The following is a 41,690-nucleotide window of genomic DNA, read 5'->3' as shown; positions in this document are numbered from 1 at the left end:
TCTTATGGGTGTTCATCCGGTTTGGAAATCTTGGTTGACGGGGGGTTTGGCGATTCCCAGTCTCTCAAAACCTCTCCGGGTGAACACCCGCAATAACCTATTGAACCTTCACACCTAGCGCGCCCGTCCCGCGCAGTCGGGCGCCCGGAGCTTTCGAGAAAGCGGCGGTCCGCCGCGCAATCCATGAGGAGAGAGGGGTTCACATGAGCAAGGCCTTGCGCCTGTCCGAAAAATGGTTCCGCCGCGGCCTGTGGCTGGTGGCGGTGGTGTTCGCGGGTTTCCTGATCGGGCTCGGCGGCACCATCGTGGGCGACCTGCCCAAGGTGGAACAGCCGCTGCAGGTGGAGAACTTCCTGGACCGCCCCGCGGCCGAGCGCCTGAAGGCGGGCATCCAGCAGGCCGAGCGCACGGCGCGCGATGCACGCGACGCGCTCGACCAGGCGCGGCTGAAGCGGCGCGTGGCGGAGGCCGACACGCAGACCGGCCGGGAGAGTTTCCAGAACTGGATCGCGACGCGGCGCGCGACGCAGCTGTCGGAGCAGGATCCGGAGGTGATCGCCCGCACCCAGGCGCTCGATCGGCTGAAGCAGGCGGAGCGTGCCGCGCAGGCGGCCGAACAGCGGCAGGACCAGGTTCTGCTGGATGCGCGCCAGTCCGAATCGCGCGCCCGCCTGCAGCTGCAGGAGATGGAGCAGGAGGCGTACAGGAAGATGAACGTGGAGGCGCGCCGGGTGGAGCTGCGCGTGTTCCTGTACCGCCTCGCATTGACGCTGCCGCTGCTGGTCGTCGCGGGCTGGCTCCTGCGCACCAAGCGCCACAGCACCTGGTGGCCCTTCGTGTCGGGCTTCGTCTTCTTCGCCCTGTTCGCCTTCTTCGTCGAGCTGGTGCCTTACCTTCCGAGCTACGGCGGCTACGTGCGCTACATCGTCGGCATCGTGGTGACGGTGCTGGTGGGACGGCAGGCGATCGTCGCCCTGAACCGCTACCTCGAGCGGCAGAGGGCCGCCGAGCAATTGCCCGACGCGCAGCGGCGCGATGACCTGAGCTACGAAGAGGGGCTGGTGCGCCTGGGCAAGGGGGTGTGCCCCGGCTGCGAGCGGCCGGTGGACCTGAAGAACGAGAAGATCGACTTCTGCCCGCACTGCGGCATCGGGCTGTTCGCGCGCTGCCCGCAGTGCGCGACGCGCAAGAGCGCGTTCACCAAGTTCTGCCACTCGTGCGGGACGGGCGCAGGGGCGGGCGCGGGCAAGGGCGTGTTCACGCGGCTGGTGCCGGGGGCGGGTTGAGGCGCCGGCGAACCCCGCCGATGCGCCTCAAACCCCCCGCCGCCGGTCCTGCCTGAACGCCTGCGCAAACTCCGCGAACCGCCCCGCATCCAGCGCCTCCCGGATCTCCCGCATCACGTTCAGGTAGAAATGCAGGTTGTGGATGGTGGCCAGCATCGGGCCCAGCATCTCGCCGCAGCGGTCCAGGTGGTGCAGGTAGGCGCGCGAGAAGCCGCCCGTGACGCTGCCGTCCGGGTTGGTCGTGCCCCTGCAGGTGTAGCAGCTGCAGGTCTCGTCCAGCGGGCGCTCGTCGCTGCGGTGCCTGGCGTTGCGGATCTTCAGGTCGCCGAAGCGCGTGAACAGGTGGCCGTTGCGCGCATTGCGCGTCGGCATCACGCAGTCGAACATGTCCACGCCCTGCGCCACGCCTTCGACCAGGTCCTCCGGCGTGCCGACGCCCATCAGGTAGCGGGGCTTGTGCGCGGGCAGGCGGTGCGGCGTGTGCGCCATGATGCGCAGCATGTCCTCCTTGGGCTCGCCCACGCTGACGCCGCCGACGGCGTAGCCGGGGAAGTCCATCTCGACCAGCGCCTGCAGCGACTCCTCGCGCAGGTGTTCGAACATGCCGCCCTGCACGATGCCGAACAGGGCATTGCGGTTCTCCAGCCGCGCGAACTCCGCCTGGCAGCGCACCGCCCAGCGGCGCGAGAGCTCCATCGACAAGCGCGCCTGCGCCTCGGTCGTGAGCTGGCCCTTGGTCTCGTAGGGCGTGCACTCGTCGAACTGCATGACGATGTCGGAGTCCAGCGTGGTCTGGATCTGCATCGAGACCTCGGGCGTGAGGAAGAGGCGGTCGCCGTTGACGGGTGACGCGAACTTCACGCCCTCCTCGGCGATCTTGCGCATCTCGCCCAGGCTCCAGACCTGGAAGCCGCCCGAGTCCGTCAGGATCGGCTTGTTCCACTGCTCGAAGCGGTGCAGGCCGCCGAACTGCTGCAGCACGTCCAGGCCGGGCCGCATCCACAGGTGGAAGGTGTTGCCCAGGATGATCTGCGCGCCCATCTCCTCCAGCGAGCGCGGCATCACGCCCTTGACCGTGCCGTAGGTGCCCACGGGCATGAAGATGGGCGTCTGCACGACGCCATGGTTGAGGGTCAGGCGGCCGCGGCGGGCCAGGCCTTCGGTCTTCAGGAGTTCGAAGTTCAGCATTCGTGGGTGCGGGAGAGCAGCATCGCGTCGCCGTAGCTGAAGAAGCGGTAGCGCGCCTCGATCGCGTGGCGGTACAAGGCCATGACGTGCTCGTAGCCGGCGAAGGCGCTGACCAGCATCATGAGCGTGGACTTGGGGAGGTGGAAGTTGGTGAGCAGCACGTCCACCTCGCGGAAGCGGAAGCCGGGCGTGATGAAGATGTCGGTGTCGCCGCTGGCCTGGCCGCCGCGCGCCCAGGATTCCAGCGTGCGCACGGTGGTCGTGCCCACCGCGACGAGGCGGCCGCCGCGAGCGCGCAGCCGGGCGATCGCGTCCTGCGTCGCCTGCGGCACCTGGTACCACTCGCTGTGCATGCGGTGCCGCGCGATGTCCTCGGTCTTCACCGGCTGGAAAGTGCCCGCGCCCACGTGCAGGGTGACGCTGGCGCGCTCGACGCCGCGCGCTTCGAGCGCGGCGAGCACCCCTTCGTCGAAGTGCAGGGCCGCCGTCGGTGCCGCGACCGCGCCCGGGTTCTTGGCGAACACGGTCTGGTAACGCTGCGCGTCCTCCGCGCTGTCGGCGTGCGTGATGTAGGGCGGCAGCGGCACGTGGCCGTGGCGCTCCATCAGCGCGTAGGGGTCCGCGCTGAAAGCGAAACGAAACAGCGGCCCGTCCTCGTCGGGATAGCGACCGAGCAGGGTGGCGGTGAAGCCGCCGTCCATGCGCAGCGAGGTGCCCACGTGCGGCTTCTTGCTCACCTTCATGTGGGCGACGACCTCGGTGCCGGCGAGCACGCGCTCCACCAGCAGTTCCAGCTTGCCGCCGGTGGGCTTCTCGCCGAACAGGCGCGCCTTGACCACCTGCGTGTCGTTGAAGACCAGCAGGTCGCCGGGAGCGAGCAGCTCCGGCAGTTCGCGGAACACGCGGTCGACCGGCGCGGGCCCGCAGCCATCCAGCAGCCGCGAGCCGCTGCGTTGCGCGGCGGGGTGCTGGGCGATCAGGTCGGGGGGGAGGGCGAAGTCGAAATCGCCCAGGGTGAAGTGGCGCATGCGCTTGAGGGCCGGACGGACCCGTTCCAAGGAGAAGGCAGAATTGTCCCATGGCCGAGACCCAGGCGTTGACGGAACCGCAGAAAGCCCTCGTGAAGATGGGCCTCGCGCGCGACATCGACCTGGCCTTGCACATCCCCCTGCGCTACGAGGACGAGACACGCATCGTGCAGCTGCGCGGCGCGCGCGAAGGCGACACCGTGCAGATCGAGGCCACGGTCACGGACAGCCAGGTGCAGTACCGGCCGCGGCGCCAGCTGGTGGTGACCGTGGACGACGGCAGCGACACCTGCGTGCTGCGCTTCTTCAGCTTCTATCCTTCGCAGCAGAAGGCGCTGGCGCCCGGTGCGCGGCTGCGCATCCGCGGGGAGCTCAAGGGCGGCTTCCTCGGCTGGCAGATGGTGCATCCCACCTACAAGGTGGCCGGCGGCGCGTTGCCCGCGGCGCTCACGCCGGTGTACTCCACCGTCGCCGGACTGCCGCAGCCTTATTTGCGCAAGGCGGTGGCGAGCGGCCTCGCGCGGGCCGACCTCGCCGAAAGCATCCCGCCCGACGCCCCGCCCGTGCCCGGCAACGCGACGCGCTGGAGCCTGCGCGAGGCCTTGCAGTTCCTGCACCACCCGACACCGGAGGTGGCGCTGGCGGCGCTGGAGGACCGCACGCATCCGGCCTGGCTGCGCCTGAAGGCGGAGGAACTGCTCGCGCAGCAACTCTCGCAGGTGCGCAGCCGCCGCGCGCACGACGCCTTGCGGGCACCGGCGCTGCAGCCGCGGCCGGGCGGCCTGCACGAGCAGCTGCTGGCCGCCCTGCCCTTCCAGCTCACGGGCGCGCAGCGCCGCGTGAGCGAAGAGATCGCGCGCAACATGGCGCAAGGCCGGCCCATGCACCGGCTGCTGCAAGGCGACGTGGGTTCCGGCAAGACCATCGTGGCGGCCCTCGCGGCCGCCATCGCGATCGATGCCGGCTGGCAGTGCGCGCTGATGGCGCCGACCGAGATCCTCGCGGAGCAGCACTTCCGCAAGTTGATCGGCTGGCTCGAGCCGCTGCTGGCGCCGCGCGGCCTGCGGGTCGCATGGCTCACGGGCAGCCAGCGCAAGAAGGAGCGCGGCGAGATGCTGGAGCTGGTGGGCAGCGGCGAGGCGGCGCTGGTGGTCGGCACCCACGCGGTGATCCAGGACCAGGTGCGGTTCAAGGCGCTGGCGCTGGCGATCATCGACGAACAGCACCGCTTCGGCGTGGAGCAGCGGCTGGCCCTGCGCGGGAAAATGAGGGAGGGTGGCGGGGAGCCGCACCTGCTGATGATGTCCGCCACCCCCATCCCGCGCACGCTGGCGATGAGCTACTACGCGGACCTGGACGTCTCCACCATCGACGAACTGCCGCCGGGGCGAACGCCCGTGGTCACCAAGCTGGTTTCCGACAGCCGCCGCGACGAGGTGATCGAACGCATCCGCGGCCAGCTCGCCGAGGGCCGGCAGGTGTACTGGGTCTGCCCGCTGATCGAGGAAAGCGAGACGCTGGACCTGACCAACGCGACGGCCACGCATGCGCAACTGAGCGAGGCGCTGCCCGGCGTGATGGTGGGGCTGCTGCACTCGCGCATGCCGGCACCGGAAAAGAAGGCGGTCATGGCCTTGTTCACCGGCGGCCAGATGGGGGTGCTGGTGTCCACCACCGTCATCGAAGTCGGCGTGGACGTGCCCAACGCCTCGCTGATGGTGATCGAGCATGCGGAGCGCTTCGGGCTGTCGCAACTGCACCAGTTGCGCGGGCGGGTCGGCCGCGGCGCGGCGGCGTCGGCCTGCGTGCTGCTCTATTCCGCCGGCGACAGCGGCCGCGTCGGCGAGACCGCCAAGGCGCGCCTGAAGGCGATGGCGGAAACCAGCGACGGCTTCGAGATCGCCCGGCGCGACCTGGAGATCCGCGGGCCCGGGGAGTTCCTGGGCGCGCGCCAGTCGGGGGCGCCGCTGCTGCGTTTCGCCGACCTCACGACCGATGCCGCCTTGCTGGAATGGGCCCGCGAACTCGCTCCCGCGATGCTGGACCGGCATCCGGAGCTCGCCGCCCAACACGTGACGCGCTGGTTGGGTGGAAAATCCGACTACCTGAAGGCGTGAGCGGACGAGGACGGACCTCCAGCACTGTCTCCCCAAAGCAAGAAAAATGACGCTGACCGAACTCAAGTACATCGTCGCCGTGGCGCGGGAAAAGCACTTCGGTCGCGCCGCCGAAGCCTGCTTCGTTTCGCAGCCGACGCTGTCCGTGGCCATCAAGAAGCTCGAGGATGAGCTGGAACTCAAGCTGTTCGAGCGCAGCGCCAACGAGGTGTCCGTCACTCCCCTGGGCGAGGAGATCGTGCGCCAGGCGCAGAGCGTGCTGGAACAGGCCGCCGCGATCAAGGAGATCGCCAAGCGTGGCAAGGATCCCCTGGCCGGCCCCTTGCGCCTGGGCGTGATCTACACCATCGGCCCTTACCTGCTGCCGGACCTGGTGCGGCAGGCCATCGCCCGCACGCCGCAGATGCCGCTGATGCTGCAGGAGAACTTCACCGCGCGCCTGCTGGAGATGCTGCGCACCGGCGAGATCGATTGCGCGATCATGGCCGAGCCCTTCCCGGACACCGGCCTGGCGATCGCCCCGCTGTACGACGAACCCTTCCTGGCCGCCGTGCCGAGCAACCACGCGTTTGCCGAACGCAAGACCATCACCGCCGAAGAGCTCAAGCAGGAAACCATGCTGCTGCTCGGCACCGGGCACTGCTTTCGCGACCACGTGCTGGAGGTGTGCCCCGAGTTCGCGCGCTTCTCCAGCGACGCCGAAGGCATCCGCAAGAGCTTCGAAGGCTCCTCGCTGGAGACGATCAAGCACATGGTCGCCGCCGGCATGGGCGTGACGCTGGTGCCGCGCCTTTCGGTGCCCAGGGAAGCGTTCTCCACCAAGCCCAAGCGGCGCAGCGACGACCAGGCCTTCGTGCGCTACATCCCGTTCGATGGCGACCCGCCCAGCCGGCGCGTGGTGCTGGCCTGGCGGCGCAGCTTCACCCGCTACGAGGCGATCGCCGCCTTGCGCAATTCCATCTACGCCTGCGAACTGCCGGGCGTCAAGAGACTGTCATGAGAGAAGAAAGCACCACCCCGATCGAAAAACCGTACCAGCCCGGGATCTTCGAAGGGATCCCGGCGGTGGGCCGCTATGTCCTGTTCCACCTGGCCGATGCCTCGGTCGATGCGGCCGCGATCAAGGAAGCGCTGACGCGCGTGACCCCGCTCGTCAACGGCAGCGACGTGGTGATCGGCATCGGCCCGTCGCTGGTCAAGGCGCTGGGCGCGGACATCCCGGACCTGCACGAGTATCCGGACTTCTCCCGCGGCGAACTCAAGGTGCCGGTCACGCCCGGCACGCTGTGGTGCTGGCTGCGCGGCTCCGACCTGGGCGACCTGCTGCACGTCACGCGCAAGGTGCAGAAGGCGCTCGCCCCGGCGTTCACGGTGCGGCAGGTGGTCGATGCGTTCCGGCATTCCTGGAAGGAGGGCGGCCACGGCCACGACCTCACGGGCTTCGAGGACGGCACCGAGAACCCGGAAGGCGAGGAGGCCGAGCGGGCCGCCTTCGCGCACGGCGTCGGCGAGGGCATCGACGGCTCGAGCTACGTCGCCGTGCAGCAGTGGGTGCACGACCTCGACGCCTTCGAGGCGCTGGAGGACGAGGCGCGCGACCGGCACATCGGCCGGCGCCTGACCGACAACGAGGAACTCGAAGACGCGCCGGACGAAGCGCACGTGAAGCGCACGGCGCAGGAAAGCTTCGACCCGGAGGCCTTCCTGCTGCGCCGTTCCATGCCCTGGATGATGAGCATGCAGGCGGGCCTGATGTTCGTCGCCTTCGGCCGCTCGCACCAGGCCTTCGAGCAGCAGATGCGCCGCATGGCGGGCCACGACGACGGCATCGTCGACGCCATGTTCAGGATCTCCAGGCCCGTGAACGGCGCCTACTTCTGGTGCCCGCCGATGCGCCAGGGCAGGCTCGACCTGCGCCGGCTCGGCCTCGGGGTTTCATGAGCGGCGCGGCCTTGGGGGTGGTTCCCGTGCACCGGAAGATCGGCCTGTACCTCGACCTGATCCGCTGGAACCGGCCGGCGGGCTGGCTGCTGCTGCTGTGGCCCTCGCTGGCCGCGCTGTGGATCGCGGCGGGCGGCTTTCCCGGCTGGCACCTGCTCGTGGTGTTCACGCTGGGCACGATCCTCATGCGCAGCGCGGGCTGCTGCGTCAACGACGTGGCCGATCGCGAGTTCGACAAGCACGTCAAGCGCACGGCGCAGCGGCCGGTGACCACCGGCGCCGTGTCGGTGCGGGAGGCGCTGGTGCTCGGCGCGGTGCTGGCGCTGCTCGCCTTCGCGCTGGTGCTCACCACGAATGCGGCGGCCATCGCCTGGTCCTTCGCCGCGCTGGCCATCGCCATCGCCTACCCTTATGCCAAGCGCTTCGTCTCCATGCCGCAGGCGGTGCTGGGGGTCGCGTTCAGCTTCGGGATTCCCATGGCGTTCGCCGCGGTGCGCGGCGAAGTGCCGCTGCTGGCCTGGGTGCTGCTGCTCGGCAACCTGTTCTGGGTGCTCGCCTACGACACGGAGTACGCGATGGTCGACCGCGACGACGACCTGCGCATCGGCATCAAGACCTCGGCGATCACGCTGGGGCGCGCCGACGTGGCGGTGGTGATGGCCTGCTACGCGGCGACGCTCGTGGTCTGGGCCGTGGTGATGCAGGGACGCATCCCGGGCGCCGTCATCGCCCTCACCGTGGCCGCGGCCGGCGCGCAGGCCGCCTGGCACTACACCTTGATCCGTGGCCGCAGCCGCGACGGCTGCTTCAAGGCCTTCCGCCTCAACCACTGGTTCGGGTTCGCGGTGTTCGTCGGGACGGTGCTGGGCTACGCGCTGGCCTGAGCGGGCGGGTCGCCCGGCAGGACGAAGCCGTCGCGCGTCGGGTCCTTGGCGTGGAAGGCCAGGAGGTTCCCGCCGGCGCGGGCGATCGTCGCGTAGCCGAGCTCGCCGAGGAAGCCGCGCAGCTGCTGCTCGTCGGACTTGATCACCTCGACGAGGACGGCGGGCTTGCAGCGCTCCAGGGTGGCGCGGGCGCCGCGCAGCACCTCGATCTCCATGCCCTCTACGTCGATCTTCAGGAAATCCAGCCGCTCCAGCGCCAGCGCGTCGACGGTCGTCATCGGGGTGCGGATGCAGTCGTCCGCATCGTAGGACACGGCCTGGCCGATGAACTCGGTGTCCTTGCGCTGGCGCAGCTCCAGGCTGCCGAAGCTTCCGGGCCGCATGTAGTCCGGCTCGGGAACGTCGATGAAGCCTTCGCGTTCGCCCAGGGCCGACCAGCGTGCCGATGCGTTCCAGCAGTTGTTCAGGGCGATGTTGCCCGCCAGCGCATAGAAGACGTATTCCTGCGCCTCGAAGGCGATCACGCGGCCCCAGCCATGCATGTTGCGCGCCCACTCCACCGTGTGCACGCCGACGTTGGCGCCGGCGTCCAGCGCCACGACCCCGGGGCCGAAGTGATGGTGCCGCAGGCCCAGGAGGTGCACGGCCATCCCGACCTCTTCGGGATCGAAGGAGCTGCGCGAGAGCAGCTGGAACCCGACGCCGATCGCCCGGTCGGGTCCGACCTCGGCCTGGTCGTGGCGGTTGACGATCATGCTGCCGTGGTTGGTGGCGGCCAGCACGTAGGCGATGGGGCGACGGGGGAGGGCCATGGTTTCTTCAGTTCCCGAATTCCCGGCCCAGTTCGTCGGCGCGCCGGCATGCCGCGTGCAGCGCACGCATGAAGGCGTCCTTCACCTTGTCGGCTTCCATCGACTGGATGGCGGCGTAGGTCGTGCCGCCCTTGGACGTCACGCGCTCGCGCAGCAGGGGCAGGGGATCCGCCGAGGCGCGCGCGAGCTCGGAAGCCCCGCCGAAGGTGCCGACCGCCAGGCGCCGTGCCTGCTCCGGAGGCAGGCCCATCTCGGCGCCCGCCTGCGTCATCGCCTCCAGGAAATAGAAGACGTAGGCCGGGCCGGAACCCGACAAGGCCGTCACCGCATCGAGGTCCTTCTCCTGGCCGACCCACAGCGACTCGCCCGTGGTGGCCACGACCTGCTCGACCCGCGTCCTGTCGGCGGCGCTCACCCCGGCGCGCGCATACAGGCCGGTCATGCCCTTGCCGACCAGGGCCGGCGTGTTGGGCATGGCGCGCACGATGCGTTCGGTGCCCAGCCACTGGGCGATGCTGTCCGAGCGGATGCCGGCCGCCACGCTCAGGTGCAGCGCCTGCTGCACGTGCGCACGCACCGGCGCCGCCGCTTCCTTGAAGGTCTGCGGCTTCACCGCCCAGACGACCAGCCCCGCCCCGGCGAGCTCGCCGCCGGCCTGTGCCTGGGCGGCGACGCCGAACTGCTGCTGCAGGCGCGCCCGCGCGTCCGCGAAGGGTTCCACCACCGCGACCTGTGCCGCGGGCAGTCCTTGCTTGAGGAGGCCGCCGATGATGGCGCTGGCCATGTTGCCGCCGCCGATGAAGGCAATGCGCGCGTTCGTGTCGTTCATGTCGGCTCCACGTAGTCGAAGGCGGCGAATTGCGTGACCTGCCGCGAACTGAAATTGTCGTCGCTCACGACGACGAGGCTGCGGTGGCCGTTGGGCAGGCGCGGTCCCCAGCACATGCCTTCGGTGTTGTCCAGGCGCGAGAGGCCCAGCGTGGCGAAGTCCGCGACCAGGCGCTTGGCGGCGGGCCGGTACTCGCCTTCCCGCAGCCGGTCCTGCGCCAGGGTGTCGCTCGCGGCGGCCGTGTCGATCTCGTAGAGGCGCAGCGAGGTGCCGAAGCCGAAGATGAAAGCGCGCTCGAGCACCAGCATGCGCTGCGCGTCCGCCATCAGGATCTCGCTCACGCCGTTGTCCGTCGGGGCTCCGGGGATGGTGGGTGCGCGCGGCACGGCGTCGGGCAGGTACGCGACCTGGCGCACGGCGCGCCCGCTCGCCACGTCGTAGGCGGTGAAGCGGCAGGGCCCGCCGGGCCGTCCCACGCCGGGTTCAGGGCCGTCCTGCTGCAGCGCGTTCTCCATCGCGACCCAGGCGGTCCGCGCGTCGGGCGTGATCGCCAGGCCTTCGAAGGTGAGGTTGTTGCGCGGACCGGTGCCGGGACGCTGCGCGAAGCGGAACATCGCCGGCACCTGGAAGTCGCGCACGTAGCTGCCGTCCAGGCGCGACTCGCGCAGCGTCGGCGGCTGGTCCGCCTGCGCGTCGCCCTCGCTGGTCCACAGCACGCCCCGCCCGCCGGGCAGCAGCCGCATGCCTTCCGGGTCCACCACCTCGCCGCGCGAGTTGCGCGGCGGGAAGGGCTTGCCGTCGGCCTGGCGCAGCGTGACGACGTCCAGGAGCTCCACCGCCAGGGCGGCCTCGCGCACGTCCACGCGCAGCGTATAGAAGCGCGAGGGCTGCAACTCCGAGCGGTCGTCGCTGAGCGCGACCCACAGCCCGGTGGCCGGATCGTGGTCGATGGCGGACAGGCCGCCGACGGTGGTGTCCTTGAAGCGCAGGTGGTGCGGCAGCACGGTCTCGCCGACGAGGCGCAGGCTGGAAGGCCCTGCGGCCGGCGGCGGCGGCACCAGCCGCGGCGCGGCGCAGCCGGCGAGTGCCAGGGCGCAGGCCGAGGCGGTGCCGCGCAGGAAGTCGCGGCGGGAAACTGGGGACGACATGGGCGCGGAGTCTAGCGGGCCGTGCCGTGTGGGAGTACGCGGGGCGCCGCGGCCTGGACGGCGCCCGCCATCCCTGGGGCGACGAAGTGGAACGCGCGGGCGTGCGCCGGGGACGCTGCCGGCCCGGTCTACGCCGCGAGACCCAGCAACATCGGCTTGCGCGTGGCCGCCCCTGCGGCCGCTGCTGCACTACAGTAGCGCCCCATGAAATACATCCTGGCCCTCGATCAGGGGACGACCAGCTCGCGCGCCATCGCCTTCGACGAGAGCGGCGCGGTGGCGGCCCTGGCCCAGCGCGAGTTCCAGCAGGTCTTCCCGCAGCCCGGCTGGGTGGAGCACGACGCGCGCGAGATCTGGGCCACCCAGCATGCCGTGGCGCTGGAGGCGATGGAACGCAGCGGCGGCCGCCCCGAGGATTTCGTGGGCCTGGGCATCACCAACCAGCGCGAGACCACCGTGCTGTGGGACCGGGCCACCGGCGAGCCGGTCGCCAATGCGATCGTCTGGCAGGACCGCCGCACGGCCGGCCGCTGCGACGAACTGCGCGCCCGCGGACACGCGGCACGCGTGCAGCAGAAGACCGGGCTGCTGATCGACGCCTACTTCTCGGGCACCAAGCTGGAATGGCTCCTGGACAACGTGCCGGGCGCGCGCGAACGCGCGGAGGCGGGGGAGCTCGCCTTCGGCACCATCGACAGCTGGCTCGTGTGGCAGCTCACCGGCGGCCGGGTGCACGCCACGGACGCGAGCAACGCCTCCCGCACCATGCTGTTCAACCTGCGCACCGGCGACTGGGACGACGCCCTGCTGGCGCTGCTGCGGATCCCGCGGGCGGTGCTGCCGCGGGTCGTGGCCTCCAGCGGCGTGCTGGCCGAGAGCGAGCCGACGCTGCTGGGCGTGCCCCTGCCGATCGCCGGGATCGCCGGCGACCAGCAGGCAGCGACCTTCGGCCAGGCCTGCTTCGCGCCTGGCATGGCCAAGAACACCTACGGCACCGGCTGCTTCATGCTGATGAACACCGGCGGCCAGCGCGTGACCAGCCGCAACCGCCTGCTGACCACCGTGGGCTGGCGCGGCCCGGCAGGTCCGACGAACCTGGCCTACTGCCTGGAAGGCAGCGTCTTCAACGCGGGCGCCACCGTGCAGTGGCTGCGTGACGGGATGGGCCTCATCCAGTCCGCCCCCGAGGTCGAATCGCTGGCAGCGCAGGTGGAAGACACCGAGGACGTGTACCTGGTCCCGGCCTTCACGGGCCTGGGCACGCCCGACTGGGATGCGCGCGCGCGCGCCATCCTCTTGGGCATGACCCGCGGCACCACGCGCGCCCATGTCGCCCGGGCCGCACTGGAGGCGATCGCGCTGCAAAGCGCCGACGTGTTCGCCGCCATGGGCCGCGATTCGCGCATCGCCCTCACCGAGCTGCGCGTGGACGGCGGCGCTTCGCGCAACAATCTGCTGATGCAGATGCAGGCGGATTTCCTGGGCGCGCCGGTGGTGCGGCCGCAGGTGACCGAGACGACGGCGCTGGGTGCGGCCTACCTGGCGGGGCTGGCGACCGGCTTCTGGAGCATCGACCAGATCGCAGCCCAGTGGCGGGCGCAACGCCGCTTCGAGCCGCGCCTGGCGGAGCCGCAGCGGCAGGCGAAGCTGGCGCGCTGGCGCGAAGCGGTCGAGCGCGCCAAGGGCTGGGCCAGGTCTTGAGCACGGCGGAATCGCAGGGCGCCGCCCCGACGCGGCGCGAAGAGCTGTTGGCGCGCCTGGCGCAAGGCGGCACCTGGGACCTCGCGGTGGTCGGCGGCGGCGCGACCGGCCTCGGCGTCGCGCTGGATGCCGCCGCCCGCGGCCTGCGGGTCGTGCTGCTGGAGTCGCACGACTTCGCCAAGGGCACCTCCTCGCGGGCGACCAAGCTGGTGCACGGCGGCGTGCGTTACCTCGCGCAGGGCAACATCGGCCTGGTCCGCGAGGCCCTGCACGAGCGCACGACGCTGCTGCATAACGCGCCGCACCTGGCGCAGCCGCTGGCCTTCGTCGTGCCCTCGTACCGCTTGTGGGAGACGCCGTTCTACGGCCTGGGCCTGAAGGCGTACGACGCGCTCGCGGGCAAGGCGGGCCTGGGCGCCACCGAACTCCTGAGCCGGCGCGAGACCCTGGCGTGCCTGCCGACGGTGCGCCCGGACGGACTCAAGGGCGGCGTGAAGTACTGGGACGGGCAGTTCGACGACGCCCGCCTGGCCGTGATCCTGGCCCGGACCGCCGCCGCGCGCGGGGCGCTGGTGATCAATTACTGCCCCGTCACGCGCCTGGTGCACGCCGGCGGCAAGCTCACCGGGCTGGTCTGCCGGGACGCCGAAAGCGGCCGGGAATTCCCCGTCCGCGCGAACTGCATCGTGAATGCCACGGGCGTCTGGGTGGACGAACTGCGGCGCCAGGACGCCGAGGCGACCGGCCGCAGCGTGCAACCCATGGTGGCGCCGAGCCAGGGCGTCCACGCCGTCGTCGATCGCGACTTCCTGCCGGGCCAGCACGCGCTGATGGTGCCCAAGACCGCCGACGGCCGCGTCCTGTTCGGCGTTCCCTGGATGGGCAAGCTCATCCTGGGCACCACCGATACACCGCGCGGCGACCTGGCGCGCGAACCGCGGCCCTTCCGCGAGGAACTGGCGTTCATCCTGGCCGAGGCGGGCCGCTACCTCGTGCGGGCGCCCCGGCCGGAGGACATCCGCAGCCTGTGGGTCGGCTTGCGGCCCCTGGTCAAACCCGTCGGCGACAACGGGGAGCGCACCAAGGCGCTCAGCCGCGAGCACACGGTGCTGGCCAGCCGCAGCGGCCTGGTCACCGTCACCGGCGGCAAATGGACGACCTACCGTGCGATGGCAGAGGACGTGCTGGAGCAATGCTTCCAGAACCGGCTGCTGCCGCGGCGGCCGGCCGGCGTGACCAACGACCTGCCCCTGGTCGGTGCGCCCCGACCCGGAACCCGCACGACCTCGATCGCCGCCGACCCGGGCCTGCACCTGTATGGGACCGAAGCGGCCCAGGTCGCCGCCCTCCCGGGCAGCGAGCGCCACCTGGGCGCCGGCCTGACGGTGGCCATGGTGCGCTTCGCCGCCCGCCACGAATATGCGCGGACCGTGGAGGACGTGCTGGCGCGCCGCCACCGGCTGCTGTTCACGGACGCGGCCCTGGCCGCGTCGCTGGCGGCCGAAGTGGGGGAGCTGCTGCGCGCGGAAACGGGCGTCGACCCGCAGGCTGCCGCCTTCCGCGAGCTGGCGGCCAGCTACCTGCGCCTGCCGGTCTGACGGGCCTGCCGCGGCACCCGTTTGACAAGCGGCAACGATCTGCCATAATCGCGGGCTCGCCTTTTTTGGGCGAGCTTCTGCCCAAACGGAACTGCCGGCGTGTGTCGGTGGTGACGGCGGGCCCAAGACTGCCCCGATGTCCTGCCGGATCGTCCTGCAGGGTGCATTCGGGACAAGTTGGGAATAAACGAAATGATCCAGACTGAATCCCGGCTCGAAGTCGCCGACAACACCGGCGCGAAGTCCGTTCTTTGCATCAAGGTGCTGGGCGGCTCCAAGCGTCGCTACGCGAGCGTGGGCGACATCATCAAGGTGAGCATCAAGGAAGCCGCTCCGCGGGGTCGCGTCAAGAAGGGCGAGATCTACAGCGCGGTGGTGGTCCGCACCGCCAAGGGCATCCGCCGCGGCGACGGCTCCCTCATCAAGTTCGACGGCAACGCCGCCGTTTTGCTCAACAACAAGCTGGAGCCCATCGGCACCCGCATCTTCGGCCCGGTCACGCGCGAGCTGCGCACCGAGAAGTTCATGAAGATCGTGTCCCTGGCTCCCGAAGTCCTCTAAGGAAGCGCCATGAACAAGATCCGCAAGGGTGACGAAGTCATCGTCCTGGCTGGCAAGGACAAGGGCAAGCGCGGCAAGGTGTCGCTGCGCAAGGACGACGAGTACCTCGTCATCGAGGGCATCAACCTCGTGAAGAAGCACACCAAGCCCAACCCGATGAAGGGCACCACCGGGGGCATCGTGGAAAAGGCCATGCCGATCCACCAGTCCAACGTGGCGATCTACAACTCCGCGACGGGCAAGGCTGACCGCGTGGGCATCAAGGCCGATGGCGACACCCGCAAGCGCGTGTTCAAGTCCTCCGGCGAAGAAATCAAGGTGGCCTGACCATGTCCCGACTGCAAGATCACTACCGCAACAAGGTCGCTCCCGAGCTGACCGAGAAGTTCGGCTACAAGTCGCCGATGCAGGTGCCCCGCATCACCAAGATCACGCTGAACATGGGCGTGAGCGAGGCGGTTGCCGACAAGAAGGTCATGGAAAACGCCGTGGGCGACCTGACCAAGATCGCCGGCCAGAAGCCCGTGGTCACGAAGGCCAAGAAGGCCATCGCCGGTTTCAAGATCCGCGAAGGCCAGGCCATCGGCACGATGGTGACGCTGCGCGGCGCCCGCATGTACGAATTCCTGGACCGTTTCGTCACCGTGGCCCTGCCGCGCGTGCGTGACTTCCGCGGTGTCAGCGGCCGTGCCTTCGATGGCCGCGGCAACTACAACATCGGCGTCAAGGAACAGATCATCTTCCCGGAAATCGAGTACGACAAGGTCGACGCCCTGCGCGGCCTGAACATCTCGATCACCACGACGGCCAAGACCGACGAGGAAGCCAAGGCGCTTCTGGCGGGCTTCCGCTTCCCCTTCAAGAACTGAGGTAACACGTGGCCAAGACTGCCCTGATCCAGCGCGAACTCAAGCGCGACAAGCTGGTTGCCCAGTTCGCGAAGAAGTACGAAGAACTCAAGACCATCGCCAACGATGCGAAGAAGAGCGACGACGAGCGCATGGCTGCCCGCCTGGCGCTGCAGAAGCTTCCCCGCAACGCCAACCCCACCCGCCAGCGCAATCGCTGCGAACTGACCGGCCGTGCCCGTGGCACCTTCCGCCAGTTCGGCATCACGCGCCACAAGATCCGCGAGATGGCCTTCTCCGGCGACATCCCCGGCATCACCAAGGCCAGCTGGTAAGCAGGGCAGGAGATTCAGATATGAGCATGAGTGATCCCATCTCCGACCTGCTGACGCGCATCCGCAACGCGCAGATGGTCTCCAAGGCGACGGTGACGGTGCCCTCTTCCAAGGTGAAGGTGGCCATCGCCCAGGTCCTGAAGGACGAGGGTTACATCGACGGATTCCAGGTGAAGAACGAGGGCAACAAGAGCGAGCTCGAGATCGCCCTCAAGTACTACGCCGGCCGTCCGGTGATCGAACGCATCGAGCGCGTGAGCCGTCCCGGCCTGCGCGTCTACAAGGGTCGCAACGACATTCCCCAGGTCATGAACGGCCTGGGCGTGGCGATCGTCACCACCCCCAAGGGCGTGATGACGGACCGCAAGGCGCGCGCCACCGGCGTGGGCGGCGAAGTCCTGTGCTACGTCGCGTAAGGGAAGGATAGGAACATGTCCCGAGTCGGAAAAATGCCGGTCGCCGTCCCCCAGGGCGTCGACGTGGCCATCAAGGAAGACCAGATCAGCGTCAAGGGCAAGGGCGGCACGCTGTCGCTCGCTCAGAACGCGTTGGTCAAGGTGACCAACGAAGACGGCAAGCTGACCTTCGTCGCTGCCGACGAATCGCGTGAAGCGAACGCCATGAGCGGCACCATGCGCCAGCTGGTGAACAACATGGTCAACGGCGTCACCAAGGGCTTCGAGAAGAAGCTGAACCTGGTCGGCGTGGGCTTCCGCGCCGCCGCCCAGGGCAGCAAGCTGAACCTCGCCATCGGTTTCTCGCACCCGGTCAACATCGAGATGCCCGAGGGCATCACGGTCGCGACCCCCGCCCCGACGGAAATCATCGTCAAGGGCGCGGACCGCCAGCGCGTGGGCCAGATCGCCGCGGAAATCCGCGCGGTCCGCCCGCCCGAGCCCTACAAGGGCAAGGGCATCCGCTACGCGGACGAGAAGGTCGTCATCAAAGAGACCAAGAAGAAGTAAGGAGCCAGACCATGTCGATGACCAAGAAAGAGCAGCGTCTGCGTCGTTCGCGCCAGACCCGCATCCGCATTGCGACGCAAGGTGTGGCCCGCCTGACGGTGAACCGCACCAACCTGCACATCTACGCGCAGCTGATCTCCGACGACGGCTCCAAGGTGCTGGCCACGGCCTCCACCGTCGAAGCCGATGTCCGCAAGGAGCTCGGCGCCGCCGGCAAGGGCGCCACCGTCGCCGCCGCGGCCTCCGTGGGCAAGCGCATCGCCGAGAAGGCCAAGGCCGCCGGTGTCGAGAGGGTTGCCTTCGACCGTGCCGGTTTCGCCTACCACGGCCGCGTGAAGGCCCTGGCCGACGCCGCCCGCGAAGCGGGCCTGCAGTTCTAACGGACACGGAAACTTCAAATGGCAAAGATCCAAGCGAACAGACAGGGCGACGGTCCGGAAGACGGCCTCAAAGAGAAGATGATCGCGGTGAACCGCGTGACCAAGGTGGTCAAGGGCGGCCGCATCCTCGGTTTCGCCGCGCTCACCGTGGTCGGCGACGGCAACGGCAAGGTCGGCATGGGCAAGGGCAAGTCCAAGGAAGTGCCCCTGGCCGTGCAGAAGGCCATGGAAGAGGCCCGCCGCAACATGACGAGCGTGACGCTGAAGAACGGCACGATCCATCACAACGTGTTCGGCCACCACGGTGCGGCCCGCGTGATGATGGCGCCGGCTCCCAAGGGTACCGGCATCATCGCCGGCGGCCCGATGCGCGCCGTGTTCGAAGTCATGGGCATCACGGACATCGTGGCCAAGAGCCACGGTTCCACCAACCCGTACAACATGGTCCGCGCCACCTTCGACGCGCTGAAGAACGCCACGACCCCCGGTCAGGTGGCGGCCAAGCGCGGCAAGTCGGTCGAAGACATCTTCGCCGCCTGAGGAACACGCAAATGGCTAACGAACAAAAGAAGACCGTGAAGGTGCAGCTCGTGCGCAGCCCGATCGGTACCAAGGAATCGCACCGTGCGACGGTGCGCGGCCTGGGCCTGCGCAAGCTGAACTCCGTCAGCGAGCTCGAGGACACGCCGGCCGTGCGCGGCATGATCAACAAGGTCGACTACCTGGTGAGGGTGCTCTGACATGGAACTGAACAACATCCAGCCCGCCGAGGGCTCGAAGAAGGCGCGTCGCCGCGTCGGCCGTGGCATCGGCTCCGGCCTGGGCAAGACGGCCGGCCGCGGCCACAAGGGCCAGAAGTCCCGTGCCGGCGGCTACCACAAGGTCGGCTTCGAAGGCGGCCAGATGCCGCTGCAGCGCCGCCTGCCCAAGCGCGGCTTCAAGTCGCAGAACCTGAAGTTCAACGGCGAGATCACCCTGGCGCAGCTCGAGAAGCTGGGCGCGGGCGAAGTCGACCTGCTGGCGCTCAAGCAGGCCAAGCTGGTCGGCCAGATCGTCAAGAACGTGAAGGTGATCAAGTCGGGCGAGCTCAAGCGCGCGGTCAAGCTGACCGGCATCGGCGCGACGGCGGGTGCCAAGGCTGCCATCGAGGCGGCCGGCGGCTCGCTGAACTAAGAGGCGACGCGCACTCGTGGCAACCGCAGCCCAGATCGCGAAGACCGGCAAGTTCGGCGACCTGCGTCGCCGGCTGGTCTTCCTGCTGCTCGCCCTCGTGGTCTACCGCGTCGGCGCGCACATCCCCGTGCCCGGCATCAACCCGGACCAGCTCGCGCAGCTGTTCAAGGGCCAGCAGGGCGGCATCCTGAGCCTGTTCAACATGTTCTCGGGTGGCGCGCTGAGCCGGTTCACGGTGTTCGCACTGGGGATCATGCCGTACATCTCGGCCTCCATCATCATGCAGCTGCTCACCTACGTGCTCCCCACGTTCGAGCAGCTGAAGAAGGAGGGCGAGGCGGGCCGGCGCAAGATCACCCAGTACACCCGCTACGGCACGCTGGGCCTGGCGCTGTTCCAGTCGCTCGGCATCGCCATGGCGCTGGAAGGGTCCGCCGGTCTGGTGCTCAACCCGGGCTTCGGCTTCCGCATGACCGCGGTGGTGAGCCTGACGGCCGGCACCATGTTCCTGATGTGGCTGGGCGAGCAGATCACCGAGCGCGGTCTCGGCAACGGCATCTCGATCCTGATCTTCGCCGGCATCGCCGCGGGCCTGCCCAACGCGATCGGCGGCCTGCTGGAGCTGGTGCGCACGGGCTCGATGGGTCCGCTGGTGGCGATCTTCATCGTCGGCACCGTGGTCCTGGTGACCTACTTCGTGGTGTTCGTGGAACGCGGCCAGCGCAAGATCCTGGTCAACTACGCGCGCCGCCAGGTCGGCAACAAGGTCTACGGCGGCCAGAGCTCGCACCTGCCGCTGAAGCTGAACATGGCCGGCGTGATCCCGCCGATCTTCGCCAGCTCGATCATCCTGCTGCCCGCGACCGTGGTGAGCTGGTTTTCCACCGGCGATTCCATGCGCTGGCTGAAGGACATTGCGTCCACGCTGAGCCCCGGCCAGCCGATCTATGTCATGCTCTACGCTGCGGCGATCGTCTTCTTCTGCTTCTTCTACACGGCCCTGGTGTTCAACAGCCGTGAGACGGCGGACAACCTGAAGAAGAGCGGCGCCTTCGTCCCGGGCATCCGTCCGGGCGAGCAGACGGCGAAGTACATCGACAAGATCCTGGCGCGGCTGACGCTCGCCGGCGCGATCTACATCACCTTCGTGTGCCTGCTGCCGGAGTTCCTGATCCTGAAGTACAACGTGCCGTTCTACTTCGGCGGAACCTCGCTGCTGATCATCGTGGTGGTCACGATGGACTTCATGGCGCAGGTGCAGAACTATCTGATGAGCCAGCAGTACGAGTCGCTGCTGAAGAAAGCGAATTTCAAGACGTCACTCGGTGGGTGAGCGTGTCGAAAGACGACGTCATCCAGATGCACGGGGAAGTGGTCGAAAACCTTCCCAATGCGACGTTCCGGGTGAAGTTGGAAAACGGGCACATGGTGCTCGGACATATATCGGGAAAGATGCGGATGCACTACATCCGCATCCTGCCGGGTGACAGGGTCACCGTGGAATTGACGCCCTACGACTTGTCGCGGGCACGCATAGTGTTCAGGGCCAAGTAGGGCCGGAAAGATTAGGAGAACAGAAATGAGAGTTTCGGCTTCCGTCAAGAAGATCTGCCGCAACTGCAAGATCATCCGCCGCAAGGGTGTCGTGCGCGTGATCTGCACCGACCCGCGTCACAAGCAGCGCCAAGGCTGATTCAGAGGTAAAGAGACATGGCACGTATTGCTGGCATCAACATTCCGCCGCACCAACACGCCGAAATCGGCCTGACGGCGATCTTCGGCATTGGCCGCACCCGCGCGCGCAAGATCTGCGAAGCGACCGGCATCGCCTATTCCAAGAAGGTGAAGGACCTGACCGACGCCGACCTGGAAAAGATCCGCGACCAGATCGCCGAGTACACCATCGAGGGTGACCTGCGCCGCGAGACCACGATGAACATCAAGCGACTGATGGACATCGGCTGCTACCGCGGTTTCCGTCATCGCCGCGGCCTGCCCATGCGCGGCCAGCGCACCCGCACCAACGCCCGCACCCGCAAGGGCCCGCGCAAGGCGGCGCAGGCGCTGAAGAAATAAACCGGGAAAGAGATAAGACATGGCCAAGGCTCCTGCCAACAACGCCGCGCAGCGTGTGCGCAAGAAGGTCCGCAAGAACGTGAGCGACGGCGTCTGCCACGTGCACGCGTCCTTCAACAACACGATCATCACGATCACCGACCGCCAGGGCAACGCCCTGTCCTGGGCGTCCTCGGGCGGCCAGGGCTTCAAGGGCTCGCGCAAGTCCACGCCCTTCGCCGCGCAGGTCGCGTCGGAAGTGGCCGGCCGCGCCGCCATGGAGCAGGGGATCAAGAACCTGGACGTCGAGATCCGCGGCCCCGGCCCGGGCCGCGAGTCCTCGGTGCGCGCGCTCGCCGCGCTGGGCATCCGGATCAATTCGATCTCGGACGTCACGCCGGTGCCGCACAACGGCTGCCGGCCGCAGAAACGCCGCCGCATCTAAGGGCGTCGGCATAAGCCCACCGCCGGCAGTGCACGCGCTGCCGGCTCCCGCGGCATGAAGGCCGCGGTAGTCATTTGAAGGAAAGAGAAAGTGGCACGTTACCTCGGCCCCAAGGCCAAACTCTCCCGCCGCGAAGGCACGGACCTGTTCCTGAAGAGCGCCCGCCGCGCCATCAGCGACAAGGCCAAGTTCGACTCCAAGCCCGGCCAGCACGGCCGCACCTCCGGCCAGCGCACCAGCGACTTCGGCCTGCAGCTGCGTGAAAAGCAGAAGGTCAAGCGCATGTACGGCGTGCTGGAGCGCCAGTTCCGCCGCTACTTCGAGGAAGCCGACCGCCGCAAGGGCAACACGGGCGCGAACCTGCTGTTCCTGCTCGAGTCCCGCCTGGACAACGTGGTGTACCGCATGGGCTTCGGCTCCACCCGCGCGGAAGCCCGCCAGCTGGTGTCGCACAAGGCGATCACCGTGAACGGCAAGGCGCTGAACATCCCCTCGTACCAGGTCAAGCCGGGCGACGTGGTGGCGGTGCGCGACAAGTCCAAGAAGCAGAACCGCGTCGTCGAGGCCCTGCAGCTGGCCACCCAGGTGGGCATCCCCGCCTGGATCGAAGTGAACGTCGACAAGGCCGAAGGCACCTTCAAGAAGGTCCCCGACCGCGACGAATTCGGCGCCGACATCAAGGAAGCGCTGATCGTGGAACTGTACTCGCGCTAAGCGAGGTGAAAGCGGGGCCCCTGCCGGGGCCTCGTCGTTGAAGTTTTTTGTCCCCCCGCGCCGGGCACGGCGATGGGGCCCAAGCCTTACCGGTGTAACGAGCCGGGGGTATTGAGAGGAAAGTCCTGCATGCAAACCAACCTGCTGAAACCCAAATCCATCAACGTGGAACAGCTTGGCGTCAACCGCGCCAAGGTGACCCTGGAGCCGTTCGAGCGTGGCTACGGCCACACGCTGGGCAACGCGCTGCGCCGGGTCCTGCTCTCGTCGATGGTCGGGTATGCGGCGACGGAGGTGACCATCGCCGGTGTCCTGCACGAGTACTCGTCGATCGACGGGGTGCAGGAAGACGTGGTGGGCATCCTGCTGAACCTCAAGGGCGTGGTGTTCAAGCTCCACAACCGCGACGAAGTGACCCTGTCGCTGCGCAAGGACGGCGAGGGCGTCGTCACGGCCGCCGACATCCAGACTCCGCATGACGTCGAGATCATCAATCCCGACCACGTGATCGCCACGCTGTCGCAAGGCGGCAAGATCGACATGCAGATCAAGGTGGAGAAGGGCCGCGGCTACGTGCCGGGCAACGTGCGCCGCTACGGCGACGAGCCGACCAAGTCGATCGGCCGCATCGTGCTGGACGCCTCGTTCTCCCCGGTCAAGCGCGTGAGCTACACCGTCGAGAGCGCCCGCGTCGAGCAGCGTACCGACCTGGACAAGCTGGTCATGGAGATCGAGACCAACGGCGCGATCACCGCCGAGGACGCCGTGCGCGCCTCCGCCAAGATCCTCGTCGAGCAGCTCGCCGTGTTCGCCCAGCTGGAAGGCTCCGAACTGGCCGCCTTCGACCAGCCGGTGCAGCGTTCGAGCCAGCAGTTCGACCCGATCCTGCTGCGCCCGGTCGACGAGCTCGAACTGACGGTGCGTTCCGCGAACTGCCTGAAGGCCGAGAACATCTATTACATCGGCGACCTGATCCAGCGCACCGAGAACGAGCTGCTGAAGACCCCGAACCTGGGTCGCAAGTCGCTCAACGAGATCAAGGAAGTCCTGGCTTCCCGCGGTCTCACGCTGGGCATGAAGCTCGAGAGCTGGCCGCCCGCCGGCCTCGACAAGCGTTAATCAACCAATGGTGAACTGGCAGTACCTGACACGGCTGCCTTTAGATAAGGAAAGGAACACACCATGCGTCACGGCCACGGCCTCCGTAAACTCAATCGCACCAGCGAGCACCGCCTCGCGATGCTGCGCAACATGATGAATTCGCTGCTGGAGCACGAGGTCATCAAGACCACCGTGCCGAAGGCGAAGGAACTGCGCCGCGTCGTCGAGCCGATGATCACCCTCGGCAAGGAGCCGACCCTGTCGAACAAGCGCCTGGCCTTCGACCGCCTGCGCAACCGCGACATGGTCACCAAGCTGTTCGCCGAGATCGGGCCGCGCTACCAGGCGCGACCGGGCGGCTACACGCGCATCCTGAAGATGGGCTTCCGCGTCGGCGACAACGCACCGATGGCGCTGGTCGAACTGGTGGACCGCCCCGAGCCGACCGAAGCGTCCGGCACGGAGCAAGGCACCGGCGAATAAGCTACAATAGCAATCTCTGACGCGCGGTGGAGCAGCCTGGTAGCTCGTTGGGCTCATAACCCAAAGGTCGCAAGTTCAAATCTTGCCCGCGCAACCAATTCAAACCCGCTGAAGCCTTTGGCTCAGCGGGTTTTTTCATGCCTTGTCGGCCACGCGCGCAGGCTCGCCCGCCGCAGCCAGTGGCGCCGCGCTACTTCTTGGTGTCTTCCAGCCGCCCGGAGCCTTCGGCCGTAGCCGCCTTGCCTTCGGCCTGGCGCTTGGCCTTGGCGGCGGCCTTTTCTTCGGCGGTGTAGGACTTGGTGCTCGGGCCGCTCGTGGTGCGGTTGTCGCCGGAAGCGGAGCCCTTGCCGTGCGCGATCTCCTTGCTCGTGGAGCGCCGCTTCTTCTTGGCAGCCTCCTTCTCGGCCTTGGTGGCGGACTTGCTCGGGGCGGCGCGGCCTTCGCCCGGCGTGTCCGACTGGGCATAGGCGAGCGAGGGTGCGCACAGCGCTGCGACGGCGGCGGCGCAGGTCACCAGGAATGTCTTGAGCATGGGGTCCTCCGGGGAAAGAAGCCGCGGACGCAACGGCGCCCGGCAGGGCATGCAGCGATGCTGAGCGCCGGGCGCGGGACGGGCAATTAGGGAGAGGGGAAGGGTGCAGCACGAGCAAACGGCTCCCCCTCGGGGAGCCGCGCTGCAGTGACCGGGCAGACGGACTGCTACTTCTTGCCTTCGCCCTCTTCAAGCCGGCCCGTGTCCGCCTTGGCGGCCGCCTTGCCTTCGGCCTGGCGCTTGGTCTTGGCGGCGGCCTTCTCCTCCGCCGTCGCACTCTTGGCCTTGCCGGCGGTGCCGCCCATGTCATCGATGCGGCCCTCGTCCTTCTTCACCGTTTCCTTGCCGGCGGCGGCGCGCTTCTGCTTGGCATCTTGCTTCTCGGTCGCCGTGGCCGGCTTGCTCGGCGCCGCGCGCCCTTCGCCGGGGGTGTCGGACTGGGCATAGGCGATTGACGAGGCGCACAGCGCCGCGACGGCGGCACCTACGGTGAGCAGGGACTTGAGCATGGTTTCCTCCAGTGGCGGCCGGTGGGGATGCTGGCCGGCCGAAATCCAGTCCCGGCATCGTCTTTGCACGCAGGTGCATGGGTCAATTAGGGCGAAGGGAAAAGCTCGGCAGTCGCGCTGGCCCGGGTCGCGGCACACTCGCGCTTTCGCCCTTTGCACTTCATGAACACACTTTCCAGCTTCCCCATCACCCGCAAGTGGCCGGCGCTGCATCCCGACCGGCTGCAGCTGTATTCGCTGCCCACCCCCAACGGCGTCAAGGTCTCCATCGCCCTGGAGGAGACCGGCCTGCCCTACGAGGTGCACAAGGTGGACTTCGGCAAGAACGACCAGACCTCGCCCGAGTTCCTTTCGCTCAGCCCGAACAACAAGATCCCCGCGATCCTGGATCCCGATGGTCCCGGGGGCAAGCCCTTCGCGCTGTTCGAGTCCGGCGCCATCCTGGTCTACCTCGCCGGCAAGACCGGGCAGCTCATGCCGCGTGACGAAGCGGGCCGCTACGAGTGCCTGCAGTGGCTGATGTTCCAGATGGGAGGCATCGGGCCCATGTTCGGCCAGCTCGGTTTCTTCCACAAGTTCGCCGGCAAGGACTACGAGGACAAGCGGCCGCGCGACCGCTACGTCAACGAAGCCAAGCGCCTGCTGGGCGTGCTCGATCGCCACCTCGAAGGGCGCGAATGGATCGTCGGCGACGCATACAGCATCGCCGACATCGCGACGTTCCCGTGGGTGCGCAACCTGGTGGGCTTCTACGGCGCGCGCGAGATCGTGGGCTTCGACGACTTCCGGCAGGTGCAGCGCGTGCTCGACGCCTTCGTGGCGCGGCCCGCCGTGCAGCGTGGCCTGGAGATCCCCAGGCGCGACTAGCGCGAGCGCAGGCGCAGCTGCCCGGGCAAGGGCACCGAGCGACGCAGCACGTCCTCGCCCAGCCACATCGCGGAGCGCAGGGCGCGCTGCGCCACCATGGGCAGCGGCATCTGCACGTAGTCCTCGTTGAAGACCTCGAAGCTGTAGTCGCCGGCATAGCCCAGCGCATCGAGCTTCAGCACCAGTTGCACCAGCTCCTGCGTGTGCACGCCTTCCCCCGGAAACACGCGGAAGGTGCGGGCCGTGGCCATGCGCTCCTCGAAGGTGCGGGTCTCCTGCCACATGAAGTCCGACAGCTGCACCAGGAAGATCTTCGCGGGATCGAGGTCGTCGATCGCGTCCAGGGGCGTCTTCGCCGCGAGGATGTGGAAGGAGTCGATGCCGATGCCCAGGTTGGGGCAGTCGGCGCGGCATGCCACGTCCCAGGCCGTGGTGAACTCGTTGACCGTGCGACCCCAGGACAGGCCTTCATAGGCGATCCTGATGCCGAAGGGAACGGCCAGCATCGCCAGCTTGCGCAGGTCGCGGGCGATGTGGTCCAGGTCCTGGCTCGCATGCGCCGAGGTCGACGAGCACGCCAGCAGCACGTCGCAGCCCAGCGCGGCGCACATCTCCAGCATGGTCTTGGCGATGTCCACCTTGTACTGGTGCAGGTGGCCGGAGAGGCCTTCGAAGTCGCGCAGCACCTGGAAGCCGGTGCCGCGCAGGCCGCTGGAGCGCACCGCCTTCACCGCGGCCTGCCAGCCCTGCGGATGGCCGACCAGGTCGTTGGCCTTGAGCATGACCTGGCTGAAGCCTGCTTCCTGCATGGCTTCGAGCTTGGCTTCCAGCGGGCCGGCGAGCGTGATGGTGTCCATGCCGAAGGCACGCACCGCCTGGTGCAGGCTGCGCCGGTCGCTCATGGCTTGTCGCTGTGCACGAGTTCGAACACGACGCTGCCCAGGTAGGTCTTGGTGATCGCGCCGCGCCGCTCCGTGTGCGCGGCCTCGGTCTCGACGAACTCGATGCCCAGCGCGCGCAGGGTCCGCACGGCCGCCAGCACGTCGGGCACGCCCAGGCCGATGCGCTGCAGGCGCTCGCTGGGGTCCAGCGAATCACTCTCCGGCTCGATCACCTGCAGCATGAAGCGGTTGGCCGGCTGCAGCGCCGGGGCCCGCAGCAGCTTGCCCGCGGGCATGATGCCGAAGCGCTGTTCGTCCGGGATGGCCTGGATGCCGAACAGCTCGCGGTAGAACTCGAGCCAGTCGTAGGTGCGGCCCGCGCCTATGTACTGCACGATGCCGAAGAAGTGCATGCCCGCGATCGCGGGCGGGTTGCGCTCCACGCCGGGGATGGGGATGAAGTCCACGTCGTAGATCGAGAACTCGCGGTAGCGGTCCACGAAATAGATGCGGGTGCCGCCGACGCCGTGGATGGCCGGGATGTTCAGCTCCATCGCCTCGGGATGCGTGGGCACCTCCCAGCCGCCGTGCTCCAGCACGTAGCGGTAGGCGGCGCGCGCGTCACGCACGCGCAATGCGACCGCCGCGATGGCAGGCGCCGCTTCGCCATGCGTGGCCCCGTCGGCGTCGCGCGGATGCGCGTTCAGGACGATGTTCATGCCGCCCTGCCGGTACAACAGCACCTCGCGCGAACGGTGGCGCGCGACGGGCCGGAAGCCCATCATCTCCAGCACCTGGCCCAGGGCCTGGGGCTTGCCGGTGGCGAACTCGACGAATTCGACCCCGTCGAGGCCGATCGGGTTGTCCTCGTCGCTGAACGAGTCCTGCAGGGGCTCGCGCGCGTGTTCCGGTTGGAGCAGCAGGTCCGACATCTTCTAGTACTCCAGTCGTGCCAGGGTCCGCAGGTTCGCGGCGCTCGTGGTCGGGAAGCCGAAGAATTCCAGGTAGGGCGGGATCATCTCGAACAACATGTCCGTGCCGACCTGCACGCGGCAGCCGCGCGCCTGCGCCGCCTGCAGGAAGGCCGTCATCTCGGTCTTCATCACCACCTCGCCGACGAAGGTGCGGCTGTCCAGCCGGTCCATGTCGATCGGCAGCGGATCGCCCGGGTTCATGCCCAGCGGCGTCGCGTTCACCACCAGCGCGTGGCCTGCCGGGTCGCGGCCGCCGGTGCGCACCTGGGTCTTCGGAAAGTGCGTGCGCAGCCGCTCGGCCAGCCCTTGCGCCGCGGCGTCCTGCACGTCGTACAGCGCCAGCGTGCCGACGCCCGCAGCGGCGAGGGAAGCCGCGATCGCGGAGCCCACGCCGCCGCTGCCGACGACGAGTGCGCTCGCACCGCGCAGCTCCAGGCCCTTGCCGCGCAGCCCGCGCACGAAGCCCTCGCCGTCGAACATGTCGCCCAGCAGCCGCCCGTCCTGCGTGCGCTTCACCGCGTTGCAGGAGCCGGCGACCTTCACCGTGGGCGTCGCTTCGTCCAGCAGGTCGACCACGCTCACCTTGTGCGGCATGGTGATCAGCGCGCCGCGGATGTTCTCCAGGCGGAACAGGCCGCGCAGTGCGTCAGGGAAGGCCTCCGGCTTGCAGCCCATGGGTACGACCACCGCATTGATCCCTTCCGACGCGAAGTACGGGTTGTAGATCATGGGGGCCTTGAAGCTGTGCGTGGGCCAGCCCAGGTGGGCGATGAATTCGGTGTGGCCGTTGATCAGCATGGGATGGAGAAAGGCGTTCAACGCAGCGTGACGTTGTCGGGGTCCTGCTTGCGCACCAGGCCTTCGAGTGCGACCAGGTAGCCGGCGACGCCGAAACCGACGACGATGCCGGCCGCGGCCGGCGAGATGTACGAGTGGTGGCGGAAGGCTTCGCGCGCGTGCACGTTGGAGATGTGGCACTCGATCACCGGCAGGCCGTCCACGCCCTTGATGGCGTCGTGCAGGGCCACCGACGTGTGGGTGTAGGCGCCGGGGTTGAACACGCAACCCAGCGCCCCGCCCTCCTTGAACAGGCGCCCGTACTCGTGGATCTTGTCGATCAGGGCGCCTTCCCAGTTGCTCTGGAAGCACTCGACCTCGTAGCCCAGGCGCTCGCCCGCCGCGCGGCACAGGGCCTCCACGTCCGCCAGGGTCGTGGCGCCGTACTGCGCCGGCTCGCGCGTGCCCAGCAGGTTGAGGTTGGGCCCGTTGAGGACGAGGATCTTCTTCACGCGCGCGCCCCGTGCCTTACTTGCGCGCCTTGGCCAGTTCCGCCTGGATGGCGTGCACCGTGTCGGCGCCGACGCTGGCGCTGTGCTTGTCGATCACGGGCTTCATCTTGTCGCGCAGCTTGGTGATCTCCGCCGCGGGCAGTTCGCTCACCTGCATGCCGCCCTTGCGCAGGTCCTCCAGGCCGGCCTGCAGCTGCGCGCGCGACTGCGTGCGCTGGTAGGCGGCCGACTCGGTGGCGGCCTCCTGCAGGACCTTGCGGTCCGCGGGCGCGAGCGAGTCCCAGAACTTCTTGCTGATCACCACCGACTGCGGGTTGTACTGGTGGTTGGTGAGCGTCATGTACTTCTGCACTTCGTACAGCTTGGCCCCCTTGATCGTGGCGACCGGGTTCTCCTGGCCGTCGACGGCGCCCTGTTCCAGCGCGGCGTACAGCTCGGGGAAGGGCAGCGGAGTCGGGTTGGCGCCCAGGGCCTTCACCCAGTCGACGTTGATCGGGTTCGGGATCACGCGCAGCTTCAGGCCGGCGATGTCGTCGACCTTGGTGATCGGGCGCTTGCTGTTGGTGAGTTCGCGGAAGCCCAGCTCGTAGTAGGCGAGGCCGACCAGGCCCTTGTCTTCCAGCTTCTTGTGCAGGTTCTGGCCGAACGGCCCATCGACCACGGCGTCCGCTTCCTTCGGGTTGCCGAACAGGAAGGGAAAGTCGTAGATCGCGAATTCCTTGACCAGGCTGGCGAAGATGCCGGAGTTCATGGCCGCCATCTCCAGCGTGCCGCCCTGCAGGGCCGACACGTTGGCCTGGTCGCTGCCCAGCGTGCCGCCGGCGAAGACCTGCACCTTCATCTTGCCGCCGGACTTCTTGTCCACGAGCTCGGCGAAACGGTCCATGCCCAGGACGATGGGATGGCCCTTGGCGTTCTGGTTGGCGAACTTGATCGTGCGCGTCTGCGCCTGCGCCAGCCCGAGCGCGGACAGCGCGACGGCGGCCACGATGGTCTTCAGGAACAGTCTTTTCATTTTGTCGTCTCCGATGAATGGGCCGGGATCAGCCGTGGAACCACCGCGCCGGCACCGTCACCAGCTGCGGGAAGAACACCATGAGGAACATGATGGCGAACTGCGCCACCATGAAGGGCCACACGCCCTTGGTGACCTCGTCCATGCTCACCTTGCCGACGCCGGCGACCGTGCTCAGCACGGTGCCCACCGGCGGCGTGATCAGGCCGATGGCGTTGTTGATCATGAACAGCACGCCGAAGTAGACCGGGTCAATGCCGGCGGCCTTCACGATCGGCATCAGCACGGGCGTGAGGATCAGGATGGTGGGCGTCATGTCCATGGCGGTGCCCACGACCATCGTCAGCACCATGATCGCCAGCATCAGCAAGGTGGGCTGGTCCAGCAGCGGTTGCAGCAGGGCCACCACTTCGGCCGGCAGGTTGGCCACCGTGATCATCCAGGCGGAGACCATCGCCGCGGCCACGAGGAACATGATCACGGCAGTGGTCTTCGCGGCGGCTTCGAACAGTCCATAGAGCTGGGACAGCTTCAGCTCCTTGTAGACGACCGTGGAGACGAACAGCGCGTACACGGCAGCGACCACCGCGGCTTCCGTCGGCGTGAACACGCCGAACTTCAGGCCCACCACCACGATGATCGGCATCACCAGGGCGAAGGTGGCGTCCTTGAAGGAGGCGAGGACCTCGGCGAGCGAGGCACGCGGCGAGGCCTGGATCTTCTCCTTGCGCACCAGCCACCACCACGTGATCCACAGTGCGGCGCCGAGCATCAGGCCCGGGGCGATGCCGGCGAGGAACAGCTTGGAGATGGAGACGTTGGCGGCCACGCCGAACACCACGAAGCCGATGCTGGGCGGGATGATGGGCGCGATGATGCTGGCCGAGGCCAGCAGACCGGCCGAGCGCGCCGTGTCGTAGCCGGCGCGGTTCATCATGGGCAGCAGCAACGCGGCCAGCGCGGCGGCGTCGGCCACCGCGGAACCGGAGAGCGCCGCCATGATGATCGCCGCCATGATGCCGACGTAGCCCAGGCCGCCGCGGACGTGCCCCACCAGTGTCATGGCGAACTGCACGATGCGCCGCGACAGCCCGCCGGCATTCATGATCTCGCCGGCGAGCATGAAGAAGGGCACGGCCAGCAGGGGGAAGCTGTTGGCGCCCTCGATCGTGTTCTGCGCCAGGATCTGCGCATCGAACATGTTCATGTGCCACATCAGCGCGGCGCCGCAGGCGAGCAGCGAGAAGGCGATGGGGACGCCCAGCGCCATGGCGCCGAGCAGCGAGCCGAGGAAGATGGCGATGGTCATGGCTTCACTTGGAAGTGGCGGTGGCGGGGGTGGCGGCTTCAGCTTCGCCGTGCGGGACCTCGTCCTCGGACTCGGTGATGCCGATCAGCTCGGACTCCGAGAGGCGGCCGGACAGCAACCGGATGAAATCGTTCAGGATGAAGAGGAAGCCCAGCACGGAGAAGAACAGGCCGCTCGCGTAGAAGTAGCCCATCGAGATTTCCATCACGGCGCTGGTGGTGCCCCAGTTGATCAGGGTCTGCTGCCAGGCGCCGCGGAACATCAGCCAGCACAGGTACATCATCAGCACGTGCGACAGGCCGAGGCAGATCTTCTTGCCCGCCACCGGCAGGCGCGCCACCAGGCTATCCGTGCCCAGGTGGGCATGCGTGCGCAGGGCGATCAGGGCGCCCAGGAACGTCATCCAGACGAACAGCCAGCGCGAGAGTTCCTCGGACACGGTGATGCCGCTGTTGAAGCCGTAGCGCAGCACCACGTTGCCGAAGACCATCAGGACCATCAGTGCGAGGAAGACCACCATGATGGCGGTGAGCAGCCGGCACAACCGGTCGATGAGGGTCTGCAACATAGGCTGGTCTCCTTGGGCGCGGGGGACGGGACGAGGGGGCGCGAAATGCAGCCCGGATTTTGTACGGACTGGTTAGTTTTGTGCTGCGGGTAAACCCGCAGCCACGCTCATCCGTCGGCGCGCATGAAGCGCACGATCATCTCGATCACGCTCTCGCGGCGGTGGGCGATGTAGACGTTCGAGCGGGTGTCGAGCTTGAAGATCACGCCGAAGGTGTGGCGGTTCGAGACGTTGAAGAAGCTCAGCGCCGAGATCGACGCATGGATGTCCACGGGGTCCAGGCCCGGGCGGAAGACGCCCGTCTTGACGCCGCGCTGGTACAGGCGCCGGATGGCCGCGATGGCGGTGACGTTCAGTTCCTGGATGCGCTTGGACTGCCCGATGTACTGCCCGCGGTTGATGTTCTCGGTCATCACGAGGCGGATGTAGTTCTCGTGGGTGAGGTGGTGGTCGAAGGTGAAGGCCACCAGGCGGCGCAGGGCCTGCTCGGGCTCCAGGTCTTCCAGGTGCAGTTCGGACTCGATCTCGCGCACCTTGCGGTACGACTCCTCCAGCACGGCGAGGTACAGGCCCTCCTTGCTGCCGAAGTAGTAGTAGATCATCCGCTTGCTGGTCTGCGTCAGCGCGGCGATCTCGTCGATGCGTGCGCCCGCGAGGCCCTTCTCGCCGAACTCCCCGGCGGCCACGTCCAGGATGTTCGCCTTCGTGCGCTCCGGGTCGTTGGTGCGCGTGGTCTCCTTGGCGGCCGGTTTGAGCGAACGTGCCTTGCCCGGCTTCAAATGTACCAGTTCGTTCATGGCGGCAGTATAGGGCGGCATCGGTGTCGCCACCAAGAGGCGCATGCGGCATCGCGCCGCAAAATGGCGGCCAGCATGAACGTCCGATTCGAAGTCAACGGCGCGCCGTGCGAGGCAGCGGCCGACGAGCGCTGCACGCTCGCCGAACACCTGCGCGACGCACTCCAGCTGAAAGCCACGCGCCTGGGCTGCGGCCAGGGTCAATGCGGTGCCTGCGTCGTCCTGGTGGACGGCACGCCGCAGCATGCCTGCCAGGTCGAGATGGGAAACCTGCAGTCCCGCAGCGTGACGACGGCGGAGGCGCTCGCAACGAGCACGCACGGGCGCGCGCTGCTGGCCGAGTTCGAACGCCTGCAGGCGGGCCAGTGCGGCTTCTGCCTCAGTGGCATCCTCATGCGCGCGCTCGCGTTCCTGCGCGCCGCGCCGCAGGCGTCGCGCGAGGACATCGCCGCGGCGCTGCAGGACCACCTGTGCCGCTGCGGCGCACATCCGCGGATCCTGGCGGCGGTGGAAGCGGCGTGGCACGCCACGCGCGGAGCGGGCAGGTGAGCCTAGAACTGCCGTCCGCGCTCGCCTCCCAGCCCGATCCCTCGCTGTGGCTCGCCTTCGAGACGCCCGGCCGCGTGACGGTGCGCACCGGCAAGGTGGAACTGGGGCAAGGCATCCTCACCGCGCTCGCGCAACTGGTCTCGGACGGCCTCGGCGTCGCGCCTTCGCAGGTCGACATGCGTTCGGCCTCCACGCACTGCTGGCCCGACGAGGGCTTCACCGTCGGCAGCAGGTCGCTGGAAGAGTCGGGGCCGGTGATGTGCACGCTGGGCAGCGTGATGCGCTGGCGTCTGCTGCAGGCAGCGAGCGCGGCGCTGGAGGTGTCCCCTGCCACGCTGGAGGTGCGCGCAGGCGAGGTGCAGCATCGAGGCCGCGGCACCGGCTGGAGCTACTGGCGGGAAGGGCTGGGCTTGCTCGCGCAGCGCATCTGCGAGGAAGACCGGCTCGCGCCCCCGCAGCCGGGTGGCAGCGTCGGGACGCCGCTGGCGCGCATCGACCTGGCGGCGAAGCTCGCCGGCGGCGCCTTCCTCCAGGACCTGGAGTTGCCTGGCATGCAGCACGCGGCCGCGCTGCGCTTGCCCGCGCGCGGTGCCCGCCTGCTGTCCTTCGACGCCGAGCGCTTCGCGGCGCGTGCCCGTGGCGCCCGCTGGGTCCGGCGCGGCGACTTCCTGGCCTGTGTCGCGTCCACGGAGCGCGGCGCCCGCGCAGGGCTGGACGTGCTGCATGCGTGCGTCCAGTGGGAGCTTCCGTCCGCCGAGGACATCGGCGCGGACGTGCCCGCCTGGCTGCAGCGGCAACCGGTGCAGGAGACCGTCTTCGAGCCCGCGCCGCAGGACAGCGGCGGCGACGTCGAAGGCACCTGGACGCGTCCCTTCCTCGCCCACGCTTCCATCGGCCTGAGCTGCGCGCTTGCGTGGCAGCAAGACGAGGTGCTCCAGGTCTGGTCGCACAGCCAGGGCATCTTCGCGTTGCGCGACGCGATCGCGCAGGTGCTCGCGCGCACGCCGGCCGGCATCCACGTGCACCACGTCGCAGGCGCGGGCTGCTACGGCCACAACGGTGCCGATGACGCGGCGCTCGACGCGGCGCTCGTGGCCACCGCCTTGCCGGGCACGCCGGTGCGCGTGCAGTGGTCGCGCGAGGAGGAACTGCGTGAGGCGCCGCTGGGCGCGCCCATGGCGGTGCGCATCCGCGCGGCGCTGGGCCCGGACGGGCGCATCGCCCGCTGGGACACGCACGTGCGCAGCACCAGCCACAACATGCGGCCCGGCGTGGGAGGCACGCCCAATCTGCTGGCTGCCGCCGCGGTGGACCCGGCGCTCGAGCGCCAGCAGGATCGGGAAGTTCCGCAGGAGCGCGGCGGCGGCGCCACGCGCAACGCGCAGCCCGTGTACCAGGTGGGCGCTCGCGGCCTCTCGCTGGCCCTCGCCACCACACCCTTGCGCACGTCCGCGCTGCGTGCGCTCGGCGCCTTCGCCAACGTGTTCGCGATCGAAGGGATGATGGACGAACTCGCCTTGCGCGCAGGATGCGATCCGGCGCAGTTCCGCCTGCGCCATCTCGAGGATCCGCGAGCGGCGGCCGTCCTGCGCCACGTGCTCGCGCTGTGCGCCTGGAGCGGCCCCGGCGCCGCGGGCGATGCGTGCACGCGCGGCATCGGCCTGGCGCGCTACAAGGGGCGCGGCGCCTGGTGCGCCGTGGTCGCCGAAGTGGTGCTGCAAGAGCGCGTGCGCGTTCGCCGCGTCTGGTGCGCCGTCGACGCGGGGCTCGTCGTCAACCCCGATGGCGCGCGCAACCAGGTGGAGGGCGGCATCCTGCAGGCGCTGAGCTGGACGACCCTGGAGGCCGTGCGCTTCGATGGGGCAGGCCCGGTGCGCTCGGGCTGGGATGCCTATCCGGTGCTGCGCTTCGGCGACGTGCCGGCGATCACCACGGAATTCGTCGGCGCGCACGGCAACGCCAGCCTCGGTGTCGGTGAAACGTCCCTGGGCCCGACCGCGGCCGCGATCGCGAATGCCGTGTCCGTCGCGATCGGACAGCGCGTCTTCGACCTGCCGCTCAGCCGCGAGCGCATGCTGGAGCTGCTTGCGCGCGCGTGAAGGAGGACAGGCGGGGGGAAATGGTGGCGCGGCTGGCGGGGATCGAACCCACGACCCTTGGCTTCGGAGGCCAATACTCTATCCACTGAGCTACAGCCGCAGTCAGGGCTATTGTATCGCCTCACAGCCTGGCATCGGGGCCGCTCGGGGGCCGACGCCAGGCGCGCGAACCCGGCACCGCCGGTTCAGCGCAGGATCAGCACGGGAATGTCGCCGTGGGTCAGCACGTGCTGCGTTTCGCTGCCCAGGAGCAGGCGCTTGAGGCCCTTGCGGCCATGCGAGGCCATCACGACCAGGTCGCACTTGTTCTTGCGGGCGGCCGAAAGGATCGCTTCGGCCACCAGGTCCGAGCGCACGGTGATGGCCTTGGCCTTCACGCCCGCCTGCTGCGCCGACTGGCCGACCTCGTCCGCCAGGGCCTGTCCGTGTTCGGCCCAGCGATCCTCGACGGCCTTCACTTCGGTCGGCGACACGGCCGCGCCGCCGTCGAAATAGGAGTTGCGGTAGCGGGGCACGACGTGCAGGGCGACGACTTCCGCTCCCACGGTGGAGGCGAAATCGACCGCGCTGCGGACGGCCTTCTTCGACAGCTCGGAGCCGTCGGTGGGGACCAGGATGCGTTTGTACATGGTGTTCTCCTGCGGATGCCCGCAGCCGATAGCGTAGGCAGCGGCCCCGCGGACCCGCTTGATGAAGGTCAAGCGGGCCCACGCCGGCGGCCGTCCCGGTGGGCGGATGGCGTCAGCGGCGCGCCAGCAGCAGGGCCACCAGCGCCCCGGCAGCGGCAGCGGCGCCGATCGCAGGCCAGGGGTTCTCGTGCACGTACTCGTTCACCGCGGCGCCTTTCTGTCGCACCTGGCCGCGGACGGCGCGCTCGGTGGCGTCCAGCCGCGCCTTTGCGCGCGCGAGGCTCTGCTCCAGTCGCGCGCGGGCTGCGGCGTAGCCCTGGCCGGCATCCTGCACGGCATGGTGCAGCAGCGCCTCCGCGTCGTCGACCAGGGTGCGGAGGTCGCGGGCGAGTCGCAGTTGCTCGGCCGCCGGGGTTTCGCTGGCGTCGTTCATGGAAGTTCCTTTCGTGGTGGCACGGGTTGCAGTCTGGGCTGGGTCGACTGCGCGCCACTTGCGGTGCGTCAAAGCCGGTGCCGTTCCTGCGGCTATGGTGCTTCCATCGCTTCCCTGGAGCACGGCCATGGCAACCCCTTCCTGCAGGCAGGTGCTGGTGCACCTCGATCCCACCCTTGCGAGCGGCCGGCGTCTCGCAGCCGCGCGTGAGATAGCCGGCCGCCTCGGCGCCGCCGTCAACGCGCTCTACGCGGCCACGCCCGCCTTCATCGAACTCCCCTATGCGTCGGAACTGGATTGAGGCAGGCAGTGAAGTACAAGGACTACTACGCGATCCTCGGCGTGCCGCGTGAAGCGGACGCGGACACGATCCGCAAGGCCTACCGCAAGCTCGCGCGCCGCCACCATCCCGACGTCGCCAAGGAGCCCGACGCCGAACTGCGCTTCAAGGAGGTGGGCGAGGCCTACGCGACCCTGAAGGATGCGGAGAAGCGGGCCGCCTACGACCGCCTGGGTGCGCATCGCCCCGGCGAGGAGTTCGCTCCGCCGCCGCAGTGGCAGGACCAGTTCGCGGGCGACGCGTTCGAGGGCATGGACCTGGCCGACCTGCTGGCGGCGCTCGGAGCCGGCCGGCATCGGCATGCGCGCGGTGCCGGGCCGGTGCCGCTGCGCGGGCGCGACTACGAAGCGGGCGTGCGCATCGGGCTGGAGGAGGCGCACCGCGGGGTCACGGTGAGCCTGGACGTCGCGCACGAGGACGGCACGCGCACGCTGGCGGTCACCGTGCCGCCGGGCGTGACCGACGGCCAGCGCCTGCGGCTGCGCGGCAAGGGCGGGGCCGGTCGCCACGGTGGGCCGGCCGGCGACATCTACCTGCACGTCGCGCTGGCGCCGCATCCCCTGTTCCGGGTCGACGGGCACGATCTGTACTTCGACCTCGCGCTGGCGCCGTGGGAAGCGGCGCTCGGGGCCGACGTCGAGGTGCCCACGCTGGACGGGCCGATGCTGCTGACCGTGCCCGCGGGCACGCCGGGCGGACGCAAGCTGCGCCTGCGCGGTCGGGGCCTTGCCACCGGGCATGGCGGGCGCGGCGACCTGTATGCAATAGCGCACCTGCAGGTGCCGGCCACGCTCACGCCGCGCGAGCGCGAGCTGTTCGAGGAGTTGGCCCGCGTGTCGCGCTTCGATCCGCGCGCGCTGGTGGACCGGGAGGAATCGCATGGCACCCGCGCCTGAGGACCGGACCCGCTTCGACGGGACGCAGCCCGTCGGCCAGCGCGAGCTCGGCGCCTTGTGCGGGCTGAGCGATGCGGAAGTCGAGGAGCTGGTCGAATACGGCAACCTGCAGCCGATCGCCGGCGAGCGGCTGTTCGACGCTGCGTGCGTGCCCGCCCTGCGCGCCGCGGTGCGCCTGCGCGCCGACTACGACCTCGACCTGTTCACCGCCGGCCTGCTGTTCGGGTTCCTGCGACGCATCGACGATCTCGAGCGGCAGGTCCGCTGGCTGCAGGCGCACCTGCCGCACGGGGTGCACGGAGTGCAGGACTTGCGCGAGGGGCCGGGTGGATGGCGCGAGCCGCACGGACACCTGCCGCAGTGAAGCAGCCGGCCGGGCAGGGCGCCCAGGTGGCGTACTTCTCGATGGAGATCGCCCTGGAGCCGGACATCCCCACCTACAGCGGCGGCCTCGGGGTGCTCGCCGGGGACCACCTGCGCAGCGCCGCCGACCTGCGCTTGCCGATGATCGGGGTGACGCTCCTCAGCCGTGCAGGCTACTTCCGCCAGCAGATCGTGGACGGCGCGCAGGTGGAAAGCGCCGACCCGTGGCAGCCCGAGCGCTTCGCGCGCCGGCTCGACGCGAAGGTGCGCGTGCGCATCGGGCAGCGCGACGTCTGGATCGTCGCGTGGGAATACGTCGTCCGCAGTCCGGGCTGCACGGACGACGAAGGAGTCCGCGTGCTGCTGCTCGACGCGGGCCTGCCGGAAAACGACGACGGGGACCGCGGGTTGACCGATCGGTTGTACGGAGGTGACGAGGGCTATCGCCTGCGCCAGGAACTGGTGCTCGGCGTGGGCGGCGTGCGGATGCTCGCGGCGCTCGGCATCGAGGTCGCCACGTACCACCTGAACGAGGGCCATGCGGCCTTCCTGGCGCTGGAGCTGCTGCGCGTGCGGCGCGCCCGCGGCGATCACGAGACGATGCGGGACTCGGCGGCAGCGGTCGCGGCGCGCTGCGTCTTCACCACGCACACGCCGGTCCCATCCGGCCACGACCAGTTCGACTACGCGCTCGCCCGCGACCTGCTCGGCGAGCTCTGGGACGAACCGGTCCTCAAGGAGTTCGCGGGGGCGGAGCGGCTGAACATGACACGCCTGGCGCTGAACCTGAGCGGCTGGGTGAACGGGGTGGCGCGCCGGCATGCGGAAACCTCGCGGGCCATGTTTCCGGGCTACGAGGTGCACGCCATCACCAACGGCGTGCATCCCTGGACCTGGGCGTCCGACGCCCATCGGGCCTTGTACACACGCCACATCCCGCGCTGGTGCCGGGAGCCCGAGCTGCTGATGCAGGTCGACCGCATTCCGGACCCGGAATTCGCCGGCGCCCATGCGGCCGCCAAGGCCGATCTCGCCGCCTGCGTCGCGCAGGCCTGTCCCGGCGCGCGCCTGTCGGCGGACTGCTTCACGATCGGGTTCGCACGGCGGATGACGGCCTACAAGCGTCCGGACCTGCTGTTCACCGACATGGAACGCCTGCGCCGGATCGCGCGCCTGTTCCCGCTGCAGGTCGTGCTGGCCGGCAAGGCGCATCCGCGCGATACGGAGGGCAAGCGGCAGATCGAGAAGCTGCATGCCGTCGCGCGTGAACTCGCGGGCACGCTGCCAGTCGTGTTCCTGCCCGATTACGGCATGCGGCTGGCGCGCCTTCTGGTGGCGGGGGTGGACCTCTGGCTGAACACCCCGCAGCGCCCGCTGGAGGCGTCGGGCACCAGCGGCATGAAGGCGGCGCTCAATGGCGTGCCCAGCCTCAGCGTGCTGGATGGCTGGTGGGTGGAAGGGTGGTCCGAGGGAGTCACGGGCTGGTCGGTCGGAACGGACGCCCCGCAGGAGGCGACGGAGGAGGCGTTCTCGCTCTGCGACAAGCTCGAACATGCCATCCTGCCGATGTTCCACGGCGATCGCGCCGGCTGGCTGGCCGTGATGAAGAACGCCGTCGCACGCAACGGCGCCTGCTTCAACAGCCACCGCATGCTCAGGCGCTACGCGCTCGAGGCTTACGCGCGTTGACGGGCGCGCCGCCGCCGTCCGGCGGCGCGGCCGCCTGCCACTGCGAAGTCTCCCCGTGCGCGGCCTCGGGCGGTTCGCGGGTGCCTTGCCGTCCGTAGATGAAGTGGTACGCCAGACCCACGAGGACGCTGCCGCCGACCAGGTTGCCGGCCGTCACGAACGCGAGATTCGCAGCCATGCCGGGCAGCGTCACCGCGGCACCGACGGGTGCAGCGTCGGCGCCCGACTGCACCAGCATGGCGAGCGGCAGCAGGTACATGTTGGCGATGCTGTGCTCGAAGCCGGCCGCCACGAAGGCAGTGATGGGGAAGACGACCGCGACGGCCCGGTCCACGACGCTGCGTCCCGCCACCGCCATCCACGCAGCCATGCACACCAGCACGTTGCACAGCACGCCGCGGACGAAGGCTTGCTCCCAGGGCAGCTGCTGCTTGGCCAGGGCCAGCCTGACCACTGTGCGGCCGATCGCGCCGTTGCCCATCTCGGTGTGGCCGCTCAGGTGCACCAGGAAGGCAAGGCCGACGGCGCCGGCGAAATTGGCGGCACAGACGACGACCCAGTTGCGCGCGACCTGCGCGGTGGTGATGCTGCGCTCGGCCCACGCCAGCACGAGGAGGTTGTTGCCCGTGAACAGCTCGGCGCCGGCGACGACCACCATCAGCAACCCGAGCGAGAACACCGCACCGGAGAGCAGCTGCGAGGCGGCGAAGCCCAGGGTGTCGTCGGCCCGCACGATGACGGCGAGCATGGCCCCCAGCCCGATGAAGGCTCCGGCCAGCACGCCGAGCATCACCAGGGGTGCGAGCGCGAGCCGGGCCTTCGCCGCCCCCAGCGTCTGGATGCGGTGCGCGATTTCGGCCGGCGCGTAGGCGTCGAATCCGTAGAGCTCGTTCATGTGCGTAGGGAATCCTATGCGCCACTTGCGCGCGGGACTTGACCTGCGGCAAGTGGAGCTCGCGCCGGGCGTGCACGTGCGCGCGCACGTGGCCGTGGTGGATCCGGCATGTCCGGTCCGGCCTACGCGGGTCCGCCCGGCTGGGGCGGGCCGGCATGGGGCGCCGCGGCAATCCCGTGCGCCTGCGCCACGGCCGGCGCGAGCTGGTCGAACTCGCTGCTCTTGTCGAGGAACGCGCACGCGCCCTCGCGCAGGTAGCGCTGGCGATAGGCCGGGCTTGCGTTGTTGCTGAAGACGACGAACGCAACCGCCGGCACCACGACCTGGACGGCCTTGAGCACTTCCAGTCCGGTGCCCCCTTCCAGGCGCACGTCCAGCACCACCACGTCGGGACGCGAGGCCAGGATGCCGCCGATGCACCCTTGCGGGGTGCGGCCCTCGCCGACGATGGTGGCGCCCGTTTCGACAAGCAGCGAACGGATGCGCTCGCGGACCAGGTCGGAGTCCTCGGCCAGGAAGACCTTCAGCGTTGGAACCATGCGCGAACTATGGTTCGCAGCCAAGGCGGGCCGCCTTGATCCGCCTCAACTGGCTGCTAAGAAACTGTCGCCGAACACGGGGTCCAGCAGTCGCAGGTTGCTCATGGTGATGTCCTCGCTGGTGGCTGTGGCAAGCGTGGCCGCGGCCACATGGGCAATGCAGGAAGCGGGGCGGCCGGCCGCCTTGATCTTTCTCAACGCGGCGCCGGGCCGATGCGGGGCGAGGTCCGACCCGGCCATGCGGGACCCGCTGGCTATAATCGCCGGTTGATCCCGAAAACGCGAATTCTCTGAGGACGCCATGAGCGACAAGCTGGAAGAAGCCCACACCGGTCCGATCAAGACCCCCAAGCAGCTGCTGATCGCGGTGCTGTTCTCCTTCCTGGTTCCCGTCCTCGTGATCATCGCCCTGGTGGCCTACGTCTCGTCGGACAGCAAGCCCGCGGGCAGCAGCCAGATCGACAAGTACGTGCTGGGCGGCGTCACCGCGCAGGACATCGAGCGCGGCGTCGCCGAGCGCATCCGCAAGGTGGGCACGGTGGAGATCCGCGACGCCAACCGGCCGCTCGCCACCGGCGAGGCCGTGTTCAAGGCGCAGTGCACGACCTGCCACACCGCGGGCGTGGCCGGCGCGCCCAAGTTCGGCGATGCCGCATCCTGGGCCAACCGCATCAAGAACGGCTTCGACGCGCTCGTGCAGTCGGCGCTCAAGGGCAAGGGCGCCATGCCGCCGCAGGCCGGCGGCGACTTCAGCGACGTGGAAGTCGCCCGCGCGGTGGCCTATATGGCCAACGCCAGCGGCGCGAAGTTCGCCGAGCCCGCCGCCCCCGCGGCCCCGGTCGCGGCCGATGCTGCCGGCGCCGCCCCTGCTGCCGGTGCTGCTGCCGGTGCTGCTGCCGCGCCCGCCGCCGCTGCTGCGCCTGCC

At 69.0% G+C, this 41,690-nt stretch carries 53 protein-coding genes and 2 tRNA genes; 34 read left to right on the top strand and 21 right to left on the bottom strand.

Annotated elements, in window-relative coordinates; genetic code table 11:
- Window positions 1–203: 203 nt before the first annotated feature.
- A complete protein-coding gene (locus AC3EGR_RS24120) occupies window positions 204–1,286 on the top strand; it encodes a double zinc ribbon domain-containing protein (RefSeq protein ID WP_488549073.1) in 1,083 nt (360 codons plus the stop codon).
- Between the two features lie 27 nt (window positions 1,287–1,313).
- On the opposite strand, the gene tgt is transcribed toward AC3EGR_RS24120, so the two are convergent.
- Both tgt and queA read right to left on the bottom strand, forming a co-directional pair.
- Window positions 1,314–2,474: a tRNA guanosine(34) transglycosylase Tgt gene (gene tgt, locus AC3EGR_RS24115; RefSeq protein WP_488549072.1), complete on the bottom strand. Its 1,161-nt coding sequence runs from the start codon at window positions 2,472–2,474 to the stop codon at window positions 1,314–1,316.
- Entirely contained in the window at window positions 2,468–3,502 is a 1,035-nt protein-coding gene (queA, locus tag AC3EGR_RS24110) for a tRNA preQ1(34) S-adenosylmethionine ribosyltransferase-isomerase QueA (protein WP_488549071.1), read from the bottom strand. The genes tgt and queA overlap by 7 nt, the downstream gene beginning before the upstream one ends.
- Window positions 3,503–3,552: 50 nt before the next feature.
- Between queA and recG the strand changes: the two genes are divergently transcribed.
- Genes recG through ubiA form a run of 4 tightly spaced genes read left to right on the top strand, consistent with a single transcriptional unit; the run spans window position 3,553 to window position 8,444 of the window.
- Window positions 3,553–5,619, top strand: coding sequence for an ATP-dependent DNA helicase RecG (recG, locus tag AC3EGR_RS24105; protein ID WP_488549070.1), 2,067 nt, complete (start codon window positions 3,553–3,555; stop codon window positions 5,617–5,619).
- Between the two features lie 46 nt (window positions 5,620–5,665).
- Entirely contained in the window at window positions 5,666–6,619 is a 954-nt protein-coding gene (locus tag AC3EGR_RS24100; protein ID WP_488549069.1) for a LysR substrate-binding domain-containing protein, read from the top strand.
- A complete protein-coding gene (locus AC3EGR_RS24095; RefSeq protein ID WP_488549068.1) occupies window positions 6,616–7,560 on the top strand; it encodes a Dyp-type peroxidase in 945 nt (314 codons plus the stop codon). Before AC3EGR_RS24100 ends, AC3EGR_RS24095 begins: the two co-directional genes overlap by 4 nt.
- Window positions 7,557–8,444 carry a 4-hydroxybenzoate octaprenyltransferase gene (gene ubiA / locus AC3EGR_RS24090; protein WP_488549067.1) on the top strand — a complete coding sequence of 296 codons (888 nt, stop codon included), beginning with the start codon at window positions 7,557–7,559 and terminating at the stop codon, window positions 8,442–8,444. The genes AC3EGR_RS24095 and ubiA overlap by 4 nt, the downstream gene beginning before the upstream one ends.
- Here the strand turns inward: ubiA and AC3EGR_RS24085 are convergent.
- The 3 genes from AC3EGR_RS24085 to AC3EGR_RS24075 are packed head-to-tail and all read right to left on the bottom strand — an operon-like array spanning window position 8,429 to window position 11,233.
- A complete protein-coding gene (locus tag AC3EGR_RS24085) occupies window positions 8,429–9,256 on the bottom strand; it encodes an FkbM family methyltransferase (RefSeq protein WP_488549066.1) in 828 nt (275 codons plus the stop codon). The two genes, ubiA and AC3EGR_RS24085, sit on opposite strands and share 16 nt — an antisense overlap.
- A 7-nt stretch (window positions 9,257–9,263) precedes the next feature.
- Window positions 9,264–10,085 (bottom strand): pyrroline-5-carboxylate reductase, encoded by an 822-nt coding sequence (gene proC / locus AC3EGR_RS24080; protein ID WP_488549065.1) that lies wholly within the window; start codon window positions 10,083–10,085, stop codon window positions 9,264–9,266.
- Window positions 10,082–11,233 (bottom strand): esterase-like activity of phytase family protein, encoded by a 1,152-nt coding sequence (locus AC3EGR_RS24075; protein ID WP_488549064.1) that lies wholly within the window; start codon window positions 11,231–11,233, stop codon window positions 10,082–10,084. The genes proC and AC3EGR_RS24075 overlap by 4 nt, the downstream gene beginning before the upstream one ends.
- Window positions 11,234–11,437: 204 nt before the next feature.
- On the opposite strand from AC3EGR_RS24075, the gene glpK reads away from it, so the two are divergent.
- The 21 genes from glpK to AC3EGR_RS23970 all read left to right on the top strand — a co-directional run bounded on the left by glpK (window position 11,438) and on the right by AC3EGR_RS23970 (window position 23,689).
- On the top strand, window positions 11,438–12,934 hold the full coding sequence (gene glpK, locus AC3EGR_RS24070) for a glycerol kinase GlpK (RefSeq protein ID WP_488549063.1): 1,497 nt from the start codon (window positions 11,438–11,440) through the stop codon (window positions 12,932–12,934).
- On the top strand, window positions 12,931–14,532 hold the full coding sequence (locus tag AC3EGR_RS24065) for a glycerol-3-phosphate dehydrogenase/oxidase (protein ID WP_488549062.1): 1,602 nt from the start codon (window positions 12,931–12,933) through the stop codon (window positions 14,530–14,532). Before glpK ends, AC3EGR_RS24065 begins: the two co-directional genes overlap by 4 nt.
- A gap of 192 nt (window positions 14,533–14,724) precedes the next feature.
- Window positions 14,725–15,093: a 50S ribosomal protein L14 gene (gene rplN / locus AC3EGR_RS24060; protein ID WP_169417103.1), complete on the top strand. Its 369-nt coding sequence runs from the start codon at window positions 14,725–14,727 to the stop codon at window positions 15,091–15,093.
- Window positions 15,094–15,102: 9 nt separating this feature from the next.
- Window positions 15,103–15,420, top strand: coding sequence for a 50S ribosomal protein L24 (gene rplX / locus AC3EGR_RS24055; RefSeq protein ID WP_488549061.1), 318 nt, complete (start codon window positions 15,103–15,105; stop codon window positions 15,418–15,420).
- 2 nt (window positions 15,421–15,422) lie between these two features.
- Complete coding sequence (rplE, locus tag AC3EGR_RS24050; protein WP_488549060.1) at window positions 15,423–15,962, top strand: 50S ribosomal protein L5; 540 nt, start codon at window positions 15,423–15,425, stop codon at window positions 15,960–15,962.
- 8 nt (window positions 15,963–15,970) lie between these two features.
- A complete protein-coding gene (gene rpsN, locus AC3EGR_RS24045) occupies window positions 15,971–16,276 on the top strand; it encodes a 30S ribosomal protein S14 (protein ID WP_488549059.1) in 306 nt (101 codons plus the stop codon).
- A 20-nt stretch (window positions 16,277–16,296) separates the two neighbouring features.
- Entirely contained in the window at window positions 16,297–16,692 is a 396-nt protein-coding gene (gene rpsH, locus AC3EGR_RS24040; RefSeq protein WP_488549058.1) for a 30S ribosomal protein S8, read from the top strand.
- Between the two features lie 15 nt (window positions 16,693–16,707).
- Complete coding sequence (gene rplF, locus AC3EGR_RS24035; RefSeq protein ID WP_488549057.1) at window positions 16,708–17,241, top strand: 50S ribosomal protein L6; 534 nt, start codon at window positions 16,708–16,710, stop codon at window positions 17,239–17,241.
- An 11-nt stretch (window positions 17,242–17,252) separates the two neighbouring features.
- Window positions 17,253–17,621 carry a 50S ribosomal protein L18 gene (rplR, locus tag AC3EGR_RS24030; protein WP_488549056.1) on the top strand — a complete coding sequence of 123 codons (369 nt, stop codon included), beginning with the start codon at window positions 17,253–17,255 and terminating at the stop codon, window positions 17,619–17,621.
- Window positions 17,622–17,639: 18 nt separating this feature from the next.
- The gene (gene rpsE, locus AC3EGR_RS24025) at window positions 17,640–18,161 is read left to right on the top strand and encodes a 30S ribosomal protein S5 (RefSeq protein ID WP_488549055.1); all 522 of its coding nucleotides are present in this window, start codon (window positions 17,640–17,642) and stop codon (window positions 18,159–18,161) included.
- 11 nt (window positions 18,162–18,172) lie between these two features.
- The gene (gene rpmD / locus AC3EGR_RS24020) at window positions 18,173–18,361 is read left to right on the top strand and encodes a 50S ribosomal protein L30 (RefSeq protein WP_488549054.1); all 189 of its coding nucleotides are present in this window, start codon (window positions 18,173–18,175) and stop codon (window positions 18,359–18,361) included.
- A gap of 1 nt (window position 18,362) precedes the next feature.
- A complete protein-coding gene (gene rplO / locus AC3EGR_RS24015) occupies window positions 18,363–18,794 on the top strand; it encodes a 50S ribosomal protein L15 (RefSeq protein WP_488549053.1) in 432 nt (143 codons plus the stop codon).
- A gap of 16 nt (window positions 18,795–18,810) precedes the next feature.
- A complete protein-coding gene (gene secY / locus AC3EGR_RS24010) occupies window positions 18,811–20,127 on the top strand; it encodes a preprotein translocase subunit SecY (RefSeq protein ID WP_488549052.1) in 1,317 nt (438 codons plus the stop codon).
- A gap of 2 nt (window positions 20,128–20,129) precedes the next feature.
- Window positions 20,130–20,348 (top strand): translation initiation factor IF-1, encoded by a 219-nt coding sequence (infA, locus tag AC3EGR_RS24005; protein WP_488549075.1) that lies wholly within the window; start codon window positions 20,130–20,132, stop codon window positions 20,346–20,348.
- Window positions 20,349–20,373: 25 nt separating this feature from the next.
- A complete protein-coding gene (rpmJ, locus tag AC3EGR_RS24000; protein WP_011481465.1) occupies window positions 20,374–20,487 on the top strand; it encodes a 50S ribosomal protein L36 in 114 nt (37 codons plus the stop codon).
- Between the two features lie 17 nt (window positions 20,488–20,504).
- Complete coding sequence (gene rpsM, locus AC3EGR_RS23995; RefSeq protein ID WP_488549051.1) at window positions 20,505–20,870, top strand: 30S ribosomal protein S13; 366 nt, start codon at window positions 20,505–20,507, stop codon at window positions 20,868–20,870.
- A gap of 19 nt (window positions 20,871–20,889) precedes the next feature.
- Window positions 20,890–21,294 carry a 30S ribosomal protein S11 gene (gene rpsK, locus AC3EGR_RS23990; RefSeq protein ID WP_330907323.1) on the top strand — a complete coding sequence of 135 codons (405 nt, stop codon included), beginning with the start codon at window positions 20,890–20,892 and terminating at the stop codon, window positions 21,292–21,294.
- 90 nt (window positions 21,295–21,384) lie between these two features.
- The gene (rpsD, locus tag AC3EGR_RS23985; protein WP_488549050.1) at window positions 21,385–22,008 is read left to right on the top strand and encodes a 30S ribosomal protein S4; all 624 of its coding nucleotides are present in this window, start codon (window positions 21,385–21,387) and stop codon (window positions 22,006–22,008) included.
- A 129-nt stretch (window positions 22,009–22,137) separates the two neighbouring features.
- Window positions 22,138–23,127: a DNA-directed RNA polymerase subunit alpha gene (locus AC3EGR_RS23980; protein WP_488549049.1), complete on the top strand. Its 990-nt coding sequence runs from the start codon at window positions 22,138–22,140 to the stop codon at window positions 23,125–23,127.
- A 63-nt stretch (window positions 23,128–23,190) separates the two neighbouring features.
- Window positions 23,191–23,592, top strand: a complete 402-nt coding sequence (gene rplQ, locus AC3EGR_RS23975; RefSeq protein WP_488549048.1) for a 50S ribosomal protein L17 — start codon at window positions 23,191–23,193, stop codon at window positions 23,590–23,592.
- A 20-nt stretch (window positions 23,593–23,612) separates the two neighbouring features.
- A tRNA-Met gene (locus AC3EGR_RS23970) sits at window positions 23,613–23,689 on the top strand.
- 93 nt (window positions 23,690–23,782) lie between these two features.
- Here AC3EGR_RS23970 and AC3EGR_RS23965 read toward each other — a convergent pair.
- Together AC3EGR_RS23965 and AC3EGR_RS23960 are read right to left on the bottom strand one after the other, a co-directional pair.
- On the bottom strand, window positions 23,783–24,124 hold the full coding sequence (locus AC3EGR_RS23965; protein WP_488549047.1) for a hypothetical protein: 342 nt from the start codon (window positions 24,122–24,124) through the stop codon (window positions 23,783–23,785).
- Window positions 24,125–24,291: 167 nt separating this feature from the next.
- On the bottom strand, window positions 24,292–24,633 hold the full coding sequence (locus tag AC3EGR_RS23960; protein WP_488549046.1) for a hypothetical protein: 342 nt from the start codon (window positions 24,631–24,633) through the stop codon (window positions 24,292–24,294).
- Between the two features lie 162 nt (window positions 24,634–24,795).
- Here AC3EGR_RS23960 and AC3EGR_RS23955 point away from each other — a divergent pair, with 162 nt between their 5' ends.
- A complete protein-coding gene (locus AC3EGR_RS23955) occupies window positions 24,796–25,500 on the top strand; it encodes a glutathione S-transferase N-terminal domain-containing protein (RefSeq protein ID WP_488549045.1) in 705 nt (234 codons plus the stop codon).
- Here AC3EGR_RS23955 and AC3EGR_RS23950 read toward each other — a convergent pair.
- The 8 genes from AC3EGR_RS23950 to AC3EGR_RS23915 form a co-directional block, all read right to left on the bottom strand.
- Window positions 25,497–26,402, bottom strand: coding sequence for a sugar phosphate isomerase/epimerase family protein (locus tag AC3EGR_RS23950; protein WP_488549044.1), 906 nt, complete (start codon window positions 26,400–26,402; stop codon window positions 25,497–25,499). The two genes, AC3EGR_RS23955 and AC3EGR_RS23950, sit on opposite strands and share 4 nt — an antisense overlap.
- Window positions 26,399–27,313, bottom strand: coding sequence for a 4-hydroxyphenylpyruvate dioxygenase (locus AC3EGR_RS23945; protein WP_488549043.1), 915 nt, complete (start codon window positions 27,311–27,313; stop codon window positions 26,399–26,401). The genes AC3EGR_RS23950 and AC3EGR_RS23945 overlap by 4 nt, the downstream gene beginning before the upstream one ends.
- Window positions 27,314–27,316: 3 nt before the next feature.
- Entirely contained in the window at window positions 27,317–28,150 is an 834-nt protein-coding gene (locus tag AC3EGR_RS23940) for a shikimate dehydrogenase family protein (RefSeq protein ID WP_488549074.1), read from the bottom strand.
- Between the two features lie 20 nt (window positions 28,151–28,170).
- Complete coding sequence (aroQ, locus tag AC3EGR_RS23935; protein ID WP_488549042.1) at window positions 28,171–28,644, bottom strand: type II 3-dehydroquinate dehydratase; 474 nt, start codon at window positions 28,642–28,644, stop codon at window positions 28,171–28,173.
- Between the two features lie 16 nt (window positions 28,645–28,660).
- Window positions 28,661–29,659: a TRAP transporter substrate-binding protein gene (locus AC3EGR_RS23930; RefSeq protein ID WP_488549041.1), complete on the bottom strand. Its 999-nt coding sequence runs from the start codon at window positions 29,657–29,659 to the stop codon at window positions 28,661–28,663.
- 28 nt (window positions 29,660–29,687) lie between these two features.
- On the bottom strand, window positions 29,688–30,968 hold the full coding sequence (locus AC3EGR_RS23925) for a TRAP transporter large permease subunit (RefSeq protein WP_488549040.1): 1,281 nt from the start codon (window positions 30,966–30,968) through the stop codon (window positions 29,688–29,690).
- Window positions 30,969–30,972: 4 nt separating this feature from the next.
- The gene (locus tag AC3EGR_RS23920; RefSeq protein WP_488549039.1) at window positions 30,973–31,536 is read right to left on the bottom strand and encodes a TRAP transporter small permease; all 564 of its coding nucleotides are present in this window, start codon (window positions 31,534–31,536) and stop codon (window positions 30,973–30,975) included.
- Between the two features lie 107 nt (window positions 31,537–31,643).
- A complete protein-coding gene (locus AC3EGR_RS23915) occupies window positions 31,644–32,333 on the bottom strand; it encodes a TetR family transcriptional regulator (RefSeq protein WP_488549038.1) in 690 nt (229 codons plus the stop codon).
- Between the two features lie 75 nt (window positions 32,334–32,408).
- Here AC3EGR_RS23915 and AC3EGR_RS23910 point away from each other — a divergent pair, with 75 nt between their 5' ends.
- Together AC3EGR_RS23910 and AC3EGR_RS23905 are read left to right on the top strand one after the other, a co-directional pair.
- Window positions 32,409–32,882 (top strand): (2Fe-2S)-binding protein, encoded by a 474-nt coding sequence (locus AC3EGR_RS23910; protein ID WP_488549037.1) that lies wholly within the window; start codon window positions 32,409–32,411, stop codon window positions 32,880–32,882.
- Window positions 32,879–34,981, top strand: a complete 2,103-nt coding sequence (locus tag AC3EGR_RS23905; RefSeq protein WP_488549036.1) for a xanthine dehydrogenase family protein molybdopterin-binding subunit — start codon at window positions 32,879–32,881, stop codon at window positions 34,979–34,981. The genes AC3EGR_RS23910 and AC3EGR_RS23905 overlap by 4 nt, the downstream gene beginning before the upstream one ends.
- Before the next feature lie 24 nt (window positions 34,982–35,005).
- Here AC3EGR_RS23905 and AC3EGR_RS23900 read toward each other — a convergent pair.
- From AC3EGR_RS23900 to AC3EGR_RS23890, 3 genes are all read right to left on the bottom strand, one after another.
- Window positions 35,006–35,081: transfer RNA gene (locus AC3EGR_RS23900), tRNA-Arg, on the bottom strand.
- A gap of 85 nt (window positions 35,082–35,166) precedes the next feature.
- A complete protein-coding gene (locus tag AC3EGR_RS23895) occupies window positions 35,167–35,610 on the bottom strand; it encodes a universal stress protein (RefSeq protein ID WP_488549035.1) in 444 nt (147 codons plus the stop codon).
- A 112-nt stretch (window positions 35,611–35,722) separates the two neighbouring features.
- Window positions 35,723–36,043 (bottom strand): ElaB/YgaM/YqjD family protein, encoded by a 321-nt coding sequence (locus AC3EGR_RS23890; protein ID WP_488549034.1) that lies wholly within the window; start codon window positions 36,041–36,043, stop codon window positions 35,723–35,725.
- 127 nt (window positions 36,044–36,170) lie between these two features.
- Here AC3EGR_RS23890 and AC3EGR_RS23885 point away from each other — a divergent pair, with 127 nt between their 5' ends.
- The 4 genes from AC3EGR_RS23885 to glgP are packed head-to-tail and all read left to right on the top strand — an operon-like array spanning window position 36,171 to window position 39,331.
- A complete protein-coding gene (locus AC3EGR_RS23885; RefSeq protein ID WP_488549033.1) occupies window positions 36,171–36,344 on the top strand; it encodes a hypothetical protein in 174 nt (57 codons plus the stop codon).
- 8 nt (window positions 36,345–36,352) lie between these two features.
- Window positions 36,353–37,279 (top strand): DnaJ C-terminal domain-containing protein, encoded by a 927-nt coding sequence (locus tag AC3EGR_RS23880; RefSeq protein WP_488549032.1) that lies wholly within the window; start codon window positions 36,353–36,355, stop codon window positions 37,277–37,279.
- On the top strand, window positions 37,263–37,643 hold the full coding sequence (locus AC3EGR_RS23875; protein ID WP_488549031.1) for a chaperone modulator CbpM: 381 nt from the start codon (window positions 37,263–37,265) through the stop codon (window positions 37,641–37,643). The genes AC3EGR_RS23880 and AC3EGR_RS23875 overlap by 17 nt, the downstream gene beginning before the upstream one ends.
- Complete coding sequence (glgP, locus tag AC3EGR_RS23870; RefSeq protein ID WP_488549030.1) at window positions 37,640–39,331, top strand: alpha-glucan family phosphorylase; 1,692 nt, start codon at window positions 37,640–37,642, stop codon at window positions 39,329–39,331. Before AC3EGR_RS23875 ends, glgP begins: the two co-directional genes overlap by 4 nt.
- On the opposite strand, the gene AC3EGR_RS23865 is transcribed toward glgP, so the two are convergent.
- The 3 genes from AC3EGR_RS23865 to AC3EGR_RS23855 form a co-directional block, all read right to left on the bottom strand.
- Window positions 39,297–40,226, bottom strand: coding sequence for a formate/nitrite transporter family protein (locus tag AC3EGR_RS23865; protein ID WP_488549029.1), 930 nt, complete (start codon window positions 40,224–40,226; stop codon window positions 39,297–39,299). The genes glgP and AC3EGR_RS23865 overlap by 35 nt on opposite strands.
- 122 nt (window positions 40,227–40,348) lie before the next feature.
- Complete coding sequence (locus tag AC3EGR_RS23860; protein ID WP_488549028.1) at window positions 40,349–40,765, bottom strand: response regulator; 417 nt, start codon at window positions 40,763–40,765, stop codon at window positions 40,349–40,351.
- A gap of 45 nt (window positions 40,766–40,810) precedes the next feature.
- Window positions 40,811–41,005: a hypothetical protein gene (locus tag AC3EGR_RS23855; RefSeq protein WP_488549027.1), complete on the bottom strand. Its 195-nt coding sequence runs from the start codon at window positions 41,003–41,005 to the stop codon at window positions 40,811–40,813.
- A 61-nt stretch (window positions 41,006–41,066) separates the two neighbouring features.
- Between AC3EGR_RS23855 and AC3EGR_RS23850 the strand changes: the two genes are divergently transcribed.
- Window positions 41,067–41,690 (top strand): c-type cytochrome (locus AC3EGR_RS23850; RefSeq protein ID WP_488549026.1); only part of this gene is annotated, 624 nt, incomplete at its 3' end.

The sequence above is a fragment of the Ramlibacter sp. G4-7 genome, assembly GCF_057784995.1.
This window is presented reverse-complemented; position numbering and strand designations above follow the sequence as displayed.

What these genes read in the sequence shown, in the direction of transcription:
- proC (WP_488549065.1), bottom strand. Translation starts at nt 10,085, where the DNA reads ATGAACGACACGAACGCGCGCATTGCCTTCATCGGCGGCGGCAACATG.
- AC3EGR_RS23925 (WP_488549040.1), bottom strand. Translation starts at nt 30,968, where the DNA reads ATGACCATCGCCATCTTCCTCGGCTCGCTGCTCGGCGCCATGGCGCTG.
- AC3EGR_RS23960 (WP_488549046.1), bottom strand. Translation starts at nt 24,633, where the DNA reads ATGCTCAAGTCCCTGCTCACCGTAGGTGCCGCCGTCGCGGCGCTGTGC.
- AC3EGR_RS23875 (WP_488549031.1), top strand. Translation starts at nt 37,263, where the DNA reads ATGGCACCCGCGCCTGAGGACCGGACCCGCTTCGACGGGACGCAGCCC.
- AC3EGR_RS24100 (WP_488549069.1), top strand. Translation starts at nt 5,666, where the DNA reads ATGACGCTGACCGAACTCAAGTACATCGTCGCCGTGGCGCGGGAAAAG.
- AC3EGR_RS23945 (WP_488549043.1), bottom strand. Translation starts at nt 27,313, where the DNA reads ATGTCGGACCTGCTGCTCCAACCGGAACACGCGCGCGAGCCCCTGCAG.
- AC3EGR_RS23860 (WP_488549028.1), bottom strand. Translation starts at nt 40,765, where the DNA reads ATGGTTCCAACGCTGAAGGTCTTCCTGGCCGAGGACTCCGACCTGGTC.
- AC3EGR_RS23980 (WP_488549049.1), top strand. Translation starts at nt 22,138, where the DNA reads ATGCAAACCAACCTGCTGAAACCCAAATCCATCAACGTGGAACAGCTT.
- recG (WP_488549070.1), top strand. Translation starts at nt 3,553, where the DNA reads ATGGCCGAGACCCAGGCGTTGACGGAACCGCAGAAAGCCCTCGTGAAG.
- rpsH (WP_488549058.1), top strand. Translation starts at nt 16,297, where the DNA reads ATGAGCATGAGTGATCCCATCTCCGACCTGCTGACGCGCATCCGCAAC.
- AC3EGR_RS23865 (WP_488549029.1), bottom strand. Translation starts at nt 40,226, where the DNA reads ATGAACGAGCTCTACGGATTCGACGCCTACGCGCCGGCCGAAATCGCG.
- rpmJ (WP_011481465.1), top strand. Translation starts at nt 20,374, where the DNA reads ATGAGAGTTTCGGCTTCCGTCAAGAAGATCTGCCGCAACTGCAAGATC.
- rpsM (WP_488549051.1), top strand. Translation starts at nt 20,505, where the DNA reads ATGGCACGTATTGCTGGCATCAACATTCCGCCGCACCAACACGCCGAA.
- AC3EGR_RS23950 (WP_488549044.1), bottom strand. Translation starts at nt 26,402, where the DNA reads ATGAGCGACCGGCGCAGCCTGCACCAGGCGGTGCGTGCCTTCGGCATG.
- AC3EGR_RS23910 (WP_488549037.1), top strand. Translation starts at nt 32,409, where the DNA reads ATGAACGTCCGATTCGAAGTCAACGGCGCGCCGTGCGAGGCAGCGGCC.
- AC3EGR_RS23920 (WP_488549039.1), bottom strand. Translation starts at nt 31,536, where the DNA reads ATGTTGCAGACCCTCATCGACCGGTTGTGCCGGCTGCTCACCGCCATC.
- AC3EGR_RS24120 (WP_488549073.1), top strand. Translation starts at nt 204, where the DNA reads ATGAGCAAGGCCTTGCGCCTGTCCGAAAAATGGTTCCGCCGCGGCCTG.
- rplF (WP_488549057.1), top strand. Translation starts at nt 16,708, where the DNA reads ATGTCCCGAGTCGGAAAAATGCCGGTCGCCGTCCCCCAGGGCGTCGAC.
- queA (WP_488549071.1), bottom strand. Translation starts at nt 3,502, where the DNA reads ATGCGCCACTTCACCCTGGGCGATTTCGACTTCGCCCTCCCCCCCGAC.
- rpmD (WP_488549054.1), top strand. Translation starts at nt 18,173, where the DNA reads ATGGCTAACGAACAAAAGAAGACCGTGAAGGTGCAGCTCGTGCGCAGC.
- AC3EGR_RS24095 (WP_488549068.1), top strand. Translation starts at nt 6,616, where the DNA reads ATGAGAGAAGAAAGCACCACCCCGATCGAAAAACCGTACCAGCCCGGG.
- ubiA (WP_488549067.1), top strand. Translation starts at nt 7,557, where the DNA reads ATGAGCGGCGCGGCCTTGGGGGTGGTTCCCGTGCACCGGAAGATCGGC.
- AC3EGR_RS23930 (WP_488549041.1), bottom strand. Translation starts at nt 29,659, where the DNA reads ATGAAAAGACTGTTCCTGAAGACCATCGTGGCCGCCGTCGCGCTGTCC.
- AC3EGR_RS23855 (WP_488549027.1), bottom strand. Translation starts at nt 41,005, where the DNA reads ATGGCCGGGTCGGACCTCGCCCCGCATCGGCCCGGCGCCGCGTTGAGA.
- rplO (WP_488549053.1), top strand. Translation starts at nt 18,363, where the DNA reads ATGGAACTGAACAACATCCAGCCCGCCGAGGGCTCGAAGAAGGCGCGT.
- rplQ (WP_488549048.1), top strand. Translation starts at nt 23,191, where the DNA reads ATGCGTCACGGCCACGGCCTCCGTAAACTCAATCGCACCAGCGAGCAC.
- AC3EGR_RS24075 (WP_488549064.1), bottom strand. Translation starts at nt 11,233, where the DNA reads ATGTCGTCCCCAGTTTCCCGCCGCGACTTCCTGCGCGGCACCGCCTCG.
- rplX (WP_488549061.1), top strand. Translation starts at nt 15,103, where the DNA reads ATGAACAAGATCCGCAAGGGTGACGAAGTCATCGTCCTGGCTGGCAAG.
- AC3EGR_RS23895 (WP_488549035.1), bottom strand. Translation starts at nt 35,610, where the DNA reads ATGTACAAACGCATCCTGGTCCCCACCGACGGCTCCGAGCTGTCGAAG.
- AC3EGR_RS23890 (WP_488549034.1), bottom strand. Translation starts at nt 36,043, where the DNA reads ATGAACGACGCCAGCGAAACCCCGGCGGCCGAGCAACTGCGACTCGCC.
- AC3EGR_RS23965 (WP_488549047.1), bottom strand. Translation starts at nt 24,124, where the DNA reads ATGCTCAAGACATTCCTGGTGACCTGCGCCGCCGCCGTCGCAGCGCTG.
- rplR (WP_488549056.1), top strand. Translation starts at nt 17,253, where the DNA reads ATGTCGATGACCAAGAAAGAGCAGCGTCTGCGTCGTTCGCGCCAGACC.
- AC3EGR_RS23955 (WP_488549045.1), top strand. Translation starts at nt 24,796, where the DNA reads ATGAACACACTTTCCAGCTTCCCCATCACCCGCAAGTGGCCGGCGCTG.
- AC3EGR_RS23885 (WP_488549033.1), top strand. Translation starts at nt 36,171, where the DNA reads ATGGCAACCCCTTCCTGCAGGCAGGTGCTGGTGCACCTCGATCCCACC.
- rplE (WP_488549060.1), top strand. Translation starts at nt 15,423, where the DNA reads ATGTCCCGACTGCAAGATCACTACCGCAACAAGGTCGCTCCCGAGCTG.
- rpsE (WP_488549055.1), top strand. Translation starts at nt 17,640, where the DNA reads ATGGCAAAGATCCAAGCGAACAGACAGGGCGACGGTCCGGAAGACGGC.
- AC3EGR_RS23915 (WP_488549038.1), bottom strand. Translation starts at nt 32,333, where the DNA reads ATGAACGAACTGGTACATTTGAAGCCGGGCAAGGCACGTTCGCTCAAA.
- rpsK (WP_330907323.1), top strand. Translation starts at nt 20,890, where the DNA reads ATGGCCAAGGCTCCTGCCAACAACGCCGCGCAGCGTGTGCGCAAGAAG.
- AC3EGR_RS24085 (WP_488549066.1), bottom strand. Translation starts at nt 9,256, where the DNA reads ATGGCCCTCCCCCGTCGCCCCATCGCCTACGTGCTGGCCGCCACCAAC.
- glpK (WP_488549063.1), top strand. Translation starts at nt 11,438, where the DNA reads ATGAAATACATCCTGGCCCTCGATCAGGGGACGACCAGCTCGCGCGCC.
- rplN (WP_169417103.1), top strand. Translation starts at nt 14,725, where the DNA reads ATGATCCAGACTGAATCCCGGCTCGAAGTCGCCGACAACACCGGCGCG.
- tgt (WP_488549072.1), bottom strand. Translation starts at nt 2,474, where the DNA reads ATGCTGAACTTCGAACTCCTGAAGACCGAAGGCCTGGCCCGCCGCGGC.